At 39.8% G+C, this 57,671-nt stretch carries 58 protein-coding genes (1 of these 58 cut by a window edge); 43 read left to right on the top strand and 15 right to left on the bottom strand.

Annotated features, from left to right (window positions below):
• The first annotated feature begins 160 nt into the window (after positions 1 to 160).
• From ACMGGO_RS13965 to ACMGGO_RS13945, 5 genes are all read left to right on the top strand, one after another.
• The gene (locus ACMGGO_RS13965; RefSeq protein WP_288580348.1) at positions 161 to 1,522 is read left to right on the top strand and encodes a PepSY-associated TM helix domain-containing protein; all 1,362 of its coding nucleotides are present in this window, start codon (positions 161 to 163) and stop codon (positions 1,520 to 1,522) included.
• A 181-nt stretch (positions 1,523 to 1,703) separates the two neighbouring features.
• Positions 1,704 to 3,182, top strand: coding sequence for a sensor histidine kinase (locus ACMGGO_RS13960; protein ID WP_048390284.1), 1,479 nt, complete (start codon positions 1,704 to 1,706; stop codon positions 3,180 to 3,182).
• Positions 3,160 to 3,846, top strand: coding sequence for a response regulator transcription factor (locus tag ACMGGO_RS13955; RefSeq protein ID WP_048390285.1), 687 nt, complete (start codon positions 3,160 to 3,162; stop codon positions 3,844 to 3,846). The genes ACMGGO_RS13960 and ACMGGO_RS13955 overlap by 23 nt, the downstream gene beginning before the upstream one ends.
• A 115-nt stretch (positions 3,847 to 3,961) precedes the next feature.
• The gene (locus tag ACMGGO_RS13950; RefSeq protein ID WP_420281966.1) at positions 3,962 to 4,672 is read left to right on the top strand and encodes an ankyrin repeat domain-containing protein; all 711 of its coding nucleotides are present in this window, start codon (positions 3,962 to 3,964) and stop codon (positions 4,670 to 4,672) included.
• 722 nt (positions 4,673 to 5,394) lie between these two features.
• The gene (locus tag ACMGGO_RS13945) at positions 5,395 to 6,477 is read left to right on the top strand and encodes a hypothetical protein (RefSeq protein ID WP_326141500.1); all 1,083 of its coding nucleotides are present in this window, start codon (positions 5,395 to 5,397) and stop codon (positions 6,475 to 6,477) included.
• Positions 6,478 to 6,587: 110 nt separating this feature from the next.
• Here ACMGGO_RS13945 and ACMGGO_RS13940 read toward each other — a convergent pair whose 3' ends face one another.
• The 4 genes from ACMGGO_RS13940 to ACMGGO_RS13925 form a co-directional block, all read right to left on the bottom strand.
• Positions 6,588 to 7,193, bottom strand: coding sequence for a response regulator transcription factor (locus tag ACMGGO_RS13940; RefSeq protein WP_004229368.1), 606 nt, complete (start codon positions 7,191 to 7,193; stop codon positions 6,588 to 6,590).
• Positions 7,190 to 8,302, bottom strand: coding sequence for a sensor histidine kinase (locus ACMGGO_RS13935; protein WP_420281965.1), 1,113 nt, complete (start codon positions 8,300 to 8,302; stop codon positions 7,190 to 7,192). The genes ACMGGO_RS13940 and ACMGGO_RS13935 overlap by 4 nt, the downstream gene beginning before the upstream one ends.
• Before the next feature lie 13 nt (positions 8,303 to 8,315).
• Positions 8,316 to 9,443 (bottom strand): DUF418 domain-containing protein, encoded by a 1,128-nt coding sequence (locus ACMGGO_RS13930; RefSeq protein ID WP_420281964.1) that lies wholly within the window; start codon positions 9,441 to 9,443, stop codon positions 8,316 to 8,318.
• Between the two features lie 152 nt (positions 9,444 to 9,595).
• Complete coding sequence (locus ACMGGO_RS13925; RefSeq protein ID WP_048390295.1) at positions 9,596 to 10,207, bottom strand: class I SAM-dependent methyltransferase; 612 nt, start codon at positions 10,205 to 10,207, stop codon at positions 9,596 to 9,598.
• 230 nt (positions 10,208 to 10,437) lie between these two features.
• Between ACMGGO_RS13925 and ACMGGO_RS13920 the strand changes: the two genes are divergently transcribed.
• Positions 10,438 to 10,680, top strand: coding sequence for a hypothetical protein (locus ACMGGO_RS13920; protein ID WP_004229360.1), 243 nt, complete (start codon positions 10,438 to 10,440; stop codon positions 10,678 to 10,680).
• A gap of 51 nt (positions 10,681 to 10,731) precedes the next feature.
• Here the strand turns inward: ACMGGO_RS13920 and ACMGGO_RS13915 are convergent, their stop codons facing one another.
• A complete protein-coding gene (locus tag ACMGGO_RS13915) occupies positions 10,732 to 11,781 on the bottom strand; it encodes an NAD(P)/FAD-dependent oxidoreductase (protein ID WP_420281963.1) in 1,050 nt (349 codons plus the stop codon).
• A 147-nt stretch (positions 11,782 to 11,928) separates the two neighbouring features.
• Here ACMGGO_RS13915 and ACMGGO_RS13910 point away from each other — a divergent pair, with 147 nt between their 5' ends.
• The 10 genes from ACMGGO_RS13910 to ACMGGO_RS13865 all read left to right on the top strand — a co-directional run bounded on the left by ACMGGO_RS13910 (position 11,929) and on the right by ACMGGO_RS13865 (position 22,794).
• A complete protein-coding gene (locus ACMGGO_RS13910) occupies positions 11,929 to 12,717 on the top strand; it encodes an ABC transporter ATP-binding protein (protein ID WP_420281962.1) in 789 nt (262 codons plus the stop codon).
• A gap of 13 nt (positions 12,718 to 12,730) precedes the next feature.
• Entirely contained in the window at positions 12,731 to 13,657 is a 927-nt protein-coding gene (locus ACMGGO_RS13905) for an iron-hydroxamate ABC transporter substrate-binding protein (RefSeq protein WP_048390303.1), read from the top strand.
• 23 nt (positions 13,658 to 13,680) lie between these two features.
• Entirely contained in the window at positions 13,681 to 14,682 is a 1,002-nt protein-coding gene (locus ACMGGO_RS13900; protein WP_054550883.1) for a FecCD family ABC transporter permease, read from the top strand.
• The gene (locus ACMGGO_RS13895; RefSeq protein WP_420281961.1) at positions 14,675 to 15,682 is read left to right on the top strand and encodes a FecCD family ABC transporter permease; all 1,008 of its coding nucleotides are present in this window, start codon (positions 14,675 to 14,677) and stop codon (positions 15,680 to 15,682) included. The genes ACMGGO_RS13900 and ACMGGO_RS13895 overlap by 8 nt, the downstream gene beginning before the upstream one ends.
• A 148-nt stretch (positions 15,683 to 15,830) precedes the next feature.
• On the top strand, positions 15,831 to 16,772 hold the full coding sequence (locus ACMGGO_RS13890; protein WP_103117846.1) for a nuclease-related domain-containing protein: 942 nt from the start codon (positions 15,831 to 15,833) through the stop codon (positions 16,770 to 16,772).
• Positions 16,773 to 17,173: 401 nt separating this feature from the next.
• On the top strand, positions 17,174 to 17,593 hold the full coding sequence (locus ACMGGO_RS13885; RefSeq protein ID WP_054550884.1) for a MarR family winged helix-turn-helix transcriptional regulator: 420 nt from the start codon (positions 17,174 to 17,176) through the stop codon (positions 17,591 to 17,593).
• A 10-nt stretch (positions 17,594 to 17,603) separates the two neighbouring features.
• The gene (locus ACMGGO_RS13880; RefSeq protein ID WP_131519847.1) at positions 17,604 to 18,803 is read left to right on the top strand and encodes an MFS transporter; all 1,200 of its coding nucleotides are present in this window, start codon (positions 17,604 to 17,606) and stop codon (positions 18,801 to 18,803) included.
• Positions 18,804 to 18,965: 162 nt separating this feature from the next.
• Entirely contained in the window at positions 18,966 to 19,835 is an 870-nt protein-coding gene (gene efeO, locus ACMGGO_RS13875) for an iron uptake system protein EfeO (RefSeq protein WP_103117847.1), read from the top strand.
• 9 nt (positions 19,836 to 19,844) lie between these two features.
• On the top strand, positions 19,845 to 21,104 hold the full coding sequence (efeB, locus tag ACMGGO_RS13870) for an iron uptake transporter deferrochelatase/peroxidase subunit (protein WP_420281960.1): 1,260 nt from the start codon (positions 19,845 to 19,847) through the stop codon (positions 21,102 to 21,104).
• Positions 21,079 to 22,794 (top strand): FTR1 family iron permease, encoded by a 1,716-nt coding sequence (locus tag ACMGGO_RS13865; RefSeq protein ID WP_131519849.1) that lies wholly within the window; start codon positions 21,079 to 21,081, stop codon positions 22,792 to 22,794. The genes efeB and ACMGGO_RS13865 overlap by 26 nt, the downstream gene beginning before the upstream one ends.
• Positions 22,795 to 22,835: 41 nt before the next feature.
• Here ACMGGO_RS13865 and ACMGGO_RS13860 read toward each other — a convergent pair whose 3' ends face one another.
• Complete coding sequence (locus ACMGGO_RS13860) at positions 22,836 to 23,681, bottom strand: pentapeptide repeat-containing protein (protein WP_115673965.1); 846 nt, start codon at positions 23,679 to 23,681, stop codon at positions 22,836 to 22,838.
• Positions 23,682 to 23,819: 138 nt separating this feature from the next.
• Between ACMGGO_RS13860 and ACMGGO_RS13855 the strand changes: the two genes are divergently transcribed.
• From ACMGGO_RS13855 to ACMGGO_RS13840, 4 genes are all read left to right on the top strand, one after another.
• The gene (locus tag ACMGGO_RS13855; protein ID WP_259948813.1) at positions 23,820 to 25,424 is read left to right on the top strand and encodes a PucR family transcriptional regulator; all 1,605 of its coding nucleotides are present in this window, start codon (positions 23,820 to 23,822) and stop codon (positions 25,422 to 25,424) included.
• 129 nt (positions 25,425 to 25,553) lie between these two features.
• On the top strand, positions 25,554 to 26,822 hold the full coding sequence (locus ACMGGO_RS13850; RefSeq protein ID WP_288580393.1) for a cytosine permease: 1,269 nt from the start codon (positions 25,554 to 25,556) through the stop codon (positions 26,820 to 26,822).
• Positions 26,819 to 27,922: a DUF917 domain-containing protein gene (locus tag ACMGGO_RS13845; protein ID WP_257961294.1), complete on the top strand. Its 1,104-nt coding sequence runs from the start codon at positions 26,819 to 26,821 to the stop codon at positions 27,920 to 27,922. The genes ACMGGO_RS13850 and ACMGGO_RS13845 overlap by 4 nt, the downstream gene beginning before the upstream one ends.
• The gene (locus ACMGGO_RS13840) at positions 27,915 to 29,465 is read left to right on the top strand and encodes a hydantoinase/oxoprolinase family protein (protein WP_342557692.1); all 1,551 of its coding nucleotides are present in this window, start codon (positions 27,915 to 27,917) and stop codon (positions 29,463 to 29,465) included. Before ACMGGO_RS13845 ends, ACMGGO_RS13840 begins: the two co-directional genes overlap by 8 nt.
• Before the next feature lie 17 nt (positions 29,466 to 29,482).
• Here the strand turns inward: ACMGGO_RS13840 and ACMGGO_RS13835 are convergent, their stop codons facing one another.
• Entirely contained in the window at positions 29,483 to 30,157 is a 675-nt protein-coding gene (locus ACMGGO_RS13835) for an HAD family hydrolase (RefSeq protein ID WP_374805995.1), read from the bottom strand.
• The gene (locus ACMGGO_RS13830) at positions 30,154 to 30,396 is read right to left on the bottom strand and encodes a cyclase (RefSeq protein WP_374805994.1); all 243 of its coding nucleotides are present in this window, start codon (positions 30,394 to 30,396) and stop codon (positions 30,154 to 30,156) included. Before ACMGGO_RS13830 ends, ACMGGO_RS13835 begins: the two co-directional genes overlap by 4 nt.
• A gap of 190 nt (positions 30,397 to 30,586) precedes the next feature.
• On the opposite strand from ACMGGO_RS13830, the gene ACMGGO_RS13825 reads away from it, so the two are divergent.
• The 11 genes from ACMGGO_RS13825 to ptsP all read left to right on the top strand — a co-directional run bounded on the left by ACMGGO_RS13825 (position 30,587) and on the right by ptsP (position 41,214).
• Positions 30,587 to 31,363 carry a hypothetical protein gene (locus tag ACMGGO_RS13825; RefSeq protein WP_328023325.1) on the top strand — a complete coding sequence of 259 codons (777 nt, stop codon included), beginning with the start codon at positions 30,587 to 30,589 and terminating at the stop codon, positions 31,361 to 31,363.
• Positions 31,360 to 31,716 (top strand): GntR family transcriptional regulator, encoded by a 357-nt coding sequence (locus ACMGGO_RS13820; protein WP_374805993.1) that lies wholly within the window; start codon positions 31,360 to 31,362, stop codon positions 31,714 to 31,716. Before ACMGGO_RS13825 ends, ACMGGO_RS13820 begins: the two co-directional genes overlap by 4 nt.
• Positions 31,717 to 31,725: 9 nt before the next feature.
• Entirely contained in the window at positions 31,726 to 32,433 is a 708-nt protein-coding gene (locus ACMGGO_RS13815; RefSeq protein ID WP_374805992.1) for an ATP-binding cassette domain-containing protein, read from the top strand.
• Between the two features lie 87 nt (positions 32,434 to 32,520).
• Positions 32,521 to 33,441, top strand: coding sequence for an ABC transporter ATP-binding protein (locus ACMGGO_RS13810; RefSeq protein ID WP_009370928.1), 921 nt, complete (start codon positions 32,521 to 32,523; stop codon positions 33,439 to 33,441).
• Positions 33,419 to 34,360 carry an ABC transporter permease gene (locus ACMGGO_RS13805; RefSeq protein ID WP_009370929.1) on the top strand — a complete coding sequence of 314 codons (942 nt, stop codon included), beginning with the start codon at positions 33,419 to 33,421 and terminating at the stop codon, positions 34,358 to 34,360. The genes ACMGGO_RS13810 and ACMGGO_RS13805 overlap by 23 nt, the downstream gene beginning before the upstream one ends.
• A 178-nt stretch (positions 34,361 to 34,538) precedes the next feature.
• Entirely contained in the window at positions 34,539 to 36,482 is a 1,944-nt protein-coding gene (gene nagE, locus ACMGGO_RS13800; protein ID WP_259948830.1) for an N-acetylglucosamine-specific PTS transporter subunit IIBC, read from the top strand.
• A gap of 97 nt (positions 36,483 to 36,579) precedes the next feature.
• On the top strand, positions 36,580 to 37,740 hold the full coding sequence (nagA, locus tag ACMGGO_RS13795; RefSeq protein ID WP_374805991.1) for an N-acetylglucosamine-6-phosphate deacetylase: 1,161 nt from the start codon (positions 36,580 to 36,582) through the stop codon (positions 37,738 to 37,740).
• Between the two features lie 66 nt (positions 37,741 to 37,806).
• Positions 37,807 to 38,517 (top strand): sugar isomerase domain-containing protein, encoded by a 711-nt coding sequence (locus tag ACMGGO_RS13790; protein WP_374805990.1) that lies wholly within the window; start codon positions 37,807 to 37,809, stop codon positions 38,515 to 38,517.
• A 44-nt stretch (positions 38,518 to 38,561) separates the two neighbouring features.
• Complete coding sequence (locus tag ACMGGO_RS13785; RefSeq protein ID WP_374806020.1) at positions 38,562 to 39,242, top strand: glucosamine-6-phosphate deaminase; 681 nt, start codon at positions 38,562 to 38,564, stop codon at positions 39,240 to 39,242.
• Positions 39,239 to 39,505 carry an HPr family phosphocarrier protein gene (locus ACMGGO_RS13780; RefSeq protein ID WP_066037445.1) on the top strand — a complete coding sequence of 89 codons (267 nt, stop codon included), beginning with the start codon at positions 39,239 to 39,241 and terminating at the stop codon, positions 39,503 to 39,505. Before ACMGGO_RS13785 ends, ACMGGO_RS13780 begins: the two co-directional genes overlap by 4 nt.
• Positions 39,502 to 41,214: a phosphoenolpyruvate--protein phosphotransferase gene (gene ptsP / locus ACMGGO_RS13775; RefSeq protein ID WP_374805989.1), complete on the top strand. Its 1,713-nt coding sequence runs from the start codon at positions 39,502 to 39,504 to the stop codon at positions 41,212 to 41,214. Before ACMGGO_RS13780 ends, ptsP begins: the two co-directional genes overlap by 4 nt.
• A gap of 41 nt (positions 41,215 to 41,255) precedes the next feature.
• Here the strand turns inward: ptsP and ACMGGO_RS13770 are convergent, their stop codons facing one another.
• The gene (locus ACMGGO_RS13770) at positions 41,256 to 41,927 is read right to left on the bottom strand and encodes an HAD family hydrolase (RefSeq protein WP_420281959.1); all 672 of its coding nucleotides are present in this window, start codon (positions 41,925 to 41,927) and stop codon (positions 41,256 to 41,258) included.
• Between the two features lie 70 nt (positions 41,928 to 41,997).
• On the bottom strand, positions 41,998 to 42,765 hold the full coding sequence (locus ACMGGO_RS13765; protein WP_054550900.1) for a sporulation protein: 768 nt from the start codon (positions 42,763 to 42,765) through the stop codon (positions 41,998 to 42,000).
• 111 nt (positions 42,766 to 42,876) lie between these two features.
• Here ACMGGO_RS13765 and ACMGGO_RS13760 point away from each other — a divergent pair, with 111 nt between their 5' ends.
• The 3 genes from ACMGGO_RS13760 to ACMGGO_RS13750 all read left to right on the top strand — a co-directional run bounded on the left by ACMGGO_RS13760 (position 42,877) and on the right by ACMGGO_RS13750 (position 44,904).
• Positions 42,877 to 43,731, top strand: coding sequence for a LysR family transcriptional regulator (locus ACMGGO_RS13760; RefSeq protein WP_103117863.1), 855 nt, complete (start codon positions 42,877 to 42,879; stop codon positions 43,729 to 43,731).
• Between the two features lie 76 nt (positions 43,732 to 43,807).
• Positions 43,808 to 44,542 carry a sulfite exporter TauE/SafE family protein gene (locus tag ACMGGO_RS13755; protein WP_259948839.1) on the top strand — a complete coding sequence of 245 codons (735 nt, stop codon included), beginning with the start codon at positions 43,808 to 43,810 and terminating at the stop codon, positions 44,540 to 44,542.
• Positions 44,543 to 44,583: 41 nt separating this feature from the next.
• Positions 44,584 to 44,904: a YnfA family protein gene (locus ACMGGO_RS13750; protein WP_004229297.1), complete on the top strand. Its 321-nt coding sequence runs from the start codon at positions 44,584 to 44,586 to the stop codon at positions 44,902 to 44,904.
• Positions 44,905 to 44,948: 44 nt separating this feature from the next.
• Here the strand turns inward: ACMGGO_RS13750 and ACMGGO_RS13745 are convergent, their stop codons facing one another.
• From ACMGGO_RS13745 to ACMGGO_RS13735, 3 genes are all read right to left on the bottom strand, one after another.
• The gene (locus ACMGGO_RS13745) at positions 44,949 to 45,713 is read right to left on the bottom strand and encodes a class I SAM-dependent methyltransferase (protein ID WP_048390372.1); all 765 of its coding nucleotides are present in this window, start codon (positions 45,711 to 45,713) and stop codon (positions 44,949 to 44,951) included.
• 285 nt (positions 45,714 to 45,998) lie between these two features.
• A complete protein-coding gene (gene nhaC, locus ACMGGO_RS13740) occupies positions 45,999 to 47,375 on the bottom strand; it encodes a Na+/H+ antiporter NhaC (RefSeq protein WP_048390375.1) in 1,377 nt (458 codons plus the stop codon).
• 101 nt (positions 47,376 to 47,476) lie between these two features.
• The gene (locus tag ACMGGO_RS13735) at positions 47,477 to 48,241 is read right to left on the bottom strand and encodes a sulfite exporter TauE/SafE family protein (RefSeq protein WP_420281958.1); all 765 of its coding nucleotides are present in this window, start codon (positions 48,239 to 48,241) and stop codon (positions 47,477 to 47,479) included.
• A gap of 390 nt (positions 48,242 to 48,631) precedes the next feature.
• Between ACMGGO_RS13735 and ACMGGO_RS13730 the strand changes: the two genes are divergently transcribed.
• The 8 genes from ACMGGO_RS13730 to ACMGGO_RS13695 all read left to right on the top strand — a co-directional run bounded on the left by ACMGGO_RS13730 (position 48,632) and on the right by ACMGGO_RS13695 (position 56,235).
• Complete coding sequence (locus tag ACMGGO_RS13730; protein ID WP_004229078.1) at positions 48,632 to 49,252, top strand: DUF47 domain-containing protein; 621 nt, start codon at positions 48,632 to 48,634, stop codon at positions 49,250 to 49,252.
• A 15-nt stretch (positions 49,253 to 49,267) separates the two neighbouring features.
• Positions 49,268 to 50,284: an inorganic phosphate transporter gene (locus tag ACMGGO_RS13725; RefSeq protein ID WP_004229076.1), complete on the top strand. Its 1,017-nt coding sequence runs from the start codon at positions 49,268 to 49,270 to the stop codon at positions 50,282 to 50,284.
• 304 nt (positions 50,285 to 50,588) lie between these two features.
• Complete coding sequence (locus tag ACMGGO_RS13720) at positions 50,589 to 51,287, top strand: response regulator transcription factor (protein WP_259948848.1); 699 nt, start codon at positions 50,589 to 50,591, stop codon at positions 51,285 to 51,287.
• Positions 51,284 to 52,732, top strand: coding sequence for a HAMP domain-containing sensor histidine kinase (locus ACMGGO_RS13715; protein WP_333879876.1), 1,449 nt, complete (start codon positions 51,284 to 51,286; stop codon positions 52,730 to 52,732). The genes ACMGGO_RS13720 and ACMGGO_RS13715 overlap by 4 nt, the downstream gene beginning before the upstream one ends.
• Complete coding sequence (locus ACMGGO_RS13710; protein WP_281216618.1) at positions 52,732 to 53,802, top strand: LolA family protein; 1,071 nt, start codon at positions 52,732 to 52,734, stop codon at positions 53,800 to 53,802. The genes ACMGGO_RS13715 and ACMGGO_RS13710 overlap by 1 nt, the downstream gene beginning before the upstream one ends.
• Positions 53,803 to 53,811: 9 nt before the next feature.
• A complete protein-coding gene (locus tag ACMGGO_RS13705; protein ID WP_004229062.1) occupies positions 53,812 to 54,033 on the top strand; it encodes a hypothetical protein in 222 nt (73 codons plus the stop codon).
• A 107-nt stretch (positions 54,034 to 54,140) separates the two neighbouring features.
• Positions 54,141 to 54,356 carry a hypothetical protein gene (locus ACMGGO_RS13700; RefSeq protein WP_048390387.1) on the top strand — a complete coding sequence of 72 codons (216 nt, stop codon included), beginning with the start codon at positions 54,141 to 54,143 and terminating at the stop codon, positions 54,354 to 54,356.
• Positions 54,357 to 54,459: 103 nt separating this feature from the next.
• A complete protein-coding gene (locus ACMGGO_RS13695; protein ID WP_054550908.1) occupies positions 54,460 to 56,235 on the top strand; it encodes a cation:proton antiporter in 1,776 nt (591 codons plus the stop codon).
• Positions 56,236 to 56,497: 262 nt separating this feature from the next.
• Here the strand turns inward: ACMGGO_RS13695 and ACMGGO_RS13690 are convergent, their stop codons facing one another.
• Both ACMGGO_RS13690 and ACMGGO_RS13685 read right to left on the bottom strand, forming a co-directional pair.
• Positions 56,498 to 56,851 (bottom strand): DUF4260 domain-containing protein, encoded by a 354-nt coding sequence (locus tag ACMGGO_RS13690; RefSeq protein WP_259948861.1) that lies wholly within the window; start codon positions 56,849 to 56,851, stop codon positions 56,498 to 56,500.
• On the bottom strand, positions 56,852 to 57,277 hold the full coding sequence (locus ACMGGO_RS13685) for a MerR family transcriptional regulator (RefSeq protein ID WP_048390393.1): 426 nt from the start codon (positions 57,275 to 57,277) through the stop codon (positions 56,852 to 56,854).
• A 123-nt stretch (positions 57,278 to 57,400) separates the two neighbouring features.
• Here ACMGGO_RS13685 and ACMGGO_RS13680 point away from each other — a divergent pair, with 123 nt between their 5' ends.
• Positions 57,401 to 57,671: the 5' portion of a sigma-70 family RNA polymerase sigma factor gene (locus tag ACMGGO_RS13680; RefSeq protein ID WP_048390395.1), read on the top strand. 236 nt of this gene lie beyond the right edge of the window; 271 of the gene's 507 nt are visible here — the first part of the coding sequence; the start codon lies at positions 57,401 to 57,403; its stop codon lies beyond the right edge, outside the window.

Genomic DNA, 57,671 nt, shown 5'->3' with positions numbered 1-57,671 from the left:
CGAACTTGAGGTTTGGCTATGATTTTTTGGGCTACCTTAATAACATAATACCAATTGGAATACATTTGTTTGTCATAAAACTGCCTTTAGGACTTCATTCATATTTCACTTTTTACTTATATAATTAATCTGCTATAAATAGAGAGATTGGAGATTAAATATGAAAAATTTGCTTTATTCTAGGTTTTGGCGACTTCATTTTTTCGCAGCACTTTTTATTACGCCTTTATTGCTGTCTCTCACATTAAGTGGGATTGGTTATTTGTTTTTTACAGATGTAGAAAATCGCTTATATGACGATTATTTCTTTGGTGAGAGCCATAAGGAAGAGGTCTTAACAATTGATGATGCCGTGGAAAAAGCGGAGGCGGCATTTGCAGGATACTCTACTACGAAAGTGATTATGTTGGAGGAGCCATATAATACGCGTTTAACTTTATCAAATGGCACTAAACAAAAGTACGTATTTTTAGATGATCACAATCAAATGGTTGGTAGTCAGGACGCCGATTATACATTTTCAAATATTATGAGAAATACGCATAGCTCCCTCTTTATTGGTGGTACCTTTGTAAACTATTTAGTAGAGCTAGCAGCTTGTTGGACGATCTTTTTATTACTGTCAGGTCTTTATATGACATTCAAAGGTAATCTCCTAAAGAAGGGCAAGTTGGAGAATAAGAGGCAAAAAAGTAAGAGATTGCATGCACTTGTTGGGACAATCATTACCATTCCAATGGTGATGTTCATTTCGACTGGGCTATTATGGTCTGCTTTTCAAGGTTCCATGCTTGCAGATATAGCGTCAGAAAATCCTACTTTTGGGTATCCATTACTCCAACAAAAGCCACCAACATCTGATGTCTCTGAAATACCATGGGCGACTCGTCAATTAGAGGCACCGACATCAGAAGGAGAACATGCCCAACATCATGGCGGTGGAGCTGTCCGTTATACGAACGATAGCCAAATGACGATTGCTCAGCTTGAAAAAGAAATCAATTCGATGAACATTGCTAAGCCTTACTCTATAATTTATCCGTCAAACGGTGAGGGCGTCTATACAGTGGCGAAGGCTAGTAATTCTGGTGTAACAGGGCTAGATGTAAAACCTACAGCAGAAGCCACAATGTATTTTGATCAGTATAGTGGCAAGTTTATCGATCAAGTGAATTATGACGATTATGGCCCATTAGCTAAATTCTTTACATGGGGAATACCATTACATGAGGGGCATTTATTCGGCTGGCCGAATAAGCTTTTAAACTTAGTGGTTTGTCTAGCCTTCTTAGCCGTAATCGTGTGGGGCATTCGCACTTGGATTTTACGTAGAAAAAAAGGGGAGCTGTCTGCACCACCGCAAATTTCTCATAAAATATCCATGCCTTTCATTATTTTCCTTGTCATATTAGGGATTATGATGCCGCTATTTGGTGCGTCATTAATCGCTGTGGTAGTAATTGAATTTATCCTTTTAGGTTGGCAAACAAAGAAGAAGCTAAGAGCACAAGAAACTAAATAAAGCAAAGATGATACGGCACAGCGGGTTTGTGCCGTATCTTTTTTTTTGTTTATTTCATTTATAGGAACGCAATACTATACTGAGGCGGCAAAAATGTTTATAGATTTTTCAGCATGATTTTATAAAGTTTTAAGATTTGTATGGTACATTGCTAGTAGTTTCAGCTTATGGGGGTATGTAGATGTCAATAAAAACAAGGTTTTTGCTATCTTATGTGGGTGTCATCATCATTGCCATCACACTATTACTAGCAGCGGTTTTTCTTTTTTCCTTTGCCATTACAGGTGATGTCAAAGCGATTGAGCATTTTTATAAAAAATCTTATGTCCAAAAGCCTTTGACGACAGTAGAGGAAAATGCGTTTCTAGATTTAAAATTACTAGCTAAAAAAAGTCCCCAGCAGCTTTTAGATCTCGAACAGCTTGAACAAATCAATGCGCCTTCGATAGAGATTGTGGTACGAAAAGATCATCAAATCGTGTATTCAACACAGAAAGAGCATAAACAATTATTGCTTCAAAGCTTACCTAGCTTTGAAGCGACCAATATTAATTCTCGTGACACCATCATGATAAATCGAGCCTTTTATACGTATGTTAAATTTGATTTTTATTTTCCAGATCAAACAGAGGGCAGTATTTTCGTATTGAGAGAGGTTAGTTCCCATGCAGAGGTAACGAGGGAACTGCTACCGATTCTTTTAGGTATTTTATTTGTCCTGTTTATGATGATTATTGGCTTTTTAAATTATTTAGTATCAAGAAGTATTATTAAACCGATATCGGCATTAAAGGAAGGGGCAGAACGAATTAAATCGGGCGACTTGGATTTTGAAATTGCGACCCACTCGAAGGATGAAATTGGTCAGCTGAATCGGTCATTCGAGGAAATGAGAGTCAAATTAAAAGAATCCATCCAGCTTCAGCTTCAATATGAGGAAAATCGAAAGGAGCTCATCTCCAATATCTCCCATGATTTAAAAACGCCGATGACTTCCATTATCGGCTATGTGGAGGGCATTAAAGATGGTGTGGCAAATACAGAGGAAAAGATGGATAAATATTTAACTACTATCTATACAAAGGCAAAGGATATGGATGTATTAATTGATGAGCTATTCTTATTTTCTAAATTGGATTTAAAAAAGATTCCCTTCCAATTGGAAAGCATCAATCTCCACCAATATATGCATGATTATGTAGAGGATGCAAGCTTTGATTTTATTGCACGAGATATTCATTTACAATATCTATCAGCAGGCTCGCCGCTTTTGGCAATGGTGGACCGAGATAAATTAAGACGTGTCCTGACGAACCTTTTAAGTAATAGCGAAAAATATATGGATAAGCCATATAAGCAAATCATTATTTCCTTGCATGAGCGAGCAGAGGATGCGATTATTCAGGTAACAGATAATGGTGCAGGCATTGATCCTGTCGCATTGCCCTATATTTTTGATCGATTTTACCGTGCGGAGCCTTCACGTAATTCGCAAACAGGAGGCAGTGGCTTAGGGTTAGCCATTGCAAAACAAATCGTTGTTGAAATGGGTGGCGATATTTGGGCAAAGAGTGAATTAGCAAAGGGGACGAGCATATTCATTTCATTGAAAAAGGCTGAGGAGAAGGTGAATCATCATGAAAAAAATTCTGCTAATTGAAGACGAAGTGAGCATAGCTGAGCTTCAACGAGATTATTTAGAGATTAATGGCTTTACAGTAGATATCCAACATCATGGAGAGGATGGGCTACAGCAGGCACTTAAAGGTAATTATGATTTAATCATTTTGGATATCATGCTACCAGGGATAAGTGGCTTTGACATTTGTAAACAGATTCGAGCAGTACACAATATTCCCATTTTATTTGTTTCAGCTAAAAAGGAGGATATTGATAAAATTCGTGGTCTTGGACTAGGAGCGGATGATTATATTACAAAACCATTTAGTCCGAGTGAATTAGTGGCAAGGGTCAAGGCCCATTTATCGAGATATGAGCGTCTGGCGACCCATCAACAAACAAATCATATGATGTCCATTCATGGTATTACAATCGATACTTCGGCTAGAAAGGTGTTTGTTAATGGTGAGGAGATTGCCTTTACAACGAAGGAATTTGATTTACTTGTCTTTTTTGTTAGACACCCCAATCAAGTATTAAGTAAGGAACAGCTATATGAGCGAAACTGGGGCTATGAATCAGCTGCAGACGTTTCGACTGTCACTGTTCATATACGAAAGCTACGTGAAAAAATTGAACGAGAGCCAGCGCATCCCAAGTTTTTGGAAACAGTATGGGGTGCAGGCTATCGCTTCAATGTTTAAGTAAAACTACCTCGTCCTTGTGGCGGGGTAGTTTTTTTAGACTTTTTTAAGAATTCGTTAATGGGCAATTTAGCATTACCGCTTACACTGAGGAAGGAAAGGCGGTGTATTAAAATTGAAAAAAAGGCAGGCAGTAATCATTGCATTAACATTTTTACTTCAAGGGTGTGCCTCAATTGATACAGAAACAATACAGCATGATAAAGGTGGGAGTGAAGTGGTGGGAACAGAATGGGCGAGTGAGTTGCTCAAGGCAGCTGAAAGGGGAGATATCGATGGGCTTCAACATGCTTTGAAACAAAAAGGGGACATCAATGTACAAGATTCAAATAATCGAACAGCTTTGATGATAGCTACCTATAATCAGGATATAGAGGCAGTTAAATTATTAATAGATGCAGGAGCAGATGTTAATATTCAGGATAATCAGCAAAATACGCCATTTCTCTATGCAGGTGCGGAGGGCTATCTGGCTATTTTAAAGATGACCATTCAAGCTGGTGCTGATCCGACTATTTTAAATCGATATGGGGGAACAGTACTCATACCAGCAGCAGAGCATGGTCATGTGGAGGTCATCGAGGAGCTATTGAGCAATACCGATATTGACGTCAATCATGTGAATCATTTAGGCTGGACAGCCCTTATGGAGGCGATTGTCTTAAATAACGGCAATCCAACACAGCAAACCGTAATACAACGACTAATTGAACATGGTGCTGATGTAAATATTCCCGATCAAAATAACGTGACACCTCTGCAACATGCAAAACAACGAGGATTTAAAGCAATCGAACAAATTCTACTTGCAGCAGGCGCAAAGTAACCCAAACTGTAGAGACAGCTCTCTACAGTTTTCTTAGTGTTGAAAAACAAAACAGTCAATTGAAAGGTAGAAATGGATTTCCGTTGCAGGCTACTTGCTTTCCTGTGGGCGAGCGCCGAATCGCTTCCTCCGCTACCGCTCCGTTTAGAGTTTCGCCTGTCTTGCTATCCCACGGGAGTCAAGCAACCTTCCACTTCAACCCAACCCACTAACTTATTAGCAAAGGTTTTCAAATAAAGTGAAGGTGTTCACTACTCTTTATGAAGAGGTGTTGTCATGCATCACTTCTCCACATTGAAAATAACAACTTATCCCCTCTAAGAATACAGTTAATGGACGATTTGTTACTATAAAAAAGTAAAGACACTTTGCAGAATGGTTGATTGGAGTGGAGCCAGCGTCACTCCTAGGGGATTTAGCGTCACAGAGGAGACCCTGGAGCGAACGTAAGTGAGTGAAGCGGCTCATCGGACGCCCCCTGGAAAGGACGCTGGCGTAACGGAAATCAACCCCTCGACTTGCAAAGTTGCTTTTTCTGGCGTTGACATCATCTTTTTTCAACAACATGCAAACTGTAGAGACGGCTCTCTACAGTATTTTGTTCTTAAATTATTTTTCCTATTTTTTAATTCTTTTTTAATAGTTTATTTATTAGCAGTTTAGATATGGACTTTATGATAAATTTTGTAAACCAAATTACACCATAAAGGAGAGTTCAACAAATGAAATTAAGAAAACGTATTGTCCCAGCAGCATTGGCTTTATCCGTAGTATCAGCAGGTCTAGTAACCATAGGCGAGCCATTAAATGCAGTTGCGACAAGCAATAAAGCAGTAGTAGCGGAAAACGAGCAAGTAGCTAAAATTACAAACATCAAGCCATTAAATACAATGACACTACAAATTACATTTAATCAGCCATTAGCAGCAGCTGATGTAGACCTAAATCATTTAGATGCTATAAAAAAACATTTTACGTTTAATGGAGATTTAGAGATTGTCAATGTGCCACGCTTAATGACAGGCTCTAAGAGTACATATATTGTACCAACAACATTCCAAGAAGATGATTTTATCTATACATTGAGCTATAAAGAGCAACGCAATAAAGTTTTTGAGGGCACAGATGAAAAGGTATATGTACGCAATGTGGAGCAAGTCACAAATGATACATTTACATTGGAATCCTTTCAGGAGGATGGCGTAGTAGATTATGCTAATATTATTGAAGCCTATCGCGCAGGCCGTGGAGATTTAGCATTTAGCTTAGATGGTCATAATCGAGATGCTAGCGGCAAACGCTTTGATGTTATTTCTTCCTTACGTGATCGCTATGTGACGGTGAGAACAAGTGAGGGAGAAGAGTTTGTTGCTAATTATGTACCATTTACACAAGCAGCTGATGGCAGACAGGCTCCACAATTTAGACTCCCTGCTGGCAAGGTTTTAAAACCAGGTGTGACTTACCGTGTGTACGCACAATGGGCGGAAATAGATGTAAGGAGCTTTGTAGCGAAAGAAATCGCGCCAATCACTCTGCAAACAGCGAAAGCCATGGATGAAAAATCCTTTGAATTACAATTAAGAAACGATCCGCAATCTGATTTACTTGCTGGCCGAAGTGTAGCGTTAAAAGGCAGTGATGGGAGTACATTGCAAGCACAATATCGTTATTCATCACGTAAAGGTGCTGTGGGCATTTTTGATCTAACGAATGGTGGTACGTTGAAAGCAAATGTCAGCTATACCGTAATCCCATTAAACAACTGGGCTATAGCAACAGATTTAGTTCTACAAGGAAAATAAACGTTCTTTTGCTTAATAAAACAATGAATCTGTCATTTGAAGCCTAATAAATGTAACGTATTTTATGCTAACATTGTAAAAATCTCGTCACAGCTGTGGCGAGATTTTTTTTATAGCCAGCCTTTTTCACCTGCTACCTGAGCGGCTTGCTGTCTAGATTCAACTTGTAGCTTTTGAATAGAGGTAGATAAATAATTGCGAATCGTGCCCTTCGTTAAAAATAACTGCTTACTGATTTCGTTCGTGGTCAAGCCTTTTTTGACTAGCTGAAGCACCGCAATTTCTCGTTCATTTAAAGGGTTTTGCTCCTTCATAAATAAGGAGGCGGCTAAATCCTTGCTGACCACCTTTTCTCCTTGCATGATTTTTCGAATAGTAGCAATTAAATAATCGATGGGTTCATCTTTCAATAGATAGCCGTGTACCTCGCAATCCATTGCCTTCTGCAAATAACCAGGGCGTGCAAAGGTTGTTACAATCATTACCTTGCAAGGGAGGTTGGCCTGTTTAATTTTTTCAGCAAGCTCAAGCCCTGATAGATGGGGCATTTCAATATCGACTAGGCAAATATCTGGTGGCTCCTGCTGGATCAATTCCCATGCTTGTTGTCCATCTGCCACCTCAGCTATGACCTCAATATCAGGCTCAAACGCTAGTAGCGAAGTTAGGGCACCACGTAACATTTGTTGGTCTTCTGCTAGTAATACACGTATCATGTTAGAGGCTCCTTTCCATCTTGAATTGGTAGAGTGAGGGTGACGCTGGTGCCTACTGGTGTGTCACTTTCAATCAGGGCAAAGCCTTGCAGCATATGCATTCTTTCTTTTATGGAGTGGATGCCATTCCCACGTCCTTGTGACTGTAAACCGATGCCATCGTCTTTCATCACAAGTGCATAGTGTCCAGCACAACATTGAATGGCGAAATGACATTTTTTTGCCTGACTATGCTTGAGAATATTCGTAGTAGTCTCTCGTACACATAGAGCAAGCATCGTTTCCTCCACACTAGAAAGTACGATTTGAGGACATTGATTGTCAAGGGTTGTCGTAATATTCGCGCTTTGTAAAAGCTGTTGGCAATGAATAAGCTCCGTTTGCAACGAAATAAAATTCATATCAGACACAAGCTCACGTACTTGTTTTAAGGCGGTACGGGTAGTGGCTAATATGTCATGTAGCTCAGGCTTCACGCTTGAAGGATCTCGGTCAATCAGTTTGGTCGTTAGTTCGGTTTTTACTTTAATCATTGTGAGCGTATGGCCAATTGTATCATGAAGGTCTCTAGCGATCCGTTGTCGTTCCTCTTGCTGAACAAGCTGTGTATTTACGTCTGCCAGCTCAGCCTGCAGATTTTTCGACTTTTCCACAAAATAAATGAGAATCGGTAGCACCAGTTGAAACATCATAATCGGTACTAGTACCTGTGATTCCTTTGGTAAAAGGGAATCTGTTGTCATGTATAAAACCGTCAAAAACATGACAGCGATGGCTACAATCCCACAGGCAATATGCCATTTTGATTTTGCACGTCCTAGTAAGTCGGCAAAGGTAAAGCCAAAAATAAGCATAAAAGGATCGACAATTATGCTAAGTAAGGTGATAAGGACAAAGGCTACTAGAGATGCAGTAAGTAGCCTCCAATCTCGATGCCATAAAGCAATGTAGAAGGCTATTAGGTATAAAAGGAGCACTGTTATTTTCATAGCTAAGGGAAGGGAATGAGACCCTAATACTAATGCGAATAGGAAAATGACAGAAGCTGCATCAATGATTAAATAATGCTTAATTTGTTCTCTGGGATATATTTTTATTACTAGCACCATCCTTTGTTGCTGATTACTGTGTCATCGCTTGAAGGGCTTTTTTACGAATCCATTCCATAGGGCCCAGTTGAAATTTCTGTAACCAAGCGAACGCTATAACAAGTTGTAAGATTGATAGAGATAGCCAAATACCAATGACAGTGAAGCTATTGACTTGCCCACCTAAGCCAAGCCCCCAGCCATAAAAAATAATCGACGCAAGCACGTTTTGGAGGACATAGCAGCTTAAAGACATTTTACCAACATGAGCAAAGCGCTGCCAAAGCCAGTCTAGCCTCTTATATTCTACCAGTTTACCTAAAATTCCAATATAGCCAATGGATAGAAGAGGGGCACAAAGATAGCGAACAGGTAAATCAAAAAGCCCACCAGGAATAAAAATAAGCAGATTGATAGGAAAGCCAACGAATACACCGATATTAAAGAGCTTTTGTCGAGTTTGACGTCCTTTGTCTGTTGGTGAAAATACCTCATTACGCTTGAACTTCACGCCAAGTAAAAATAAAAAGACATTCATCGGGATAATAAATATAGCTTCTGAGCGATAAAATAAAAAGTTTGTGAGACGATGCTGCACCTGCGCAAACCATGTGCCATGTTCATAGAGCTCAGAAACGGATGCCATACCATTTAATGAAACACCAGCTCCTTGTAAGGTACTGATAAAAATAAGTAGAATCATTAGAATGTGAAAGCCACCAAAAAAATAAAAGGCTCCTGTCATGACCTTATCACCCAAACGTACAATAAAAGCTACGATGAATGCTGTGACAGCATAGCTCATTAAAATATCATACTCCATCACAAGCGTGTAGTGCAGTAGCCCCTCTAACCCTAAGAAGACGATAGTCCACAAGTACACTCCTGGCCAGGCTGTACCTCTCCGTAAGGCTTGCTGATATTTTAATTGCAGGCCTACTCCAAACATAATTGTTAACAACCCAAGCAGCTTGCCATTAACGAAAAATAATACGACCATACGTAAAAAATCATTGAAGGACCACCAACCAGAATAATCACTTGTTGTTATATACGATAAATCACCAAGATAAGCAAAAATCCAAATATTTGTGCCAAGCGTTCCTAAGACGGCAAAGCCTCTTAACATATCGATAAAGGGAAGTCTTTGTTGTGTTTGCATAAGTTCGATCACTCTTTCTTTGTTTTCTTACCTTAAGGATAAGAAAATTTCAAGAGAAAACCTATTCACACCAGTCAAAGAATCTTGATGACAGGTGTCATAAAGTATGCTGTGCCAGCACAAAAACCAGCAACGCTTTTGCTGCCGGCTCATTATTTTGTACAGGTATAGATGCGATAGTCTAAAATGTCTTCGTATTTTTCATTCATGGCAATATGCTGATCCATGATTTTATAGAATTTGGATTCCATATCTGTGGAAACTTGAAATTCAGGCTTGGATGAGATGGATTTGTTTTTTTGTATATGGATATCATAAAAACCAGCCTGTTGCAGTAGTCTTACCCAATCCTTTTTCCTGAGGAGAGACTGAAAGCCGTAAAATTGTTGGAGGTCGTCTGCAAGTTCGGTACGAAGTGTTTGAGGAATGGTAAATTCGATAGCAATGAAGCGGCCACCTTTTTTCAATAAACGATAAATTTCCTGCAAAGCCTGCTGCAAATTAACAAAGGCCAGAACCGACTCAGCTAGAATCAAGTCAAATGTCTCGTTCGCTAACGAGGTTTGTTCAATAGAGCCTTGCAGAAGTTTAACAGGTAGACGCGCTTTATGCATTCGCTGACGAGCCTTTTCTATCATGATGGGCTGAATATCGAGACCTGTGACGTTTGCTTGATAGGAAGATGCTAAATAAGCAGCCGTTTGCCCTGTACCACATCCCACATCTAAAATATGTGTGTTTTGCTCGATATTCTCCGCTTGCAAAACAGCCTTTGATAGATTAATGCCCCCAGGATGTGCGCCTCCGACCCCGAACTTAGCTAAAAAGGTAAGATAATGAGAGTCTTGTATAGTACCACCTTCTTTTTTCTTATAGTATGACAGGGAAACTAGTATGGTTCCCTTATTATTTTTAACCTCTTCTTCAAAAGTCTAATTCGCTATAAAAATTTTTACATATACTAGTGAGAAGCTTTCAGATAGGGGGTGTATAAATGCCATATTTTCAGCCGAATGCTAGAAGAGGTCCATATCCGCCAAACAATAGGCAATATTTTGGCCCACCTTTTCGAGGTAGGATGGTGCAACCATACTATTCTCCCAATCAACAACAGCAAGGTCCTAGATTAGGAAATTTACCAGATCATTTAAATACAATTATGGGGCATGCTGGGACGATTACAAATGGAGTAAATATGTTGAGACAGATGGGGGCGTTATTAAGTTTATTTAGATAAAAAACTAGAAACCCTCTTAAGATCAGGCTCTTAAGAGGGTTATATTTAGGTTTAATGGGCTGGTGCAAATTGCTTTTCGATAATAGAGCGATTTTTCTCTTTAAATAGCTCATTATGTGAGGACACCATACCATGACGATAGGCAGTTGGTTCTAAATACGTTTTAATAGAATTGACTGCATTGGCGGCATCTTGGAATGTGCCAAGTAGCAAATTAATTTTTCCATCAAATGATAAAATATCACCTGCTGCAAAAATACCTGGCTGTGCTGTTTCACCTGTTGCCTTTCCTTCAACATAATAATCATCCTTTTTCGGAATGGCAATGGCCTCATCAAATACAAGAGACGCCTCACAATTATAGCCATGACTGACGATTACCTCATCGATTTGACGCGTATAACTTTGCTTCGTTATCGTATTCTCACATGTGACTAATTGAATAGCCGTTTTATCAATATTTGCGGAAAGCTTTGTAATCGTTGTATTACACTCAATGCGCACACCTGCATCCAGTGCTTCCTGTACAGTGGCTTCGTGTGCTGATAGATTCTCTTTGCGGTAAACAACCGTTACGCTTTTGGCAATCGGACTTAATTCAACAGCCCAATCGATGGCTGCATTACCACCGCCTGAGATCATGATATCCTTATCGACAAAACGTTTATACGATTGCACAGTGTAATGTAGATTGGACATTTCATATTTTTCAGCGCCCTCAAGTGTTAGCTTTTGAGGGCTAATAATGCCGCCACCTACAGCTAACAGTACCGTTTTAGAATAATGCTTTTCACCAGCTGCTGTATGAATGACAAAAATATCATTGTGACGTTCAATTAAATCTACTTTTGTACCTGTCAAAATTGTAGGATCAAATGTTTTGGCTTGCTCGATTAATTGTTTAACAAATTGTTCACCCAAAACGGGAGGATGTCCCCCAATATCCCATATCAGCTTTTCAGGATAAAGTAATACTTTACCGCCAAGCTGTGGTTGACTTTCTAATAATTTTGTTTTTAAACCCCGTAAACCACTATAAAAGGCACTATATAAGCCAGCTGGGCCACCGCCAATAATTGTCACATCATACACATGCTGCATTTTTATTGCCACATCCTTAACAAATAGTAAAAAAGTAATTGACAAAATCTTATCAGGTAACTAGACTAATTCTAGTGATAATGATTATCATTTTTAGCTTTGAATATGATAGCATGGAAAGAAGTAAAAAGAAAGTGAGGGTCCGATTTGCGTTTAGAAGTTGAATCGATTCGTGTTGGTTATGAGAATAAAACGATTGTGCATGACTTATCGCTGCAAATTCCTGATGGCAAAATCACGACAATCATTGGTTCAAATGGTTGTGGAAAATCAACCTTGTTAAAAGCTATCACACGGATTTTAAAGCATGAGAGTGGACAGGTCATATTAGATGGCCAAAATATTTCCAAGATGAAAACAAAAGAATTAGCAAAAGAACTGGCAATCTTACCACAGAGTCCAGAAAGTGCACATGGTTTAACAGTGGAAGAGCTTGTATCCTACGGTCGATTTCCTTATCAAAAGGGCTTCGGGAATTTATCACAAAAAGATAAAGATGTTATTGGCTGGGCTTTACAGGTAACCAAAACAGAAGAATTCCGTTTACAATCTGTAGATGCTTTATCTGGTGGACAACGTCAGCGCGTATGGATTGCGATGGCCTTGGCCCAAGAAACCAACATTATCTTTTTAGATGAACCGACAACTTATTTAGATATGGCTCATCAGCTAGAAGTTTTAGAGCTACTTTACAGGCTGAATGAAGAACAGGGGCGCACGATTGTCATGGTCCTCCATGATTTAAATCAAGCGGCACGTTTTTCAGATTATATTGTAGCGCTTTCACAAGGTGAGCTTGTAAAATTCGGAACGGCTGAAGAAGTGATGGTTCCAGAAGTATTGAAAAAAGTATTTAATATAGATGCAGTTATTGGCAAAGATCCACGAACGAACAAACCAATGTGCATTACATATGACTTATTACAAACCATTTAAAAGGAGAATAACAATGAAAAAGTGGCTATTACCAATGTTTATGATGCTTGTGCTAGTACTTGCAGCATGTGGCAGTAAGGAAGAAAAAACAGAGAAGGCTGATGAAGGCTCAAAAGAGGAAGCTTCAACAGAAACAATCACATATCAATCAGAGTCAGGTCCTGTAGAAGTACCAGCAAATCCGAAACGTGTTGTTGTACTATCTTCTTTTGTAGGAAGCTTATTACAGCTTGATGTAAATGTTGTTGGTGTGGATGCATGGGCAGCAAAAAATCCCAACTTCGAAGATGCGATTAAAGATGCTGTTGTAGTTGAAAATACAGATATTGAAAAAATTCTTGAGCTAGAACCAGATTTAATTATTGGCTTAAATGGTATTGAAAATGCTGATAAATTAGCAGAAATCGCGCCAACTGTATTATTTACGTATGGTAAAGTAGACTATTTACAGCAGTTCATCGAAATCGGTAAAGTGGTAAATAAAGAAAAAGAAGCAACTGCTTGGGTAGAAGATTTTAAAACACGTGCAGCAGAAGCTGGTAAAAAGATTAAAGAAAAAATCGGTGAAGATGCGACTGTAACAGTAGCAGAGAACTTTAATAAACAGTTCTATATTTATGGCGATAACTGGGGTCGTGGAACAGAGATTTTATATCAAGAAATGGGCTTGAAAATGCCTGAGAAAGTAAAAGAAACAGCGTTAGAGCCTGGCTACTATGCTATTTCTCAAGAAGTTTTAGGGGAATATGCAGGTGACTATGTGATCTTCAGTATGTTCCAAGATCAAGATAATTCCTTTACAGATGCAGCATGGTTTAAAGATTTAGAAGCAGTGAAAAATGGTCATTTATTTGAAGTGAATGCAAATGCCTTTTATTTCAATGACCCTATCACATTAGAACATCAACTGAAGTTCTTTGAAGAGAAATTTTTACAATAATTAGTAGAGAGTAGCGAAGGCGAATGACAAAGTTTCGAAAGCTTCCATTTTGGCTTCAAGTATTGCTTGCATTGCTTGTATTAATTGGTACTGCCAGTATCTCGCTGTGCTTAGGGGCAGCGAATACAAGCATTCAAGATGTCTTTCAAGCAATTGTCGGACATAGTGGAGGTAAACATTACACGATTTTACGTGAAATTCGATTTCCTCGTATCATTGCAGCTATTTTTGTTGGGAGTGCCCTCGCAGTCGCTGGGGCGATTATGCAAGGGGTTACACGGAACCCATTAGCTGATCCAGGGCTGCTTGGTTTAACGGCAGGGGCAAATGCTGCCCTTGCTTTAACAATGGCATTTATCCCTAAATTCTCGTATTATACGTTAATTTTAGCCTGCTTTGTTGGGGCGGGAATCGGTATGATGTTAGTTTATGGGATTGGTGCTTCTACTAAAAAAGGCTTTTCCCCTTTAAAGCTTGTTTTAGCTGGTGCGGCTGTCACAGCCTTATTACAGGCAATCGCTGAAGGGACGGGCATTTTATTTCAAATTTCCAAAGATGTTTCGATGTGGACAAGTGGCGGTTTCATTGGCACAACATGGCAGGCATTATTGATCGTACCCGTTATTATTATTGGCTTACTGCTTTCATTTGCTTTTAGTCGTCAATTAACGATTTTAAGCTTAAATGAAGAAGTAGCAGTGGGTGTCGGACAAAATACTACGCTCGTAAAGGGTGTAATGATGTTCGTTGTGGTTATTCTGGCTGGCTCTGCTGTGGCCCTAGTCGGAAATCTAGCTTTCGTTGGCTTAATGGTACCGCATATTGTCCGCGCGTTTGTTGGGACAGACTATCGTTTTGTCTTACCGATGAGTGCCATTGTTGGTGGCTGGTTTATGGTGTTGGCTGATTTCGCAGGGCGCATGATTAACGCACCTTATGAAACGCCAGTTGTCGCTATTATTTCGATTTTAGGTCTTCCATTCTTCCTATTATTAGTGCGGAAGGGAGGACGTCAATTTGTTTAAAGAAGGTCGCAAAAAACAGCATAAATGGTTACTCATATGGCTTGTGGTAACCTTGTTCATTTTTATTTTAGGGATTTCATTAGGTGCTGCTTCGGTTTCTATTGACCGAATTCTTCCAACCTTACTGGGCGATGGTAGTTTTAAAGAGTCCTTTGTACTCTTTTCAGTCCGTTTACCTAGAATGTTTGTGCTAGCGGCTGCGGGTATGGCATTAGCACTGGCAGGGGCCGTATTACAGGGCGTAACCCGCAATGATTTAGCAGACCCAGGAATTATAGGTATCAGTGCTGGCGCAGGTGTTGGGATTACTGTCTTTTATTTGCTAGTAGATGGCGACCTTCCTCACTTTGCCTATATTTTACCGATTGTCGGCTTTTGTAGTGCCTTAGTGACAGCACTGGGTATTTACTTTTTCTCTTATCAGCGTAATAAGGGTGTCCATCCCGTACAGTTTATTTTAGTAGGGGTAGGCGTAGCATCAGCCTTATCAGGGGTCATGATGGTATTAATATCCTCTGCTGAGCGGAGCGATGTACAATTTATTGCACAATGGCTAGCCGGAAATGTATGGGGCACAGATTGGCCATTTTTCTGGGCGCTAATGCCTTGGCTTGTACTGGGCATCCCTTACATTTTCTATAAAGCCAACGTTTTAAATGTCTTGGCCATGACGGAGCAAACAGCAGTCGGACTTGGTATGAACATTGGGCGAGAACGTTTCCGATTATTAATTGTTGCGGTTGCACTAGCGGCTGCCGCGGTATCCGTAACAGGGGGAGTAGCCTTCATCGGTTTGATGGCTCCCCATATTGCAAAACAGCTCGTTGGTCCACGCTACCAATTCTTTTTACCATTGACGCTATTCATTGGCGCAAGCTTGCTAATGCTTGCTGATACCATTGGACGTGTTGCTATTGCAAGTGCAACGGTTCCTGCTGGGATTGTTGTTGCATTTATTGGCGCACCTTATTTTCTATATTTATTACGCAAAAATGTGTAGAAATGTATTAGTTATTGCTCACAAAAACAGTCTTTCGATTTAATAAAAATAGTGAAAAAAAGAGTTTACATCATCTGCCTTTCAAGTTTTTGAGAACCTCATTTATTGAGGTTCTTTTTTTTGTATAATTAGAACAGGAGGTGAATACATGATTCTATTAGCACGACAACCATCGGGTTCGCAAAAAATACTAGAGGTGGTGCTCCGTAGATTGCCACAGACGCATAATAACTACGCCTATTATGGTGAACGTTTGAGCCGTGTCCAAGCAGGTCTTGCGGGGGAACAGCGTGTTGATGCAGAATGGCTCGAAATCGATTTACCAACCCCACATTATTTTCTACATGATTTTCAAACCACAAATAGCTACGGATCTACCCATCAAATGGATACCATCTTTCTCTGCCCTCATTTTTTACTTATTCTTGAAATCAAAAATATAACAGGAAATCTCTCATATGATGTCCCTTTTGCGCAGTTTACACGGACGACATTGGATGGCACGGTGGAAGGAATGACTGATCCATTTGTTCAGCTGGATCGACATGTCATATGGATGAAAAAGCTTCTACTGCGAGAACGTATCGAATTACCTGTTGTCCATGCGGTAGTGCTGGCAACGAAAAATGGAATTTTAACAAAGGGTTTTGAGGGGCAACCGATATTTCATGTGAAAGGGTTACGATTTCATCTACAAAAGTGGATAGAGCATTATCAACCTAGAGAAAGAGTTGATCTTTTACAAGTAGCCAACCTTCTATTATCCCTGCACACAAAGTTGAAAAAAGAGGTAGAGGTGCCTCTTAAGGAGATGGTGAAGGGTGTGTTATGTCCACAATGTGTTAACGGGCAGCGATTATCGTATCACTATAAAAAATGGACGTGCCCACGCTGTGGATTGGAGGACGATGATGCATTGGTTCGAACATTAGAGGACTACAGGTTACTAGTCGGGCAGCAGGTAACCAATCGAAGCTTCCGCGAATTCTTTGGCATTGACTCTCCCGATTTAGCGTACAAGTTGATGCAACAACTCCCTTTGAAAGCGGAGGGTGTCAAAAAGCATCGGAAATATTGGATTAAGGAATAGCGAACTAAGCGTTACAATTCAAGCGGTCTGAATTGTAGCTTTTAGTGCTGTAGAGAGAAAGGGCGCTTGAAGTAGGTGGATAGAATGCTGAAAGTGACGGATAAGATAGAGAAAGTAGCGGATAGGCCGCGAGAAGTGATGGATAGAACAGAGAAAGTGGAGGATACGCTTCGTGTAAGTGGATAGAGTGCTGAAAGTGACGGATAGAACAAGGAAAGTAGCGGATAGAACGCGCAAAGTGATGGATAGAACAGAGAAAGTGGAGGATACGCTTCGTTTAAGTGGATAGAGCAGGATACCACTCACTCCCAAGAACGATGTTTCGCTTATTTCCTACTAGACAAATAGAGTTTTTAGGTATATAGTTAGCTAGGCTAACTAATATAAAAGGAAGTGATAGTGTGACAATTGAACAGGAATTTTTTAATCAGTACCGCTTAATGTATCGGCCGTTTATTAATCAGTTGAATGTGCAGCTTGAACCCTATCAGTTATATAGCTCACAGTGGGCAGTGCTTCGTTTCTTGAATGATAAGGGTCCACATTCATTTGTAGATATCGCGAATTTCATGTCTATAGAGAAGCCAAGTGTCACGAAGCTTGTACATAAACTTGTGGAGCTAGGCTATGTGGAAACGATGACGGGCAAGGATAAGCGTGAAAAGCTGGTACACCTATCAAAGCATGGGGAAGAGCTTGTGCTGGAAATAAAGTCGCATCTAAATCCATTTTTTGAGCAGGCTTTGGCAGGCGTGCCAAAACAAGATATTGACATTGCGACACAGGTTTTAGCAAGAATTTGTATGAATATTAATCAATAGGGAGAGCAACGTGGAAGCAGCCAGAAAGAAACTATGGACAAAAGATTTTTTAATTGTCTCACTTATTAATTTTACCATTACGTTAATCTTTTATTTATTAATGGTTACGATAGCAGCATATGCGGTGGAGCATTTTAATGCCTCTACAAGTACAGCGGGGCTTGTATCGAGTATTTTTATTATCGGGACACTATTAGGTCGTCTTGGGACAGGGCGTATTATTGGAGACTGGGGTAGCAAAAAAACATTATTTTGTGGACTATTATTATTTATGTTATCAACAATGTCTTATTTTATAGCAGGCAATTTACCGCTGCTGATGATCAATCGTTTAGTACAGGGGATTGCACTAGGGATTGCCAGTACAGCAACAGGTACCATTATTGCACAAATTTTACCAGCTGAGCGTCGTGGAGAAGGGATTGGTTATTATAGCTTAAGCGCTATTCTAGCCACAGCCATTGGCCCATTTATTGGAATATTATTAACACAGCTATTTGCAGATTATCGTATGATTTTTGCAGTAGATTCTGTGTTAGCGATTATTTGTTTCTTTATGTATTACATTGTGACCGTGCCAGATGCACCGAAAAAAGCAAAGGATACAGCTGTAAAGGCTGGGTTTAAAGTGACGAACTTTATTGAAATGCGTGCAGTACCGATTGCCTTTGTGGCACTTGTGATTGGCTTTGCTTATTCAGGTGTGATGTCGTTTATGACGTTTTATGCAAAGGAGTTAGATTTAGTATCAGCAGGTAGCTACTTCTTTATTATCTATGCTATTGTCATTTTGGCTACACGTCCATTTACAGGGAAATTGCTTGATACAAGAGGGGCAAATATCATTATCTATCCATGCTTAGTGTTGTTTGCAATAGGCATGTATGCCTTTAGCTCAGCAACAACTACGATTGCCTTTTTAATCGCTGCCGCTTGTATCGGGATTGGCTATGGGAACTTCAACTCGGTGGCACAGGCAATTGCCATCAAAGTAACACCAAATGAGCGTTTAGGACTTGCGACATCTACGTATTTTATTTTTTATGATTTAGGCTTAGGTGTCGGGCCTTATTTCTTAGGCTTATTTGTACCATCTATGGGCTACAGCTCGATTTTCTTCTCGATGGTCTTTGTTATTTTAGTGTCGATTGTGCTTTATTACCTTTTACATGGAAAACATGAAAATTTGAAACAAGCAAAAATTTTGTAGATTAGAATCATTATATTGTAGAAAAAACGTCTTTTTTCTAGTTGTTCGTAAAGAATAACTGAAAAATGACGTTTTTTTCTATTTACAAAAATAGTTGTTGCAATAGATGATGATAATCATTATCATCACAATATAAAACAAATTCGGAAGTAGGTACGAAGTATGAAAAACAAATCATTTTTGTCGGTATTAGTAGCAGGAGGCATTTTAATGGCTGGCTGTGGCAATACAGAAGAAGTAAAAAAAGAAGATAAGCCAGCAACAGAACAGGCGGAGCAAGGTACAAAAGAGGTGGATTTATCTTCTGAATTATCAGCCTATCAACAATTTGCGTTAGAGCAAATGGATCAATTTTTACTAGATACAGAGAAATTTGTGAACCTATTCAAAGCAGGCGATATTGAAGGGGCAAAGGCAGCGTATGCGCCAGCACGTATGTATTTTGAACGCTCTGAGCCAATTGCGGAAAGCTTCGGTGATCTTGACCCTCGCATCGATGGACGTTTAGCAGATATTCAAGAAGAAGGTAAGGGTGAGGAAGAATGGTCAGGCTACCATAAGCTTGAGTATGCGCTTTGGGAAGAAAATACAACAAAAGGTTATGAGGCTGTAGCAGATCAGCTTCTTGCAGATGCGAAGGAATTGCATGCACTTGTGCAAACAGTGGAAGTGACACCTGACTTAATGATTACAGGTGCAGTAGATTTATTAAATGAAGTATCAACATCTAAAATTACAGGTGAGGAAGAAATTTACTCTCATACAGACCTTTATGATTTTAAAGCGAATATTGAAGGCGCAGAAAAAATCTTTGAGATTTTACGCTCAAAATTAGAAGCAAAAGATTCTACATTAGTGGCAACACTTGATGAAAAATTCAAAGCAGTAGACGATTTATTAGCACAGCATACAACGGCTGATGGTGGCTATATATCTTACGAAGAATTAACGGAGGAAAACACAAAAGCACTGGCAGCAGCGGTGAATCAGCTTGGAGAACCATTAAGTCAAATGGGTATCATTTTGGAGTGAACATAAACAATGACAACGTCAAACGAGGAAAAATTTATAAATAAAAAAATTTCTAGACGTGATATGTTAAAGCTAACAGGTATCGGTGTGGCAGGTGTTGCCATCGGTGCCTCTGGCTTGGGTGGTGTCATGAAAGCAATGGGCTATGATGTCTTTGAGCCAGTAGCAGATAGCACGACGGCTAGCAATAAGGTCAATTTCTATGGCAAGCATCAGTCAGGTATTGTGACACCTGTACAGACGAATATTTATTTTGCTTCTTTAGATGTATTAGTGACATCAAAGAAGGAACTACAAGCGTTGTTCCAGCAATGGACACCCCTTGTTGTGCGTTTAATGAATGGTGAAGTCATGGTCGATGTATCGACAAATACAAGAGTGCCAACTGGCGATACTGGAGAGGCAGAGGGTTTAGATGCATCTAATCTATCCATTACCATTGGTGTCGGGCCTTCATTATTCGATAAACTGGGCATCCAGCATTTAAAACCAGCGGAGCTAAAGGATTTACCACATTTCCCCAAAGATCAGCTACAGAAAGAATACACAGGTGGTGATTTGTGTATTCAGGCTTGTGCAGATGATCCGCAGGTGGCCTTCCATGCTGTTCGTAATCTAGTACGAGCTGCTTCAGGTAAAGTAGAAATAAAATGGTCACAGGCGGGCTTTAACTCGTTTCCAGCTAGTGGAGGGACACCACGAAACCTCTTCGCCTTTAAGGACGGTACTGTAAATCCAGCCATTACGAATGAAAAAGACTTAAATGAGGTCGTGTGGGTGGATAAAGGCTGGTTAAAGGGTGGCTCTTATTTAATTGCACGTAAAGTTCAAATGCATCTTGAAACTTGGGATCGTACATCATTGAAAGATCAAGAGGCAACATTTGGCCGTTACCGCGACAGTGGGGCACCTTTTGGCAAAACAAAGGAATTCGATGATTTTGATGTAGAGGAAAAGGATGATAAGGGCAATTATATTATGCCTGATACATCACATGTCCATTTGGCGCGGAAATCAGGTGCGCGTATTTTGCGACGCTCTTATTCTTATGCGTCAGGCGTGATGTCGAATACAGGGACCCATGATGCGGGGCTAATCTTTATTTCTTTTCAAAAAGACCCAGCCCAATTTACAACCATCCAAAATAGCTTAGGGCGTATGGATAAAATGAATGAGTACATTACCCATCGAGGCAGTGCCGTGTTTGCTTGCTTCCCTGGTGTACAAAAGGGGAGTTATTTAGGTGAAGCACTTTTTAACGCGCTGTAGTATCGTGTTTGCCCTTATGCTGACTTTAGCTTTACCTGTGCAAGCTGCGCAGTCCTATAGTCATCTCTATATTGCGATTAGTGATGCACTGATGAATACAAAGCAGGATAAAGAGGCGGAGGCCGAGCAGGCACTTGAACAATTTGCTATTGATTGGGCTAAAGTATCTTCAGAGCAGAAAGAGGCAAAAGCAAAGGTTGATGAAATCCTTGCACAGGCTACTGAGGCAACGTCCAAGGATGAGCGTTTAGAGGCGCTATCCGCACTATCCAATGCATTGCGTGCATTAGAAAAGCTTGAAAATCCAGTGGATGAAGCGGCACAGCGAGCAGAGTTTGGACAAAAATTTAAGCCGATAATGGCAGACTTTGAAAAAGCTTTAGCAAGTGGTGATATTCAGGCCATTGATGAAGCCTACAAAGATTTTAATAGTAAATGGAATAAAAATGAGCGACCTGTGCGTGAACAAAGTATCGCAATGTACGGGCAAATCGAAACACAAATGGCATTTCTTCGTATCTCTATTTCTGCTGAGGAGCCTGATGTAGCGCTTATGCAATCTCAATTTGCTGCTTTAAAGCAAACGATTGAGGATTTTGTAGCTGGTAAAGAAACAGCCGAAGTGGTAGAGGGGGAGTATTCATTAGCGACATTAATTGCCTATATAGATGAGGCCAATGATTTTGTCAATGCTGGTGATTACCAGGCGGCTTCAAATAAAATACGTGAGTTTATTACCATTTGGCCAAGCGTAGAAATTGAAATCTCCACACGTAATGGTAGTCTTTACACGAAAATTGAAAGTGATATGCCGATTATCGCGAGTGATTTATTAAAATCCAACGTCGATCAGCAAGCTATTACCAAACAATTAAATACATTCCGTACTGAAATTGAGCTAATTCAAGGGGATACCGATTACACCATTTGGGACGCTGCGTTAATTTTATTACGCGAAGGACTAGAGGCATTACTGATTATTTTAGCCTTAGTGTCATTCCTTAATAAATCAGGACAAAACAAGATGCGCAAATGGATTTATGTCGGAGCGTTTGTCGGCGTTCTATTATCCGCCGTAGCTGCCATCCTTATGTCGACGATTTTAAATTCGGCAACGATTGATACGAATCGCGAGTTAATGGAAGGCTATGTAGGGTTAATTGCTGCAGCGATGATGATCGGTGTGGGTATTTGGCTGCATAGTAAATCAAGCGTGGTCAGTTGGAATCGCTATATTTCCAAACAAATGGGTAATGCCATTTCGAGTGGCTCTATTTTTGCGATGGCTATGATTAGCTTTTTATCGGTCTTCCGTGAAGGTGCAGAAACACTAGTCTTTTATGCGGGGATTGCACCTAAAATGGAAACGTCGCAGTTTATACTTGGAATTGTGGTGGCACTGCTCATTCTTGCTGTACTTGCAGTTGTGTTATTTAAAGCAAGTGGCAAAATTCCAATTCACAAATTTTTTGCAGTAGCAACTATTTTAATTTATGTGCTAGCCTTTAAAATTATTGGTGTCAGTCTGCATACTTTGCAGCTGACAGATAATCTGTCCACAACGATTGTTGATGGCTTACCTGTTATTAGCTTGATTGGCTTCTATCCAACGGTGGAAACAATCATAGGACAGTCTATTTTACTTGTGTTAGTGGCGGCTACTGTGCTTTATAAAAAGAAACAAGCCTAATGAAAAAGGGTAGATGAGCGTAAAACGCCATCTACCTTTTTTTATTGCCAATGAGCAGGTCGTTTTATATAGGAAGGTAATTTAGTCGAACGATCCCCCTGTGCGGCGTTGATTTGCATTTGGGTTAAAAACAGACTTGTTGAAAGATCAGCACCGCGTAAATTGGTATCTCGCAAATCAGCCCCGATGAAATCTACTCCCTGTAAATTCGCATCTTGAAGATTAGCTGCTATTAAATAACTCCCCCTTAGATCAGTCGCTCGTAAATCCTTGCCTTTTAAATTTTTGCCCATCCAATTAGCCCCACGCTGATTCAAGTTTCTAGAAGCCTTTCCCTTCACACTTTGCTGGCGAATTTGTTCGCTAGTTTGGAGCAATAGTGCATTGATCGGCATACGAATAGCTACCATATCCAATGCTAATAAGGTATCTGCATCCTGAGCTATTGTCTGCTGTAGGTGCTTCAATTGAGCAATTAGCTGTTCATAAAGCATATTATCCACCTGATAGGACAAAGCCTCCGCCACATATGCAATCATTTCGTAAAGCTGTTCCATAATAGGAAAAACACGAAACATCTTGTCAGCATGCTCACGAGATTGTCGCCAATCCTGTCCATGAAATGTCACCTGTGAAACCTGTTGACCTGCGCCTAGGCAATCAAAAACGGTACAGCCCTTAAAACCTGTCTCTCGTAGCTGACTATGTATGTGACAGCTATAGTTATCCTGCAAATTAGGACATGGCGTGCCTGCGGGTTTATTGATCGCAAAATCACTAGAAGCCACAATATTTAAAGCGGTACAGCACAAGCCAAAACAGCTTTGACAATCTGCCTGTAGACTGTGTCGGATTTTTGTACCAATGGTTTTTGTCTGATTAGACATCCTCATTTTCCTCTCTGATCTTATCCATTTAGTTACTATTTTAACACTAACAAGCTACCAGTTAAAATAGAGAGCAAACTGTATTTTGAAAGATAGTAGGGGATATGGTATTCTTCTTCAAAAGAGTTGTAAAGAAAAGTGGTGGTGGAACATGGGGTAACGGTCAATGAATTATTACAATTGCCATCTTTTCGAGGGGCAGAGGTGTTAACAGGGCGAGATAACCTGCACCGTACTGTATCATCTCTATCTGTATTAGAGGTATCGAATGTTGATTTTTATTCGAAAATTATTAACCGTGTACAGGAGGAATGGTATGCAGAGGAGCTTGTCATTAGCTCCTTTTACTCCATTCGAGATAGTGTGGAGCAGCAATGTGAAACGATACAGCATTTACATGATTTAGGAGAGCTGGGGCTTATTTTATATTATGTCGGCATTGTATTGCCTGATATTCCAGAAGAAGTGCTTGCGTTAGCGGAGGCACAAGGCTTTATTATCATTTGTATGCCGCGAAATGATTATTCACTGCGCTATAACGAGGTTATCTATGAGGTTATGGAAGCGATTGTTAGTAATCAAGGCGTTAATGATCATTTTGTCAAAGAGACATTAGAAAAGGTATCGTTACTACCTGAGCATTTAAGAAGTGTTGAAATTACACTGAAAATGCTTTCAGATCGTTTAAAGGCTAATATTGTGCTCACCAATAGTCATTTTGACATTGTGAACCAAGTGATGTGGCCACGAAATTCATCATTAGATGTAGCGAATGTCATTGAAGAATGCTCCCAATCCAATTTTCAGAGGGAAGCAGGCAAGCTCGAGCTGCTAAGAAGTGATGTCGCCTGTGTCGTAGACTATAAAAGAGTACATCAAAAAAATGGCGAGCCGCTATTTTTATTTCTGATTAAAGAAAATACAAAATTACCTGCTAAGACAATTGAAAAAGTAAGTGAGGTTGTGCAAGTAGCCATAAATTTATGGGGAGACAAGCATGATGAGGTTAGTGAATATGCCTTAGTTAAAGCTATTATCAATGACGAGGGGGAAAAAATGAGAAGATTAGCCAATCTTCTTCATATTGATGTTTCCGCCATTCAAATGATGTGGCTTGTCTACATGCATGATTTAGCAGACGAAAAAAGAATTCGCGATGAATTAGAAGAGCAACTGTCCAAATATTATCAAACAAGAGTCATCCAATGCATTGACCATTGTATGATTGTACTGGTAGGCAATTGCTTTTATAAGCATCATGAGTTTGAGATTGCCATTGAATATAGTGAAACTACTCAGTATGATGCCCAAATCGCAGAAATTGTTTATGCACCTAAAATGAGAAATACAAAGTCTGTTCGTCAAATGTATCAATTGGTCAATCAGGTGGGGGACAAAGCCCATACGATTTATCCGATGCGAAAATTGTTTACTGCAGCGGAAGTGCGCTCCATGAAAAGGGCAATTGATGTCAGTAAGCAGGGCGAGGAAATGATTGAAGAATATTTGTCTGTAATTGAACCCATTTTACGCGACCATGATTCCTTGCAGACTTTGATAACCTTTTTATTAGATGCAAATGCTAGTGTGGAGCGCTGTGCAGAGCTCCTCTATATCCATAAAAACACGGTGAAATACCGCATCAAAAAAATTAGTGAGCTGATTGGTACAGATGTTACCGTATATTCGGAATTTTATGATGCCTACATGGCTTGCATGCTATATCGATTGATTAATGATTAGAATAATCTGAAATTTTGTCATTTTGAACAAAATTTCAGATTATTTTTTTCATTTGCGCAAAAGACTCAACTCTTACCTATCTTCTATAATTAAAAACATTAATCCATCACCAAATAAGGAGGGAGTCACATGCAAAATGAAAATAAAGGTCAATCTTGGTATAGCTTAGGCATTATTTGGGCTGGTGCCATGATTTGTATTCCCAGTTTATTAGTCGGTAACGCACTGATTACCAATATGAGTTTATCAAAGGCACTGGCTGTTGCTTTTGTAGGCTATGCTATTGTCGTGATCATCATGATTTTGCAAGGCATGCAAAGCAGTGATTTAGGAAAGCCCACTGTCCATATAGCAGGACAAGTGTTTGGAAAAAAGGGCTCTCGTACAATATTATCCATTATCTTAGCTATTGCTTGTTTAGGGTGGTTTGGCATTCAGGCCAATGTGTGTGGCGTAGCCTTAGCAAACTTATTAGCAATCTATCATTTGAATATACCCATTCCAATCGCTTCATTCATTAGTGGTATGGTTATGGTCGTATCCGCACTTTATGGGATGAAGGTGTTGCGTATTTTAAGCTATATCGCCGTACCATTGCTCGTCATCATTTGTCTGTATGGTTTAGGTCAAATATTAACTGGTGAGCAACTACAGCTCGTTCGGGATTATCAGCCACAGGGCAATATGAGCTTTATGGATGGTTTAGCTGTAACGATTGGGTCCTTTGCATTAGGGGCTGTTATCGCGGGTGATTATTCGCAATTTTCAAAAAATCGTTCAGACGTTTTCAAAGCCGCTACATTAGGGATTATTCCTGCAGGGGTGCTAATGATTGCTGTGGGAGCTGTCTTAACGATTGCCTATCAAACAAGTGATATTACAGCAGTCTTTCTGCATATCGCAACACCCTTTATTGGTGGAGTGGGTCTGATTTTAGCAACATGGAAAACTAATTTGGTCAATGCAATTTCAGGTGGAATTGCCTTAATTAATGTATTTGATGTTGCTAAAAACAAAGAACGATTAGCCATAGGTGTGGCGGGTACAATTGGCACAATCTTAGCCGTTGTAGGGATTTTAAATTATTTTACACCTATCATGTCAATTTTATCGGCGATGATTCCGCCTGTTGCAGGGGTGATGATTGCTTCCTACTGGGTCATTCATAAAGGCAAAACAGATAGCTGGCAGGAAGTTGAAGGGGTCAATCGATTAGGTGTATTTTCTTGGCTAGTAGGTGCTGTAATTGCCTGTATGCCAGTGGTATTTTCCTTATTCCCTGCATTGCCAGCGCTACCAAACCAACCGATGATTGGCATCATTATTTCATTCGTGATTTATTATGTTGGGTATCGTGTATCTGTACAAAAAACGGTCATATTGGAGGAACATAGATGAGATATTTAGATCAGGCAGCTATTGAACATATTGCCATAGGGGCAGCATTTTTAGGAACAGGTGGGGGAGGAGATCCCTATATTGGAAAATTAATGGCGCTTTCTGCTATCGAAAAAAATGGCCCTGTAAAGTTGTATTCAGTGGATGAAATTGCGGATGATGATTTTTTCATTCCAGCCGCAATGATGGGGGCACCATCAGTTTTAGTAGAAAAATTCCCACGTGGCGATGAGTTTGTTAAGGTTTTTCAAAAGCTTGCCCAATATTTGGGAAAAGAAAAAATTGCAGGCACCTATCCAATGGAAGCAGGTGGGGTCAATTCGATGATTCCTATTGTAGTAGCAGCACAGCTTGGCTTACCATTGATTGATTGTGATGGCATGGGGCGTGCATTTCCGGAATTACAAATGGTGACATTCCACTTAGATGGGATTTCGGCAACGCCAATGGCCATCACTGATGAAAAAGGGAATATTGGTATTTTTGAAACCATTGATAATAAATGGACCGAGCGTATCGCCCGAACAGCAACAGTAGAAATGGGCGCTAGTTCTTTAGTGAGCCTCTACCCAACAACGGGTGCGCAAATTAAACAAAGCGGTGTTCATCATATAGTGACGCTTTCCGAAAAAATCGGTGAAATTATTGCCTCGAAAGATCAAGAGGTGAACGATAAGCTACAAAGCCTTTTAAAGCTTGCAGAAGGATATGAGCTTTTCCAAGGAAAAATAGTGGATGTTATTCGTGAAACGAAGGGTGGCTTTAACCTAGGTAAAATGAATCTTGAAGGTATTGAATCTTATAAAAATGATCAAATGAAGGTTCATTTCCAAAATGAAAACTTATTAGCTGAGAAAAACGAGCAGGTTATAGCGATGACACCAGACTTAATTTGTTTGGTGGATTATGAAACTTTATTGCCTGTTACAACAGAGAGCTTAAAATATGGTAAACGTGTGCGTGTGATCGGCTTACCAGCACATGAAAAATGGCGTACAGCAAAAGGTATTGAAACAGCTGGACCCAAATATTTTGGCTATGAATATGAGTATACGCCAATTGAGGAATTAGTGAAAAAGGAGGTAGCAGAGCATGTATAAAATTGGAATCGATGTAGGTGGAACAAACACAGATGCCATCCTTTTAGATCATAATAGCCAGCTTATTTACAGTGTGAAATCACCAACAAGCTTAGATATTAAAACAGGGATTGAAAAGTCACTGCAACAATTACTAGAGGGTGCAAATATTGACAAAACAAAAATTACTCATGCGATGTTAGGGACAACACAATGCACCAATGCCATTGTTGAACGTAAAAAGCTAGCAAAGGTTGGTGTCATTCGACTAGGTTATCCAGCGACGGCTTCCGTACTCCCTTATACAGCTTGGCCAGCGGATATGATTGATAAATTATCTGGTAATTATGCCATTGCCCATGGTGGTTATGAATATGACGGCCAATTATTGAGTGCGCTTGATCAACAGGAAATTACAAAACTACTAGAGGAATGGCGTGGTCAAGTAGAATCCATTGCGATTGTTGGTGTCTTTTCCTCTATTAAAAATGATCAAGAATTGCAGGTTCGTGAATGGATTCAAGAAGTCTATGGCGAGGAATTCCCAATTTCCTGCTCCTCATTAATAGGTTCAGTCGGGTTAATAGAACGTGAAAATGCTACGATTCTAAATGCTGCATTATGTAAGGTGATTGAGACAACAACACAGGGCTTTGTACAGGCGTTACAAGCGGAAGGCATTTTTGATGTAGAGGTGTATCTATGCCAGAATGACGGTACATTAATGTCTATCGACTACGCCAAGCAATTCCCAATTTTAACAATTGCCTGTGGACCAACAAATAGTATCCGTGGAGCATCGTATTTATCCCAAATTCAAAACACAATGGTATTGGATGTTGGGGGTACCACTTCAGATATCGGTGTATTACAGGATGGTTTCCCGCGAGAATCCTCGGTCGCAGTTGAAGTGGGAGACATTCGGACAAACTTTAGGATGCCAGATATTATTTCAGTCGGACTTGGCGGGGGAAGTATTGTTCGTGTGAACGGCAACAAAATTACAGTCGGGCCGGATAGTGTAGGCTATAAAATCAGTGAGGAGGCCCTTGTTTTCGGTGGCTCGACCTTAACGACAACAGATATCGCTGTCCGTTTAGGCTTAGCAGATGTAGGTGATTCCACGTTAGTGGCACATATTGATGAAGCCTTTGCCAAAGCCGTTCAAGAAGAAATTTCTTCGTTACTAGAACAGGCGATTGATAAGATGAAAACTTCCTCAGAGGATGTGTCATTAGTCTTAGTAGGGGGCGGTGGTATCATTGTGCCAGAAAAGATTCGGGGCGTTTCCACAATTGTAAAATCTGAATACGGTGGTGTTGCGAATGCCATCGGAGCCTCGATTGCACAAATTAGTGGTCAATATGAGCAAATTTATATTTATTCCAAAGAACCGCGTGTGGAATCCTTAAAGGATGCACAAAACAAGGCTGTGAAACAAGCCGTATTAGCAGGTGCTCTTGAGGATACCATTGAGCTAGTGGAAGTAGAAGAAACACCTCTCGCGTATCATCCAGAAAATGCAACAAGATTGAAGGTAAAAGTAGTAGGGAAAATGGTGTAACAGTCAAAGGAAGAGTCCTAGTTAAACAGGGCTCTTCCTTTTATTAATTGCTCAAATGAATGAATCACTGCATCAGGTTTAATGTCAGTAGGATTCGTGAGCCGATGAGGATTGTACCATATGCCCTTCATCCTTGCTCGCTGACAACCAGCAATATCTTTTGCTAAGTCATCCCCAACGAATAAGGCTTCATTTGGCTGAACTTGTAGCTGATGTAGAGCTAATTCAAATATGCGTTTGTCAGGCTTAGTTAAGCCTACTTCCTCCGAAATAAGAATAATATCAAAATAGCTAGCTAAACCTGTATGTGTGATTTTAGCCTTTTGTCGCTGTGTAGAGCCGTTTGTGATAATGCCAACTTGTACTTGCTTCTTAATCGTTTGGAGAACCTTCAACATATGTTGATCGATAGAAAAGCAATATGGAAACTGCTGATCCCAAAAATCTTGCATGTCATGGCGAGGTAATTGAAAGGTTGATGGAAACGCATCAAAAAACGATGATAAAACATTGGTTTTAACGGCAATCCCATAGTCTCTTTTATCGTATTCCTTAAATTTTTCCAGCATGTCCTTTTTGAGCATACCCTGAATAGCACCATAGTATTTTTCCAAAATAATATAAAACAGGTTATCGACAGCATGATCTCGATTAAGTAAGGTATCATCTAAATCAAATAGTATCGCTTTCAACGAGCTTCATGTCCTTTCTTGCTCATCAAAGGTTTTCGTTTATGTTTTTCATTAATAATTTTTTTGTTTAGGATCGTTACCTTGCCAACCATGAGCAACCTCATATCTTCCACAATATACTTAGCTAGCTCTTCGTCCGATATGTCATCTCCTTCAATATCAAGGCGAAAATCCTGCCCTTGTATACCACCACCATTGGTAAATTCAATTTCAAAATCAAAGACAACTCTTTTATCCATTCAAGTACCACCTTACGCTTAGTGTTAGAGTGCTATCCATATATTCTGTGTTTAATAGGTGAATACCTTCTTTGAGCATAAGCGTAATTGTTGAGTAAACAAAATTTCCTTTTTCTTGTATTTGCCACTTGCCAACAAAAAAGTCATAGTGTAATATGTAACTAGTACACTATGACACGAGGTGTTGTGATTGAAAAGCTTTACAGGACTTTTAAAAAAAGAATGGGTACTTTATCGCTCATGGTTTCTAGTAGGGATATTTATGGGACTTATGCTATCTTGGATCGTTCCCTATATCTTACATCAGTATGTCGATCTCTTTGCACATGAGCATCAGCTAGCATTTGCATTTACAATGCTCGTCCTTTTTCTAGGTGGATTCTATTCTATCTTACAATTTTTAGCATCGATGCGATTGGATATTAAAGCAAAGGAGAGCTGGCTCCATTCAACAAGCTCTATCACAAAGCTTATCGGAGCAAAATTGGTTTGCTCATTAGTAGGTTATGTCCTCTTCACTATCCTTTTCACGAGTATAGCCATTTTCAATATTAAGGATGAGCTGATCGCGAGCGCTGGACAAATTTTATTAGTTTTAGTAATAATTGTTATTATATTGACAATTTTACAATTAATGCTATTTATCGTTCTTTTATTCTTTTTAGCTTTTTATTTGCAATTGAAGCGCATAATAGGTCGTTTTTCAATTGTGCTGACAATGATTGTGTTTTATGTAACCACAGCTGGTTGGGCGCGGGTAACGGAGAGTCAGCTGTATCGAACGATCTTCCTCCATGGAGAAGTTTCGCTTCAAAACATCGAACACTATCTACCAAAAGCGAAAGAAATGACGATGGAATGGATGCTTGGCTCGATATATGTCGTTGAGGAAATAGCCATTACGTTATTACTACTACTGCTGTTTTTAGCAGCATCGAAGTGGCTTGAAAGGGTGGTTTTACGATGACGATGGATTTTTCGCGTGACAAACCCATTTATAGCCAGCTTGTCGATCGAATTTGTGGAGACATTTTGAAGGGGAAGTTGGAGCTAGGTGATCGACTTCCCTCCGTTCGAGAATATGCAGTAGAAACAGGTGTCAATGTCAATACGGTGCAACGTGTATACAAGGAGTTAGAGGCAATGAACATAACGGAAACCAAACGAGGACAGGGTACATTTATTACGAGCAATGAGAAGCGCATTGAGTTATTGCGGGAAGAGATGAAAAATCAGCTGGCTGAAAATTTTTTAACATCGATTGAGGCATTAGGCTTTTCGAAGGAAGAGATGCTTGTGGTTTTGAAAAATAAAGCGTGAGGTGAAGGGATGTTACAGCTATCAAATGTATCTTTTCAATATAAGAAAAAGCCAGTTTTACAGAATCTATCCTTCTCCTTTCCGATTGGACAAATCATTGGACTAGTTGGAGAAAATGGTAGTGGTAAATCTACGCTTATGAAAGTTTTAGCTGGTTTACTGCGACCCACTGCTGGTGAGATAACACTAGAGGGTAAGCCAGTCACACGTAGAAGTGCTGACAAAATTGCTTATTTACCAGATACAGATTTGTTTTTTGAGTACTACACAGGTGAACAGCTTTTCCAGCATTATGCTTCGCAATTTGAAGATTTTTCCTATGATAAAGCCTGTATCGTCGCACAATTTTTACAGGTAGATACGCGCACAAAGCTACGCCAATTATCAAAGGGTAATCGTGGTCGTATGAAAATGGCTGCTACCCTTGGACGAGAGGTTCCTTATTATGTCATGGACGAACCATTTGCTGGGCTAGACCCAATTGTGAGAGAGCAGTTGATTAAAGGCTTAATTCAATTTACGGACATCGAAAATCAAACGATTTTGCTATCCACACATGAATTATATGAGGTAGAGCCTATTTTAGATCAAATTATTTTATTGCAGGCAGGATCAATCATGGCCTACGAGAATGTGGAAACATTACGCGACGTGGCTAATAAGGATGCAGTTGAGTGGATGAAAGGGTTTTATCGTCCTTCAGTAAAAGACAGCTAAAGGTGAAGAAAGAATCGTCAATAAAGCAATGTTGTCGTGCCAGACTGCATAATACTCAGGCGAAATAGATTAGAAAGGGTGAAAAATATGACAGAACCGATTGTACAATTGCAAAATTTATCGAAAACTATTCGAGGAAAGCAATTAATTCAACAGTTAAACATTGATTTATATCCAGGCCAAATTACAGGATTTTTAGGACCGAATGGAGCGGGGAAAACAACAACAATCCGAATGATGACAGGGCTTATGCATCCAACAGAGGGCAATGTCATCATCGACGGGCTTTCACTGAAGGAGCATTATGAGGAAGCCATTAGTAAGGTAGGTGTGATTGTTGAAAATCCAGAAATGTATAAATTTATGTCAGGCTATAAAAATTTACTACATTTTGCACGTATGCATAAAAATGTAACAAAGGAACGAATTCAGGAGGTCATTCAACAAGTTGGGCTCGAAAATCGTATACATGAAAAGGTCTCTACGTATTCACTTGGTATGAGACAACGACTAGGATTAGCCCAGGCGTTATTGCACAGACCGAAATTTTTGATTTTAGATGAGCCGACGAATGGCTTAGACCCTGCTGGTATTCGTGAGTTTCGTATGTACCTGCGTAAGATTGCTTCAGAAGAGGGCGTATCCGTCTTTGTCTCAAGTCACTTGTTATCAGAAATTGAATTGATGTGTGATCGAGTGGCTGTGATTCAAAATGGGCAGCTGATTGATCTGCGCGATATTCATAATGAAAGCTCATCGTTTTATTATGTGGAGGCACAGCCAAAAGAGCAGGTGTCTGCTTATCTGGAACAGTGTGACTTTAACTTTGTAGCAGAGAATCAAGGCTATGTGGTGGAAATGAAGAAAGAGGATGTCCCAGCTATGACTACACAACTAGTCCAAGCGGGTATTCAATTATTTGCTGTACAGCCACATCAAAAAACATTAGAGGATCAATTCTTAGAAATGACTGGAGGCGGACAAATTGCTGAAGCTAATTCAAAATGAGTGGATGAAATTATGGCATAAAAAAGGAACATGGGCAATGGTGGCCATGCTGATTCTTGTCATTCTTGTTCCTGCTGGAATCACCAAATATTATGAAGTAAAATCCCCGACGGAAGGCTCTTGGCAGGACATAGAGCAGGATGCCATTCAATCTTATAAAGAGACGCTAGCAGGTGAAGATTTAACGGAGGAAGATAAGGCATACTTTCAAGAGCAGATGGCTATTTCTGAATATCGTTTAGCGAATGATGCACCAAGTCAAAAAGATAGTAGTCTTGCAAGCTTTATGTCCTTTACAAGCGGTATGCTTACGCTTGTTACTTTATTTACAGTCATTACCGCAGCTAGTATTGTATCGAGCGAATTTTCAACAGGGACGATTAAAATGCTCTTAACGCGTCCAATGTCCCGTGCCAAAGTGTTAACGTCTAAATTACTGACAACATTCCTTTTTGGTTTGTTATTGTATGTGGTCAATGTTGTGGTAAGTGCCCTTATCGGCTTAGTCTTGTTCGGCATGGGAACAGGTGTGGAATTAGAAATGGTCAATGGACAGGTCGTTGAAAAGGCTGTATGGAGCGATTTAGCCTATCATTACCTATTATCTGGTGGCGATTTTGTGATGTCTACATTATTTGCCTTTTTGATTGGCTCAGTATTCCGCTCAAGCTCATTAGCAATCGGTTTAACGATGTTCCTTTCTTTTACAGGCGGCATGATAGTTATGTTCTTAAGCCGATACGACATCGTCAAATATATTTGGCTCACACATTCTGATTTAACACAGTATGAGCATGGTGGTGGCTCCATGATTGCTGATGTGACGTTACCCTTCTCATTAACAGTACTTGCTATATACGCAGTAGTTTTCCTTGTCATTAGTTATTCAACCTTTATGAAACGTGATGTCACGGCATAAGCTAAAGAAGAACTGTGCCCTAATTTTGGATTAGGGTGCGGTTTTTTTGTTTAACATCACGAAATATTAAAAAAGTATTTATTTTTTTTTGAATTGCGCCTATAATAATAGCAACTTAGTGAAAACGCTTTTTTTTTACTAAAGTGGTCTAGACAACTATACCAAAGGGGGATAATGAATGTTTGCTTTCTTACAAAAAATCGGTAAGTCGCTCATGTTTCCAATCGCAACATTACCAGCAGCAGCATTACTATTGCGTTTAGGTTCAGCGGATATGCTTGGGGCCGTACCGAATGAAGCCATCCAGTACATTGCTAGTATTATGGCCGCTTCTGGTAATGCTATACTAGGGAATTTACCAATTATTTTTGCTATCGGTATTGCGATGGGGTTTGCACATGATAGCAGTGGTGGCGCAGCTCTAGCAGGTGCGATTGCGCATCTTGTTTTAGTCGCCGTTTTAGGGACTGTTAACGAAGAATTAAATATGGGTGTGTTTGGTGGTATTATTGCCGGTATTACGGCAGGCTTATTATATAACAAATATTATAATGTGAAATTTCCAGAATGGTTATCATTCTTCGGTGGACGGCGCTTTGTACCGATTATTACGTCCATCACCATGGCAATTTTAGGTAGTATTTTAGCAATTGTTTGGGGACCAATTCAAGGTGGTATTGATGCTGTCGGTAATTGGATGATTGGTGCAGGATCACTTGGTGTAGGGATGTATGGCTTCTTCAACCGTCTATTAATTCCAGTGGGTCTCCACCATGTAATCAATACAATTATTTGGTTTGATTTCGGTGAATTTACAAATGCTGCAGGCGAAATCGTGAAAGGGGATATCAACCGCTTCCTAGCAGGAGACACGACAGCTGGACATTTCCAAGCTGGTTTCTTCCCAATTATGATGTTTGGCTTACCAGCAGCCTGTCTAGCAATGTATTTTGCAGCGAAAAAAGAAAAGCGTCCAATCGTTGGAGGGATGTTCGTTTCCATCGCTTTAACAGCCTTTTTAACAGGTGTTACAGAGCCTATTGAATTTTCCTTTATGTTCTTATCACCAGTTCTTTATGGTATTCATGCTGTATTAACAGGTATTTCATTGGCTGTGGCCTATCTCGTTGGATTCCGTGACGGCTTTGGGTTCTCTGCAGGCTTAATTGACTACTTACTCAACCTTGGTCTGGCAGATAAACCATGGCTCTTACTACCTTTAGGTTTAGGCTTTGGGGCGATTTACTTTGTGGTATTCTATTTCTTAATCAAAAAATTAGACTTAAAAACACCAGGACGTGAAGACGATGAGGATGAGGATGGCGAAGTAAATGCTATTGCTGATGATGTCGATTTACGTGCATATTATACAATTGAAGCATTAGGTGGAAAAGACAATATTAAGCAAGTGGATTATTGTACAACTCGCCTACGATTATTAGTACAGGATTCTGCTAGCGTCGATGAAAAAACATTGAAGCAAACAGGTGCAAGAGGAGTTATGCGTATTAGTAAAACCAATGTCCAAGTAATCATTGGGACATCGGTGGAGTTTTTAGCTGAGGCCATAAAAGAACGTTTGAAAAAAGGCAATCCAGCACCAGCCAATGTAGGACTTCCATCAGCTCAGCCTGTCATGGAAGAAACGGTGAAGAATGACACGATGACATTCCGTGATTTCGAAATGCCAATGACGGGTGATTTATTGCCTTTAACAGAAGTGCCTGATGAGGCATTTTCAGCAGGCTTGATGGGCCCAGGTTTCGGGATACGTCCGACAGATGGAGCAGTCTATGCACCATTTGATGGTCAAGTAGTGATGGTGTTCCCCACAAAGCATGCAATTGGCTTAAAATCTGATACGGGCATTGAAGTATTAATTCATGTTGGCTTAGATACGGTCAAACTAAATGGTGATGGTTTTGATCTGTTCGTTACAGATGGTCAAAAAGTTAAGCGTGGGGATGCGTTATTAAAAGCAGACCTTGTACAGATTGAAGGGCAAGTACCTTCTGTCATCACACCAGTTGTCTTTACAAGCTTAATGGGGCAAGAGATTACACTTGAAAAGACTGGCTATCAACGAGCAGGCTCAACGAATATTATTACAATGAAGAAGTAACAACTAATGGGGCTGTTAGCGAAGGTATACAGAGGCAATGAGCTATTGCACACGGATGCCTTTTCGACAGCCCTTGTTCAAGAAGGAGATGTTTTTCTTGAGTTTACTCATTCGAAATATCACAGTAGTGAATGGCAATGGACGAGATGAACAGGTAGATGTATGGATGAAGGATGGTAAAATTGCGCAAATTGCTCCTCAGCTTGATATCCACGATGTAGAACAGCTTGATGGTTCAGGGAAATTTTTATTGCCAGGATTTATTGATATGCACATTCATGGATCCGCTCAAATGGATACGATGGATGCTTCTGATGAAGGGCTTCATACGATGGCTCAATCCCTTTTAAAAGAAGGAACGACAAGCTTTTTAGCTACAACGATGACACAAAGCTATGACAACATTGAACGAGCTATTGAAAATGTAGCACAGTTCCAGCCACAGCCAGATGAAGCAGAGGTACTGGGTATTCATATCGAAGGGCCATTTGTTTCAAAGCAGCGAGCAGGGGCACAGCCTCTTGAATATATTGTCGAGCTAGATTTAGATATATGGACAAAATGGCAGCAACTAAGTGGCCATAAAATTAAGCAAATTACGCTAGCACCAGAAGAAACGAATGGCATGGCAGCTGTGCAAAGTATTTCTGCTAGCGGTGTCATTGTTTCAATTGGTCATTCGGATGCTACCTTTGAGCAAATGCAACAAGCGGCTCAATTAGGTGCCACACAGGGGACACACTTATACAACCAAATGCGTCCATTCCACCATCGAGATCCAGGTGTAGTTGGCGGTGTCCTGCTGCTAGATGCGATTAAGGCAGAACTGATTGTTGATTTTATCCATATGCATGAAGGCGCGGTGGAAATGGCCTATCGCTTAAAGGGAGCGGACGGGCTTATTTTAATTACAGATGCCATGCGCGCAAAGGGAATGCCCTACGGAGCATATGATTTAGGCGGTCAAACAGTCCATGTGACAGAAGCAGGTGCCCATTTGTCAAATGGATCGTTAGCAGGCAGTATTTTAAAAATGGATCAGGCTGTACGGAATATGCATCACATTACGAATTGTACGCTGGAGGAGCTTGTCAAAATGTCCAGCTTTAATGCTGCTGAGCAATTGAAGCTAGGTAATAAGGGTCAGCTTATACAAGGCTTTGATGCGGATGCAGTGATTTTAGATGAACATTTAAAGCTCCACCAAACGATTAAGGCGGGCAAGGTCTTATATGATGCAAATTCAAGTGGACAATAGTTACTAATATGCAGCAGGTATACAAACATCTTGCATGAAACGATGGAAATGAAAAGGTGATAGAACATGAATACCTATTTTCAACTAGTAAATCGATATTTAACAATGGTGGCACAGCAGGAAAGCAACCAACTTATGCATATTGCCAAGCAAATTGTTAAACGTCTCACAAAGGGAGGCATTATCCAGCTCTTTGGCTCTGGTCATTCCATGCTATTAGCACAGGAATGTTACTATAGAGCAGGTGGCTTAGTGCCTGTCAAACCGATACACATAGAATCGTTAATGCTACATCAGGGTGCACGGCAATCCTCACAAAATGAAAAAAAACAGGCTTTTTTAGCCACCTATAAGGATCAGCTGCAATTTGATGACCATGATGTTTGTATCATCATTTCAACCTCTGCCAATAATCCAGTGCCCATTGATATGGCTATCTATGCAAAGGAAGCGGGCGCTTTGACTATTTCACTCCAATCACTGGAATATCAGCACCAGCCGTCGCGCCATCCGTCAGGCAAGCGTTTAGAGCAAGTAGTAGCTGAAGTTTTGAATACGCATGTGCCATTAGGTGATGGTGTGTTAACCGTTGACCAATTGCAATATGCCCCTGTATCAACGGTGTTAGGTGCGACTTTATTAAATGCTTTATTCGCTCAAATCATTGAACTTATGCATGCACAGGGCGCTAGTGTACCAGTGTTTGGTAGCAGTAATTTAGGGGAAAATAATAACGATGCGCTCATTGATCAGTATGGTCAGCGTATTCATTTCTAGGATACAAAGGAGGATATGTGGTGAAAGTAAAAAGATTTTCCTCAATGGATGATTTATATTCACATGCAGTAGCGACCATCGTTAAAGCCAAAAATAATGGCGCCACAACGTTCGGGTTAGCTACTGGTGGAACAATGGAACCACTATATGCTAAAATCTGTAAAACAGATATTGATTTTTCACATTGTATTAGCTTTAATTTGGATGAGTATGTTGGACTTGAGGCAACTCATCAGCAAAGCTACGCCTATTATATGAACAAACATTTATTTAACCAAAAACCATTTTTAGCATCGTATTTACCAGATGGATTAGCAGTAGATCCTTTAGTGGAAACAGCTCGCTATGAAGGATTACTGCAACAATATCCCTTAGATTTCCAACTGCTTGGTATCGGTCAAAATGGTCATATCGGCTTCAATGAGCCTGGTACGTCATTTGCTTCTTTAACACATCTTGTAACACTCGAAGAATCTACTCGTCAAGCTAACGCGCGTTTCTTTTCATCCATTGACGAAGTGCCAACACAGGCATACACGATGGGTATTCAATCGATTATGCGGGCAAAATGCATTTTGTTACTCGCAGTGGGAGAAGCTAAGCGTGAGGTGTTAGAGCGTTTACTGGCATCTGATTATACAGAAGACGTACCTGCAACTGCTTTATCGAAACATCCAAATGTAATGGTTTTAACAGACTTTCAAGAAGAGGAGAATAAATTATGAAAACACAACAATTTACAGTAGTCGATCCTTTAGGTATTCATGCACGACCAGCGAGCCAGCTTGTGGCAAAAGCAACACCATTTGCTTCATCTATAGAAATACGTACAGAAGAAAAAGCAGCTAACTTGAAATCAATCTTAGGTGTGATGGGATTAGCCTTAAAGCAGGGTTCACAATTTACACTTGCTGTAGAGGGGGAAGACGAAGAGCAAGCATTAGCAGCACTAACGACACTCATCACGGAAATGGGGCTTGCACAATGACACGACTCACTGGTATTGCCGCTTCAGACGGCATTGCCATTGCGAAAGCATATCGTTTCGTCCAACCAAATTTAACATTCGCTAAAACAACTGTTCATGATATCGAGGCAGAGCAGAAACGTTTAGCAGCCGCTCTTGCCAAAGCAGAGCAAGAACTGATTGTCATTCGACAGCAAACATTAGAAAAATTTAGTGCAGAAGAAGCCGCAATTTTTGAGGCACATTTATTAGTGGTTCATGATCCCGAATTAATTGGGCCTATCAATCAAAAAATTGCAGACGAAGCGGTAAATGCGGAGTATGCATTGCATGAAGTAACCTCTATGTTTGTGGCATTATTTGAAGGTATGGATGACGAATACATGAGTGCCCGTGCATCAGATATTAAAGATGTGACAAATCGCATATTAGCACATTTACTCGGAGTACATATTCCAAATCCAAGCAATATTAACGAACAGGTAATTATCGTAGCGAATGATTTGACACCTTCAGAGACAGCCCAATTAGATCGCAACTATGTTCTCGGTTTTATTACCGATATTGGTGGGCGTACATCCCATTCAGCCATCATGGCTCGTAGCTTAGAAATCCCAGCAGTCGTAGGGGCAGGGGTTGCTACGACAACAATTCAGGATGGCGATACTATAATTGTTGACGGTTTGACGGGTCAAGTCCTAGTGAATCCAAGTGCCGATGTGATTGCAGACTATCAGGAAAAGGCACAAAAATATCGGGTACAGCAGGCGGAATGGTCTACTTTAGTGAATGAGCAAACTGTTTCTAAAGATGGCGTGCATGTTGAGCTAGCGGCTAATATTGGATCGCCAAATGATTTGGAAGGTGTATTGCGTCATGGAGCAGAGGGAATTGGCTTATATCGAACAGAGTTTTTATATATGGGCAGAGAAAATTTACCCTCTGAGGAAGAACAATTTACAGCGTATAAAACAGTCTTGGAAGGAATGAAGGGCAAGCCAGTTGTTATTCGAACACTCGATATTGGTGGCGACAAGCACCTGCCATATTTACCTTTGCAAGAAGAAATGAATCCATTCCTTGGTCACCGTGCCATTCGTCTATGTCTTGACCAGCAGGAGTTATTCCGCACACAATTGCGAGCACTACTGCGAGCATCTGTCTATGGAAACTTAAAAATTATGTTCCCTATGATAGCGACCATTCAAGAATTCCGTGCGGCTAAAGCCATTTTGCTTGAGGAAAAGGAAAAGCTGATAGCTGGAGGGATTGCAGTAGGCTCTTCCATCGAGGTCGGGATGATGGTTGAAATTCCCTCGACAGCCGTAATGGCAGATACTTTTGCCAAAGAAGTGGATTTCTTCTCCATCGGCACAAATGATTTAATTCAATATACAATGGCGGCAGATCGGATGAATGAAAAAGTTTCCTATTTATATCAACCATATAACCCAGCCATATTACGTTTAATTCAAATGGTCATTAAAGCTGCCCATCAAGAACAGAAATGGGTAGGAATGTGTGGAGAAATGGCTGGCGATGAACATGCTGTTCCACTATTGCTAGGCTTAGGCTTAGATGAGTTCTCTATGAGTGCTACGTCTATTTTAAAAACGAGGGCCTTGCTAAAGCAATTATCTGTCCCAGAGATGCAGACTTTAGCAACAGAGGCATTACAGCTAGCGACAGCTGAAGAAGTGCTGGAAAAAGTAAAGCAAGCTGTGAAATAAGATAGAACAAAAACCCATCTACTTATTGGTAGATGGGTTTTTTAGCATGATGGGCTGAAAGAGTCAATGAATATCGGTATTTCTAATAAATCCTCCACGATGGCATCCGCTTGAACATGTTGCCATTGTTTATCTTTTTTCCAAATGCCCTTCATTCCCACATGTTGAGCAGCTTTGACATCATTCACAGGATGGTCGCCGATAAAAACACATTCATGAGGAAGGACATTCAGCTTTTCGATGGCATTTAAAAACAGTTGAGGATCGGGTTTTTTCATTCCTGCCCATTCAGAAACTAAAATGACATCAAAATAATGTTCAATTGCTAATGCCTTTATAGTGTCCATCTGAAAATGCCCATAGCCATTCGTAATCATGCCTAAAGCCAACTGATCCCTTTTCAATTGTTCTAGCATAGGGATAAGGTTAGGAAAAGGGACACAGCTATATTTAAATTCGTTTAGGTAATCTTGAAGAAGTTCTTCCCACGTAATATGAACAAGATGAAATTCTTCTACTAATTGCTGGTAGACGCAATCCTTCCAAACGTAGCCTCGCTTATCTAGTTGGATAAAGCGAGTTATATACTGTTCTTTTGAAATACTACCTAATACCGACTTTAATCGCTCATATTGCTGCTCAATGAAGAATTCGATAGATGCATCTCTATTTAATAATGTTCCGTCTAAATCAAATAATGCTGCTTTCATCACATCTTTTTCGCCCTCCTATTTGATCATAAAAAAAGTAGCTGAAGTTAGGCTTCAACTACTTTTTAGTTCATTAGGCATGTTTTGAAATGATTTGCTGAAGCTTTGCTTGCAGTGTCGGTAGGTCATGCATCGTAACCGTTGTGCGAACATAGCTTTCATCCATATCTAATGCTTCAGCAAAAAAGCTACCAATGCCTTTTACTTTGCGATCAATTTGCATGAAAATCTCTGCAGAATGGTTGGATTGAGAAAGGAAAACTAATTCAAGCTCATCTAAATGGCCTCTATATTGTCCAGTGGGTACAAATTCAAATTCCTGGACAAATGGATAGTAGCCGCGGAAGCGTGAAGGAGCTTGTTCACATTCAGCTTCACGTAAACGGAAACCTAATCCACGAATCGCATCTAATATATGACCTGCTAGTGCTGTTGGCTCGACACGAATATAATCCTTATCACTCGGATCGACCGCATTTTTAATATCAAGGCCCGTTTGAATCCATACCTGTGTTTTACCTGCACTAATCGGTGTTTCAAATGGCAATGTTAATGAAATAGGGAAGATTTTTTCCTCACCGGCGCCTAGTGTGAAAGGCTCTGTTACTTTGACCTTCTGCAGTGCGGCAACCTCTGTATGTTTGTGATCATTCGACTCACGGATATAGGTTGTATTGACGGATAGGTAAATCGTGTCGACCTGTTGCTCAACTTGACCGCCACGCACAATGATTTCACCCTGCATGACCTCTCCAGCACGATAAGTATCCTTCTCCAATCTTGTATCCACTGTCGCTGAACCTATACCAATACTTGCTAATGCTTTATGAAAAAAAGACATCTTTCATTCCTCCTACTGACATCGTTAGCTATACATACGCTTATGTTGAAAAAAGGTTTCAAGACTTACAAATTTTTCGTTATACTAGTTGAAAACGAAAGAGGGATGGCGATGGAGACAGAGTGGCTACGCACATTTATAGTGGCAGCACAAACTGAAAACTTTCGAGAAACAGCTGAAAAACGATTTATTACACAATCGACTGTAACGAAGCATATCCAACATTTAGAAAGGGCATTGCAAACCCCATTATTTAATCGACAGAGCAAACAGGTGACGTTAAATCAGCAGGGTGCTTATTTTCGTCTGCAGGCACAAAAAATCCTGTCCGCTTTAGATGAAGGGCTACAACAAATGGATTCCTTCGTAAAAGGCTACACCGCTAAGCTTACGATTGGCGTTGCTCCGCAAATAGCGAATTCAACATTACCAGCTATTATTACAGCATTCCAGCATCGAAAGCCCTCTACTCAGGTAGTGATAGAACTTTTAAAATCCAATGAAATTGGGGAAGCGGTATTTACTGGTGTAATCGATATGGGCTTATCCAAATTAACCTCAACTCGTGAGCTTCACACGGTAATGCTCGCACAAGAACCATTGCATTTAATTGCTCCTATTGCTAAAAAGGAATATGATGCATTCACCCTTTTACAGCAGGAAACGCTTTTCACACATGAATATGCGCCCTATTGGCAGGAAGTACAACAGGTGCTACAGCAATTTACTAGCCATCAAACAATGCATATTAATCAAACAGAGGTGATCAAGCATTTCGTCAAGCATGGTCTTGGTATTGCCTTGCTGCCTAAGAGTGTAATTGAACCAGATTGTCAGCAAAATCTTTTACATAGCTATTCAGTAAAAGAATTTTCTCATATTGTATCGGATACTTACTTGCTTACAAAGTATGTCTCGGCTGATTATGATGATTTTTTAGTAGCGTGTAATAGCGTGTATGGGTAAAGCCGTTTTCTGCACTGTTTATTCATAATGTACCTTTATACTATTTTAGTATAAATAATAGATAGAGGGTGTTTAGATGTATAGTATATTGTCCACCATTAGTCAGTTGATTAGTGAACCGCTTACGCAATTTGTACAGGGCTATGAGCATTCTGCCCTGATGATGGCCATTCTTCTTGGCTTGATAGGCGCCTTTGCTCCATGTCAGTTAACAGGTAATATGAGTGCCATTACATTTTACGGCAATCGAACACTTCAAAAGAGCAGTAATTGGCAAGAAATTATGTTTTTTATAGTGGGGAAAGTGGTTGTTTTTAGTGTGCTTGGCTTTTGTGCTTGGCTTTTTGGACAATCATTTGAAACAAAGATGACCGTTTATTTTCCAATCTTTCGTCAGGCTATTGGGCCGATGATGCTGCTAACAGGGCTGGTGCTAATCGGTTTATTCAAATTAACCTTTCTACAACGTTTAACATCGCTGCTGCCGCCTGTAGTAAAAGAGGGGAAATTTGGCTCGTTCTTAATGGGCGCTAGTTTTTCTATTGCCTTTTGTCCCACTATGTTTGTTCTATTTTTTGTATGGTTAATGCCCCTTGTGGCGAGCACTTCCTATGGGTTGCTTCTACCTAGTATTTTTGGCGTAGCGACCGCTGTTCCGCTCATCATCATGCTTCTGTTGATCTATGTCTTTGATGCCAAGCGTATTATCCTACGAAAAAGCATGAAGATGGGAAGAGCTATTCAAATGACAGCAGGAATCCTATTAATTTTAATCGGAATAACGGACACCATTACATATTGGAGTATGTAAGACATGTATAATAGAGTGAAAATGAGAAAGAGAGATACAATATGATCGCTATATTATTATTTATTCTTGCGGGAATTGGTGAAATAGGTGGGGGCTATTTAATTTGGCTTTGGTTACGAGAGGGTAAACCTTTTTATTGGGGCATTATTGGCGGTATTGCACTTGCTCTGTACGGCGTTGTTGCAACATTCCAGTCCTTCCCTACCTTTGGCAGAGTTTATGCAGCCTATGGTGGGGTATTCATCGTGTTGTCTATTTTATGGGGGTGGGGCATTGATGGCAAAAAGCCCGATCATTTAGACTTTATTGGCGCAGGGATATGCTTAATAGGCGTCATTGTAATATTGCTGCCTCGCTCTTAGCATTGAAAAAAGGTTACTACAACAGAATAGTAACCTTTTGTAATCTATTTTTTACGAGCAATAAAGCGCAGACGATAATAATCAATGACCCATTCATTCTGTTGGAAACAAGTTGGCTTTAATAATTCCTCACATGTCGCATAAACCTGCTCTTTCTCATCAGCCTTTAAGTGCTGTAGAAGATTTTCACTAAACATGACCAACCAGTTGCGAAGCCCATCCTGCCCTTGAAGTGGTGTAGGGCGTTTATAGAGTGTGATATTCTCGACCTGAAAGCCTGCCTTTTCTAATTTTGATTGATATTCCTCGACGCTTGGAAAATACCAAGGGAAATAGTGGTCGATATAGGGAAATTGTAAAGATTCCATACTTTTTTGCAGAGCCCAAATGATAGATGCAATATTGCCTTGTCCACCCATTTCAGCAACAAAGCGTCCACCGTTCTTCAGTGCACCATAGACATTTTCAATAACTACATCAGGTTCCTTCATCCAATGAAGTGCGGCATTGGAGAAAACGGCATCAAATTGCTGAGAAAAGTGCATCGCTGTAGCTTCCATCGTTTGAAAGTTAATGGCAGGATATTTTTGCTGAGCAGCTAAAATCATTGTAGCCGACGCATCTACTCCGAGCACAGAAGCTCCAAGTGCTGATATGTCATTAGCCAAATCTCCTGTACCACAACCCACATCTAAAATATGTTCATTTTTTTGCGGCGCTAGTAGATCGACTAAGCTTGTACCCAATTTTGACACGAAATCATGCTTTTCATCATATAAATGAGCATTCCATTTTGTTTTTGTTGTCATCCTCTTTCATCTCCTTTAGTAGAGCATAGCAAAGGAGGTCATCCAACAGAAATGCGAAAAATCATGAATTTTGATTCCAAATTGGAATGATAGCTTTCTCTCCAACAGCTAGCTTTACACGCTATCAAATTTCCGAGCCGATAAGGGATTAAAATTATTTTATACAACACATAGTCAAGGTAGTAAAAAATGGTGTTTCTCAATGATTGGAAAAAATGATGTCCACAAAAATTTTGAGTAAAATAAAAAGGTAGCTGATGTTTTTTCAGCTACCTTTTGTTATGGTTAAAGCTTTGTTAATGTTTTGCCACTCCAGCCAAACAAGATCGTTAGAATTGGTCCTAGTAAACAGAAGAAGGTGAACGGCAGGTAATCCAGTGTGGAAATACCGAGGACACTTGTGATAAAAATACCACAAACACTCCAAGGCACAAGTGGGTTGACGACCGTACCTGCATCCTCCATGACGCGTGAAAGGTTTTTTGGTGCAAGCCCAACCTTTGCAAATTGTGCCTTAAAGGCCTCACCAGTTAATAGAATGGATAAGTACTGTTCACCGATCAATGTATTAACACCGATGCCTGTGATGGCAGCACCTGTAATAACAGAACCAGCACTTTTAAATAAGCTTTCGACCTTCGCTAAAATGCTTTGAATAATGCCTAGTGTGAATAAAAGGCCACCCATTGTTAAAGCAAGTAAGACAAGCGCGATTGTAAATAGCATACTATTCATCCCACCACGAGTGAGCAAGGCATCTACCTCTTTATTACCAGTTTGAGAGACATAGCCATCAAACAGAATTTTGAAGACATCTGAAGCGGGAACTGGGTCAAGTAAAGAGCCAAGACCTACTCCAATAATGGACACAACAGCCAATGTAATGACTGCAGGTGCCTTGTAAAAAGTCATGATTACGAGAACAACAATTGGCAATAATGTATACCAATGAATAAGTCCTGTAGACAGTAAACCCCCTTTAAATTGCTCCACTGTCTCAAAGGATGTAGCAGCTCCTGTTGGGGAGATAATAGCATAGAGCACAAAGGAGATAAGAAAAGCAGGGATGGTTGTCCAGCCCATATTTTTAATATGCTCAAAAAGGTCTACACCAACTGTACCAGAAGCAAGATTGGTTGTATCGGATAATGGAGACATTTTATCACCAAAGAAGGCCCCAGAAACAATCGCTCCAGCTGTAATGGTTAGCGAGATATCCATAGCTCCGGCAATGCCCATAAATGCTACACCAACCGTTGCTACAGTTGTCAGAGAGCTTCCAATTGAAATACCAACGATACTACAAATTAAAAACACGATAGCAAAGAAAAAGTTTGGCGACACAGTTAAAAAGCCATAATAGATAAGGGTTGGGATCGTTCCACCCATAATCCAGCTGGAAATTAAAATGCCAATAAAAAAGAAAATAAAAACGGCGCCAAGTCCAGCGCTAGCACCAGCAATCATACCACCCTCAAGATCGCGAAAGGGTACTTTTTTCAGTAATCCATAAGCCAGTAAAAGGGCAATCACAAGAAAAATCGGGATATGTGGCGTAGCCTTTAAATAGCCAATACTATAAGCCATTATGGCGATAATTAAAATAGTGATAAAGCTTGCCTCAAGAAATCGAGGGTTACTCTTTGCTTCTATTCGAAACATGTGAATCCTCCTAATAAATACTTCTGCGCTTCAATGCGGTGAAGCCCAAAAGTATTATAGCACGCTAATATTTTTTGTCAATTGACTGAAAATTGGCGGTCTCAATGAAAGAAATAATCCAAGGCATTTTTCAAAATCAATAAACATGTCATGACAATAAAGATGACACGCATCATGCTCGTTCCACGCTTCAGCGCAAATTTGGATCCAAGGATTGCCCCAAAGATCATGACAAAGCCCATCGAAAAACCATAGAGAAAATGAACTTCTCCTAAAACTAAAAACATGATTAATGCCGCTAAATTTGAGGTGAAATTAAAAGCTTTCGCATTACCAGCAGCTTGGAGAAAATCATAGCCCATCATTAATAGAATAAAAATAAAAAATGAACCCGTACCTGGTCCAAAAAAGCCATCGTAAAAGCCAATAGCCGCAAATGCACCTATATAGGCTAAATGTTTGGCTGTACTAAGTACACGCTCTTGATATTGCTGTCCCCAATCTTTTTTAAACATTGTATAAGCAGCTACAAGGACGAGCATAACAAGCATAAGTGGTTTTAAAATAGCAGTGGACACAAGATGGACAGTAAAGGCACCGAGTAAAGACCCTACAAAGATAAAGGGGAGGATTTTTCCGATTTTCTTGATATCAACTTTACCTGCACGTAAAAAAGTTAGCATACTTGTACCATTACTAATGGTATTGGCCAGTTTATTTGTGGCAATGGCTGTACTTGGAGGTAAACCAACAGCCATTAATGCAGGTAAGGAGATGAGCCCACCACCTCCAACAATCGCATTTAAAAAAGATGCGATAAAAGCAAGTAGTAATAATATTGTGAGTGAAAGTAAATCAATATCCATAAATATACTCCCATCTTTCCTCATTGCGTTTTAACATAGCGTACTGCGGAAGTCAAAAAATAACAATGAAAATTCCAGCATTTTCATGTAAATTTCGTTTACAATTCCTTAACATTTCACAAGACAAACAAATAAGCAGAAAAAAGTTTATTTCAAGTATTTTTATAAAAATAAAAGAAAAAATGGTCATTTTTAAAGAAAAATAGTGATTTTTAATATTTGATTTCCAACGTTTACAACTTGCGAAATAGCTTAAAAATAAATGTGGCAAATTTTATATTACAGTTTTGTAAAATCAACATCTTAGTGTTTAAAATTTTGTAGAATTGTGTAAATGTTTTGTTATGATGGTTCAGAAATTGACAATATTTTTTCAACAGGAGGAACAGGATGTTCAACTCAAATAAGCAAGATCCATTTTTTCAGTCACTATTAAAAATCGCGAAAAACGTGAATGAGGGTATCTATTATGCTCATAATGCCCGTATTCAAGATATAGATGCGCTAAAAGAAATTGCAGATACAATGAAGCAATACGAAACAAGTGGCGATAAATTAATCCATGAGCTAATCGTTATGCTGAATAAATCCTTTATGACGCCAATTGAGCGTGAAGATATTTTAGCATTAGCCAATAAATTAGATGATGTGATTGATGGAATGGAAGGCTGTATTGCGCACTTCAATATGTACAACCTAACAGAAGTAACAGAGCCAATGCGTCAATTCCTCACATATATTGCGAAAAGCACGGACGAAATGGTACAAGCCATGGAACTGTTAAATAGTAAAAAGCTTGTGGAAATGCGTAAACATGCTATTCAAATTAAGGACAATGAACGTGAATGTGATGAAATTTTCCGTTCTTCAATGAAGCAATTATTCATCCAAGAAAAAGACCCAATGCGTTTGATTGTTTTCAAGGATATTTATGAGCAATTTGAAGACATTGCGGACAGCTGTCAAACAGTAGCAAACACAATTGAAACAATAATTATGCGTAATGCATAAGATGGAGTGTACGAAATGGATACGATCTTATTAATCACCATATTAGTCGTTATTTTCGCACTTGTGTTCGACTTTATTAACGGCTTCCATGATACAGCCAATGCGATTGCTACCTCTGTATCGACCCGTGCCTTAAAGCCACGTACTGCGGTTTATATGGCAGCAGTAATGAACTTCGTCGGAGCGATTACATTCGTTGGGGTAGCCAAAGCCCTAACAAAAGATATTGTGGACCCATTTTCTTTAAATGCCTATGATGGCGATATTACAGGTTCTGTTGTTATTTTAGCAGCCTTATTATCTGCCATTACATGGAATTTATTAACATGGTATTTTGGGATTCCATCAAGTTCTTCTCATACATTAATAGGTTCTGTTGCAGGGGCAGCTATTGCCGCAGCAGGATTTGATATTTTGAACTATGCTGGGTTTATTAAAATTCTTCAAGCACTTATTTTTTCACCATTACTAGCGTTCGCAGCTGGTTTCCTGATGATGACATTATTAAAAGTCATCTTCAAAGATATGAATTTATATCGAACGAATAAAGGCTTCCGTACAATGCAAATTGGGACAGCAGCCTTACAATCCTTTACACACGGGACAAATGATGCGCAGAAGGCAATGGGTATTATTACCTTGGCGCTAATCGCCGGCGGCCTACACCAAGGAGATGATATTCCTTTCTGGGTACGTTTTGCTGCAGCAACTGCGATGGGTCTTGGTACATCTGTCGGAGGCTATAAAATTATCAAAACGGTTGGCGGTAAAATCATGAAAATCCGCCCAGTAAATGGGGTAGCGGCAGACTTAGCTTCTGCATCGATTATCTTTGGTGCCACATTAATCCATTTACCAGTTTCTACAACACATGTTATTTCTTCATCCATCATGGGTGTCGGAACAGCACACCGTGTTAAAGGCGTTAAATGGGGGATGGCACGTAAAATCGTTACAACATGGGTCATCACGATGCCAATCTCTGCTGTCATGGCAGCATTGATTTACTATATTCTAAGTTTATTTTTCTAGTTCGCTAAGGAATGCACAATCACAGTGCATTCCTTTTTTAATGGGATAAAAATGAAGGATGTAGCGGATAGAACCGGTAAAGCTGAAGGATAGCCTGGTTAAAGTAGTGGATAGGAGCGGCAAAGTGAAGGATAGCCCCACAAAAGTGGCGGATAGCCCGGGCAGGAAGAAAACTGCTTCGATGAAATCGGTAGCCTCCTCCCCTTGTATAAAGTGCGGATACGCTCTAAGGTAATTATAAAGAAAGTGTAAAGTTCGGAGAAAATCGTTTTTTCCGTAGTAAGGTGAATGCAGGAGGAAAATGATGAAGGAAAAATTACTACTGATTGAGGATGATACAGCGATTGGGCGCATTGTGAAGGATACGCTAGAACAGGAGGGCTATTGTGTGACATGGGCTACTACGGGCCTTGAGGGACTGGAAGATTTTCAAACGCAACCTTTCGATTTAGTGCTAGTGGATTGGATGCTGCCAGAAATGGATGGGTTAACGGTTTGTCAAAATATCCGTTGGGAGAGTGATGTGCCAATCCTAATGATGAGTGCCCGCAAGGAAGATGCGGATAAGGTGGAGGGCTTGCAGGGGGCAGACGATTATATCGCTAAACCATTTAGCTTAGAAGAATTAAAGGCACGAGTTGCCTCTCATCTTAGACGCTGGCGACGCTACCACAAGCAAGACGTGATAGAAGAGCATACTGCCTATGCGAATGGATTAACAATAGATTGGCAACGACAAATAGTATGTGTTTATCAGCAAGAAATTGCATTAACTCAAAAGGAGTTTGCCCTTGTTAGGCTGCTAGCTAAAAATCCGAATCAAACCTTTACAAAAGAAGAACTGTATCAGCATATTTGGCAGCAAGCAACGTTAGAGGACACTCATACTGTCACAGTGCATATCAAGGCACTGCGCGAAAAGCTCAAGGATTCTGTGAAAAACCCAAATTTCATTCAAACTGTGTGGGGTAAGGGCTACCGTTTTATTGGTGAACCATTATGAAAATAAAAGCGTGGTTACTAATTATGTTTTTTATTGTAATGGTCATACCCATAGTAGGAGCTTATAGCCTTTATGTGTGGATTAATGCTTATTACCAAGATAAAAATGTGGCGGAGTACTTTGACAAGTGGACAGAGCTAAATCAGGTAAAAGATGTCGTTGACAATCCAGTGCTTTATCAAAAAAATGCCGATTTTGAGGAGATAGAGGAACTTACCAATGAGAAGCTGGCGATTACCCTCTATACGAAATCTGGCTATGTTTTATATTCCTCCAACCCTTTGCTAACGGGCTATGTAGGGAAAGAGCGCATGTTAAATGGTTTATATGATTTACAGCAAGCATACAACGCCTTTACATACAAGGAGCCTGTATATCTAAAAGGTGATTTGCTTGGCATCTATGAAATTCAATTAATACGAACAGATTGGGTAAAGGGTGTAGAAAAGCGTTCATGGCTTGTCATCGCAAGCACGATCCTGTTGTTTCTTATCATTTATTTAACTGTCATCTTGTTGCTTCATCGGAAACTGAATCGGCCATTAGGTGAACTGATGCAGCACATGCGTCATTTTGCGAAAGGTCAGCATGTTAAATCAACTCTAAGCGTAAGAAAAGATGAGATTGGGGCACTCGCCAAAACATTTGAGGCGATGCAGGATGAAATTGAAAAGACTCGGGCTTCCTTAAAAGCGGAACAACAGCAAAAAGAAATGATGATTGCAAGTATTTCCCATGATTTGAAAACACCCCTTACAGCCATCCAAGCCTATGCGGAATCTTTACAAAATAAAGGCTTATCAGAACAGCAGGTGGCAGAATATCAGCAGGTCATCGTTACGAAGGCAGATCGGATGAAGCATATGCTAGAGGATTTAATGATGTTTACCTTACTTCAATCAACGAACTATACATTAGAGCTCATTGCTGTGGATGGAGAAGAATTTTTTGACATGGCCTTGTCTGACTATGAACCGTTATGTGAGGAAGAAGGATTTACATTAAAAGTCTTCTGTGCCGTGGATGGACTCTATGCTGTGCATCCTAAACAACTTCAGCGTGTCATTGATAATTTATTGAGCAACGCCTGGCGTTATGGGGAAAAGGGGACAACAATAGGCTTAGCGGCAGTCAATGCTGGAAATGATCCCGAATGGGGCTTTGATTTCTTGAAGTCTGCTTTAAACAAGCAAGAAGGCATGTATATAATTGTGCAAAATCACGGAAGAGGCATACCACAACAGGACATTGTAAAATTATTCGAGCCAATGTATCAAGCAGATTATGCGAGATCAAAGGCTGGTGAACGAGGAACAGGACTAGGCTTAAATATTACAAAACAAATTATTGAAAAACATGGGGGTACTGTCGAACTGCTTTCTAGAGAGAACATTGGAACAGCAGTAATTTGCTGGCTACCACCTTATAAAGGAGTAAATGAATGATGAATTGGAAAAGATCTTGCCGAGCAGCAGGCTTAATTGCTGTTATGACATTTAGCTTGGTGGGCTGTAATTCAGAGGCAACTTATACACCTCAGGAAATTATCGACCAAGCCCTTCAAGAATCGAAAGAGCCACTCACTTATTATGGCGAATATACGTTAGATATGGGAGAGCTAGGTGGTAAAGCTCAAGTGAAGGAATGGGTCAAGGATAGCAATAGACGGATAGAAATGACAGGCGATAATGGTGAACATGTTATCACAGTTAAAAATGATGCTAAAGTGATTAGCTATGATGTCACTGAAAAGACAGCCTACACAATGGATTATTCACAACCTGAATTAGACAGCTTGCAATCACCTAAAGATCAGGTACAGCTTATTTTTAATATGGTTAAAGATACGCATGATATTAAGATAGCAGGAGAAGAGAAGGTTGCAGGTAGAGATACCTATAAAATCGTCGCAAAAACGAAGAATACGGAATCGTTATTTGGCGATATCGAAGCATGGATTGACAAAAAAACTTGGCTGACATTAAAAATGAAGACAGATAGTGCAGGGACTCATATGCTCACTGAATATTCTAAGATTAATTTTGGTGGAAAAATAGATGCTCAACAATTTACACTAGATCTACCAAAGGATGTAACGATTCAGGAAATTAGTGGACAGGATACTTCTGATTCCGTTTCATTGGACGACGTAAAGCAGCAGCTTGAAAAGTTTTTATTAGTACCAGAAGTAAATGGTCTAACGTTAGACAACATATCCATGGTTAAAGGGATAGAGGAACGACCAGAATACTCTTTCGATTATGTTTTAGATGGAGAGCTAGCCTTTTTTATCACGATTTTTAAAGCAGATGCTAGTGTTGCAGATATTGGTCCCATTTTAAATGAAAAAGAAATAGATATTCGAGGACAAAAAGGCACTGTTATGGATGGTGAAAATTTCCGTTCCCTTGCTTGGCAAGAAAACGGCTACCAATATAGTATGGTTGGACAAAATCCAGAATTAACAGTTGAGGATCTTTTAAGCTATGCGCAACAAATGACCGTTGTACAATGAGGTGATACTATGAAAAAAGCGCAAGGACTAAAATGTCTGGCATTATTTTTATTTACCACTATTTTCTTATATGGGGTAGGAGAAACATATGAGGTGTCTTGGCTACAATTTCACTTTACGGGACAATATCAGGATGTAGGCTTTTATTTCAGTTTTACATCCCTCATTCCAATATTAATTGGATTGTTAATGGTGGGTCTATATGAATCATTGTTAAAAAGATTCATCTAAATAATTAGGAGCAGGATCAGAGTGGAGGATCCTGCTTTTTTATGGTAGAAATAGAGTTAGTACATTACAATATTTATATAAAGAGGATATAATAGGAGGTTTCTTCAATGGCTACATTTCTACATGGCTTTGCTCAACAACTCATTTTCCCCTTGTTTATGATTTTATGCTTTTATTTCACATTAACTTATTTTCATCATCTAAAGACAGGCGATGATCGTGGTATTAAGAACACAAAATGGGCTGCAGTGGTATGTTTAGCTTTCGCTTTGGTTGCACCAGCGCTTTATAATGTGATTACGTTTATGGTCATGATGAGGTAAAGTGATAATTTTGGCACAATACGTACATAATGTAAGGTAACAGGTTTAGTCTTTCTAAAATGAGGGAATATACATTCATCCTAGGATATTGTAGGTGGTACATATGTTTGATAATTTACTATTTCAGTTACCTTTTATTATTTTTATCGGTTTGTTTTCACAGTGGTTAGCATGGCGTTTTCGCATGCCTGCCATTGTCATTATGAGTATCGCTGGGCTAATTATTGGTCCATTTACAGGGTTAGTGTCTCCAAAAGAGACATTTGGCCCTATTTTTCATACCATTATTTCTCTGGCAGTTGCCGTTATATTATTTGAAGGAAGCTTAAGCCTTGATTTTCGAGAAATACGTGGCTTTAAGAAGTCCATATTGCGTATTTCCACAGTAGGGGCAGCCATCGCTTGGATTGCAGGCTCTACTGCCGCGCATTTTGTTGCAGGGCTATCATGGCCAGTCTCTTTTGTCATTGGTGGATTATTTATTGTGACAGGTCCAACCGTTATTTTGCCTTTATTGAGACAAGCAAAATTGAAGGAGCGACCAGCAGCTATCTTAAAGTGGGAAGGCATCGTTGTAGATCCTTTTGGCGCATTGTTAGCGCTATTTGCGTATCAGGTCGTTTTGGGTATATATCATTTAGAAGGTGGGACATCTCTTACCGTTTTCTTTGTTTCCGCCTTTTTAGCCGCCCTGTTAGGAGGGGTCGTCGGTTATGTAATGGGGCAATGCTTGGAGCGTGGTTTAATTCCAGAGTTTTTGAAATCACCTTTGTTACTTGCTACTATTTTACTTGTTTTTGCCCTAAGCGATGCCATCATGCACGAGACGGGCTTACTGGCTGTGACAGTGATGGGGCTTGTGATGGCAAATATGCATTTAACAAGCCATCATGAGCTGTTGCATTTTAAAGAAAATATTTCGGTTATTTTAATTTCAAGTGTCTTTATTATGCTGACGTCGTCTTTAACCATCGATACGTTATGGCAAATCGTTGATTGGCGTATGCTACTATTCGTGCTAGCAATGATGTTTATTGTTAGACCGTTATCAATTTGGATTGCAACCATTAATACGGGCTTAACATTGGAAGAACGGGCCTTAATTGGGTGGATTGCACCGAGAGGGATTGTAGCATTAACCGTTTCAGGTTACTTTACAACGGCACTACAAGACGTAGGTTTTCAAAGTGCACAATTATTAACAGCGCTCACATTAGCACTTGTTTTTGCGACAGTGGTTGCCCATGGCTTTAGCATTGGCTGGCTTGCGAAAAAATTAGATCTACAAGCTTCCACTGGGAAAGGTATTGTGATTGTAGGCGCTTCTCCATTTACAACACAGCTTGCAACGTCCCTGCAAAATAACGGGATTGATGTGTTGATGATGGATCGTGCATGGGAAGATTTATCTGCTGCTCGACAAAATGGTATTAAGACGGAAACAGGTGATATTTTAAGCGAGCATACTGAGTTTTATGTTGATTTAACCCCATATGATCAACTAATTGTAGCAACAAAGCAGGACGCCTATAATGTCCTTGTTTGTGCAGACTTTGTTCCAGAATTAGGGCGTCTCAATATTTTTCAAACGGCTTTACATTCTACAGACCCTAAAAATTACTCAAGGAAGTACGGGGGACAGCTTCTTGTCGATGCACAGCATGATATTCATCAGCTCAATGAACTGATAGAGCAAGGTGCACAACTTCGTCAAACGAAAATTACAGAAGTATTTACATGGAAGGATTATGTAGAACAAAATCCTCATGCCGTCTGGGTGTATGCTATAACACAGGATGGAGCTATCGTGTTGGATATGGTCAATAAATATGACGATATAAAACATGAACCACATACTATTATTAGTTTAATTCGCTAAAACCAGCCACCTGTTTGTGCAGGGCGGCTGGTTTTTTGATGCAAGAGAAAGGAGACTAGTTGACTGAAAATGACCATGCTTGGAATTAGTGTTCTGCCTGTTTTATACAAAACAAGAACAGCTAGCTTAAAGAGAGCAACTCTATATTCCGATGATGAATAATGGTAATCCTACCCCAAGAGAGCATTTAATTAGGAGATTTTTCTAACCCATTTCTACTAAAAATCGCAGTGTTAAATGGCTAGTCATACTTTCCTCCTCATTACGCAATCTGCTGTAAATGTGTCTTCTTAAAAGCGTCATCATATTTTAAACCATAGCCAAGTGCGCGATCTAAGAAAATATGTGCGAGCCAAATCAGGGCAGCCATCAGAGGTATTGATGTAGTCGTTAGTAAACCAATCACCATCAACATGGCAGGTAGCACAAAACTATGCCCCGTATTATAGAAAAGAGCGCCTATTTTTGTATTGATGAGATAGCCAACCATGGTGATGTCTGGGAACAATAAAAACACAATAAAATAAAGCCAAGGAAAATTTAGATGACCATAGAAAGAAGCTGTGATGATGAAAGCAAGGATATATTCGATTGAGATGATTTTACGTAGTGACATTTAACCACGACCTTCCAGTAAATTTTGATACATATCCTCAATGAGTAAGGCAATTTTTTCTTGATTTTCTTCAAATTGTCCGTCAGCCATTAATGTTTTTGTCAGTTGTAACGAATGAAGCGCATGCTGATAGAATCGTAGTTGCTGCTCAATTTGGGCAATCTTTGTGGAAAATAGCTGTACCGTTTCTTCATTACATGCTGTTGAAATAGGCTTTTGTTCGAGTGTCAGTAAATGTTTAATTTCTTGAAGCGTAAAGCCTAGCTGACGTAAAACGATAATAAATTTCATTGTATGTTCACACATGGCATCATACACACGGTAGCCATTGTCTTGTTTTTGCGGCTGTAAGAGTCCCTCTTTTTCATAGTAGCGAACGGTATCAGTTGTTAATTGAAATTTCTCAGCGAATTGTTTAATTTTCATGTAAGTACCTCCTAAATTCATCCTAACATTGGAGTATGCTCCAAGGTCAAGGTGCTTGAGGAAAAAATTTAAAAAAATGAAACGGTCATTCAGTGGCAGTCGTTTATAGTGTAAGAAGGGGAGGTGGACGGCATACTTGAGGAAATGATCGAAGAACATGCAGCACATTTATTACGTCTCGCCTATTTTTATGTAAAAAACCGACAAACCGCAGAGGATATTGTGCAAGAGGTCTTTATTAAATTTTCTCAGCGTGGTTATGAAGAACGCGGGCAGTTGCGTGCGTATTTATCCACTTTAACGATTAATCAAAGCAAGGATTATTTAAAAAGCTGGCATTATAAGAAATTACTATTACAAGAAAAAATATTTCCTATTCAGGGGAATAGACAAC

It is taken from the genome of Lysinibacillus sp. BNK-21 (genome assembly GCF_048684915.1).
GTDB classification, from domain to species: domain Bacteria; phylum Bacillota; class Bacilli; order Bacillales_A; family Planococcaceae; genus Lysinibacillus; species Lysinibacillus capsici.
This window is presented reverse-complemented; position numbering and strand designations above follow the sequence as displayed.

Coding starts and splice junctions, on each gene's coding strand:
- ACMGGO_RS13965 (WP_288580348.1), top strand. CDS start 161: ATGAAAAATTTGCTTTATTCTAGGTTTTGGCGACTTCATTTTTTCGCA.
- ACMGGO_RS13960 (WP_048390284.1), top strand. CDS start 1,704: ATGTCAATAAAAACAAGGTTTTTGCTATCTTATGTGGGTGTCATCATC.
- ACMGGO_RS13955 (WP_048390285.1), top strand. CDS start 3,160: ATGAAAAAAATTCTGCTAATTGAAGACGAAGTGAGCATAGCTGAGCTT.
- ACMGGO_RS13945 (WP_326141500.1), top strand. CDS start 5,395: ATGAAATTAAGAAAACGTATTGTCCCAGCAGCATTGGCTTTATCCGTA.
- ACMGGO_RS13940 (WP_004229368.1), bottom strand. CDS start 7,193: ATGATACGTGTATTACTAGCAGAAGACCAACAAATGTTACGTGGTGCC.
- ACMGGO_RS13935 (WP_420281965.1), bottom strand. CDS start 8,302: ATGGTGCTAGTAATAAAAATATATCCCAGAGAACAAATTAAGCATTAT.
- ACMGGO_RS13930 (WP_420281964.1), bottom strand. CDS start 9,443: ATGCAAACACAACAAAGACTTCCCTTTATCGATATGTTAAGAGGCTTT.
- ACMGGO_RS13920 (WP_004229360.1), top strand. CDS start 10,438: ATGCCATATTTTCAGCCGAATGCTAGAAGAGGTCCATATCCGCCAAAC.
- ACMGGO_RS13915 (WP_420281963.1), bottom strand. CDS start 11,781: ATGCAGCATGTGTATGATGTGACAATTATTGGCGGTGGCCCAGCTGGC.
- ACMGGO_RS13905 (WP_048390303.1), top strand. CDS start 12,731: ATGAAAAAGTGGCTATTACCAATGTTTATGATGCTTGTGCTAGTACTT.
- ACMGGO_RS13900 (WP_054550883.1), top strand. CDS start 13,681: ATGACAAAGTTTCGAAAGCTTCCATTTTGGCTTCAAGTATTGCTTGCA.
- ACMGGO_RS13890 (WP_103117846.1), top strand. CDS start 15,831: ATGATTCTATTAGCACGACAACCATCGGGTTCGCAAAAAATACTAGAG.
- efeO (WP_103117847.1), top strand. CDS start 18,966: ATGAAAAACAAATCATTTTTGTCGGTATTAGTAGCAGGAGGCATTTTA.
- efeB (WP_420281960.1), top strand. CDS start 19,845: ATGACAACGTCAAACGAGGAAAAATTTATAAATAAAAAAATTTCTAGA.
- ACMGGO_RS13860 (WP_115673965.1), bottom strand. CDS start 23,681: ATGTCTAATCAGACAAAAACCATTGGTACAAAAATCCGACACAGTCTA.
- ACMGGO_RS13850 (WP_288580393.1), top strand. CDS start 25,554: ATGCAAAATGAAAATAAAGGTCAATCTTGGTATAGCTTAGGCATTATT.
- ACMGGO_RS13845 (WP_257961294.1), top strand. CDS start 26,819: ATGAGATATTTAGATCAGGCAGCTATTGAACATATTGCCATAGGGGCA.
- ACMGGO_RS13840 (WP_342557692.1), top strand. CDS start 27,915: ATGTATAAAATTGGAATCGATGTAGGTGGAACAAACACAGATGCCATC.
- ACMGGO_RS13830 (WP_374805994.1), bottom strand. CDS start 30,396: ATGGATAAAAGAGTTGTCTTTGATTTTGAAATTGAATTTACCAATGGT.
- ACMGGO_RS13820 (WP_374805993.1), top strand. CDS start 31,360: ATGACGATGGATTTTTCGCGTGACAAACCCATTTATAGCCAGCTTGTC.
- ACMGGO_RS13815 (WP_374805992.1), top strand. CDS start 31,726: ATGTTACAGCTATCAAATGTATCTTTTCAATATAAGAAAAAGCCAGTT.
- ACMGGO_RS13810 (WP_009370928.1), top strand. CDS start 32,521: ATGACAGAACCGATTGTACAATTGCAAAATTTATCGAAAACTATTCGA.
- nagE (WP_259948830.1), top strand. CDS start 34,539: ATGTTTGCTTTCTTACAAAAAATCGGTAAGTCGCTCATGTTTCCAATC.
- ACMGGO_RS13790 (WP_374805990.1), top strand. CDS start 37,807: ATGAATACCTATTTTCAACTAGTAAATCGATATTTAACAATGGTGGCA.
- ACMGGO_RS13785 (WP_374806020.1), top strand. CDS start 38,562: ATGGATGATTTATATTCACATGCAGTAGCGACCATCGTTAAAGCCAAA.
- ACMGGO_RS13780 (WP_066037445.1), top strand. CDS start 39,239: ATGAAAACACAACAATTTACAGTAGTCGATCCTTTAGGTATTCATGCA.
- ptsP (WP_374805989.1), top strand. CDS start 39,502: ATGACACGACTCACTGGTATTGCCGCTTCAGACGGCATTGCCATTGCG.
- ACMGGO_RS13765 (WP_054550900.1), bottom strand. CDS start 42,765: ATGTCTTTTTTTCATAAAGCATTAGCAAGTATTGGTATAGGTTCAGCG.
- ACMGGO_RS13760 (WP_103117863.1), top strand. CDS start 42,877: ATGGAGACAGAGTGGCTACGCACATTTATAGTGGCAGCACAAACTGAA.
- ACMGGO_RS13755 (WP_259948839.1), top strand. CDS start 43,808: ATGTATAGTATATTGTCCACCATTAGTCAGTTGATTAGTGAACCGCTT.
- ACMGGO_RS13750 (WP_004229297.1), top strand. CDS start 44,584: ATGATCGCTATATTATTATTTATTCTTGCGGGAATTGGTGAAATAGGT.
- ACMGGO_RS13745 (WP_048390372.1), bottom strand. CDS start 45,713: ATGACAACAAAAACAAAATGGAATGCTCATTTATATGATGAAAAGCAT.
- nhaC (WP_048390375.1), bottom strand. CDS start 47,375: ATGTTTCGAATAGAAGCAAAGAGTAACCCTCGATTTCTTGAGGCAAGC.
- ACMGGO_RS13735 (WP_420281958.1), bottom strand. CDS start 48,241: ATGGATATTGATTTACTTTCACTCACAATATTATTACTACTTGCTTTT.
- ACMGGO_RS13730 (WP_004229078.1), top strand. CDS start 48,632: ATGTTCAACTCAAATAAGCAAGATCCATTTTTTCAGTCACTATTAAAA.
- ACMGGO_RS13725 (WP_004229076.1), top strand. CDS start 49,268: ATGGATACGATCTTATTAATCACCATATTAGTCGTTATTTTCGCACTT.
- ACMGGO_RS13720 (WP_259948848.1), top strand. CDS start 50,589: ATGAAGGAAAAATTACTACTGATTGAGGATGATACAGCGATTGGGCGC.
- ACMGGO_RS13715 (WP_333879876.1), top strand. CDS start 51,284: ATGAAAATAAAAGCGTGGTTACTAATTATGTTTTTTATTGTAATGGTC.
- ACMGGO_RS13710 (WP_281216618.1), top strand. CDS start 52,732: ATGAATTGGAAAAGATCTTGCCGAGCAGCAGGCTTAATTGCTGTTATG.
- ACMGGO_RS13705 (WP_004229062.1), top strand. CDS start 53,812: ATGAAAAAAGCGCAAGGACTAAAATGTCTGGCATTATTTTTATTTACC.
- ACMGGO_RS13700 (WP_048390387.1), top strand. CDS start 54,141: ATGGCTACATTTCTACATGGCTTTGCTCAACAACTCATTTTCCCCTTG.
- ACMGGO_RS13695 (WP_054550908.1), top strand. CDS start 54,460: ATGTTTGATAATTTACTATTTCAGTTACCTTTTATTATTTTTATCGGT.
- ACMGGO_RS13690 (WP_259948861.1), bottom strand. CDS start 56,851: ATGTCACTACGTAAAATCATCTCAATCGAATATATCCTTGCTTTCATC.
- ACMGGO_RS13685 (WP_048390393.1), bottom strand. CDS start 57,277: ATGAAAATTAAACAATTCGCTGAGAAATTTCAATTAACAACTGATACC.